The sequence below is a fragment of the Rhodococcus yananensis genome, assembly GCF_020515525.1.
Taxonomy (GTDB): Bacteria; Actinomycetota; Actinomycetes; order Mycobacteriales; family Mycobacteriaceae; genus Rhodococcus; species Rhodococcus yananensis.
The window spans coordinates 1-57,671 of the sequence record NZ_JAIYEP010000001.1; the positions used below are offsets into that span (position 1 = coordinate 1).

The 57,671-nt window shown below is 67.5% G+C and carries 52 protein-coding genes, 3 tRNA genes and 1 pseudogene; 21 read left to right on the top strand and 35 right to left on the bottom strand.

The genetic code is table 11. The annotated features are described in order from the left end of the window. Nucleotides 1-225 precede the first annotated feature (225 nt). The 3 genes from LDQ05_RS00005 to LDQ05_RS00015 are packed head-to-tail and all read left to right on the top strand — an operon-like array spanning nucleotide 226 to nucleotide 1,967. Nucleotides 226-795: a hypothetical protein gene (locus LDQ05_RS00005; protein WP_226434843.1), complete on the top strand. Its 570-nt coding sequence runs from the start codon at nucleotides 226-228 to the stop codon at nucleotides 793-795. Beyond that, the gene (locus LDQ05_RS00010) at nucleotides 777-1,577 is read left to right on the top strand and encodes a hypothetical protein (protein WP_226434844.1); all 801 of its coding nucleotides are present in this window, start codon (nucleotides 777-779) and stop codon (nucleotides 1,575-1,577) included. The genes LDQ05_RS00005 and LDQ05_RS00010 overlap by 19 nt, the downstream gene beginning before the upstream one ends. Nucleotides 1,578-1,589: 12 nt before the next feature. Beyond that, nucleotides 1,590-1,967: a YbaB/EbfC family nucleoid-associated protein gene (locus tag LDQ05_RS00015; RefSeq protein WP_226434845.1), complete on the top strand. Its 378-nt coding sequence runs from the start codon at nucleotides 1,590-1,592 to the stop codon at nucleotides 1,965-1,967. A gap of 245 nt (nucleotides 1,968-2,212) precedes the next feature. Here the strand turns inward: LDQ05_RS00015 and LDQ05_RS00020 are convergent, their stop codons facing one another. The 5 genes from LDQ05_RS00020 to LDQ05_RS00040 form a co-directional block, all read right to left on the bottom strand. Then, entirely contained in the window at nucleotides 2,213-2,845 is a 633-nt protein-coding gene (locus tag LDQ05_RS00020) for a superoxide dismutase family protein (RefSeq protein WP_226434846.1), read from the bottom strand. Nucleotides 2,846-2,894: 49 nt separating this feature from the next. Continuing rightward, nucleotides 2,895-3,623 (bottom strand): Clp protease N-terminal domain-containing protein, encoded by a 729-nt coding sequence (locus tag LDQ05_RS00025; RefSeq protein WP_226434847.1) that lies wholly within the window; start codon nucleotides 3,621-3,623, stop codon nucleotides 2,895-2,897. A 93-nt stretch (nucleotides 3,624-3,716) separates the two neighbouring features. After that, nucleotides 3,717-4,547 (bottom strand): SDR family NAD(P)-dependent oxidoreductase, encoded by an 831-nt coding sequence (locus LDQ05_RS00030; RefSeq protein ID WP_226434848.1) that lies wholly within the window; start codon nucleotides 4,545-4,547, stop codon nucleotides 3,717-3,719. Further along, nucleotides 4,544-5,032, bottom strand: a complete 489-nt coding sequence (locus tag LDQ05_RS00035) for a nuclear transport factor 2 family protein (RefSeq protein WP_226434849.1) — start codon at nucleotides 5,030-5,032, stop codon at nucleotides 4,544-4,546. The genes LDQ05_RS00030 and LDQ05_RS00035 overlap by 4 nt, the downstream gene beginning before the upstream one ends. A gap of 238 nt (nucleotides 5,033-5,270) precedes the next feature. After that, complete coding sequence (locus LDQ05_RS00040; protein WP_226434850.1) at nucleotides 5,271-6,506, bottom strand: CynX/NimT family MFS transporter; 1,236 nt, start codon at nucleotides 6,504-6,506, stop codon at nucleotides 5,271-5,273. An 11-nt stretch (nucleotides 6,507-6,517) separates the two neighbouring features. On the opposite strand from LDQ05_RS00040, the gene LDQ05_RS00045 reads away from it, so the two are divergent. The 5 genes from LDQ05_RS00045 (at nucleotide 6,518) to LDQ05_RS00065 (ending at nucleotide 10,919) form a co-directional block, all read left to right on the top strand. Then, on the top strand, nucleotides 6,518-7,183 hold the full coding sequence (locus tag LDQ05_RS00045; protein WP_226434851.1) for a FadR/GntR family transcriptional regulator: 666 nt from the start codon (nucleotides 6,518-6,520) through the stop codon (nucleotides 7,181-7,183). 71 nt (nucleotides 7,184-7,254) lie between these two features. Next, nucleotides 7,255-8,277, top strand: a complete 1,023-nt coding sequence (locus LDQ05_RS00050) for an AraC family transcriptional regulator (RefSeq protein WP_226434852.1) — start codon at nucleotides 7,255-7,257, stop codon at nucleotides 8,275-8,277. A gap of 68 nt (nucleotides 8,278-8,345) precedes the next feature. Beyond that, complete coding sequence (locus LDQ05_RS00055; RefSeq protein ID WP_226434853.1) at nucleotides 8,346-9,482, top strand: MBL fold metallo-hydrolase; 1,137 nt, start codon at nucleotides 8,346-8,348, stop codon at nucleotides 9,480-9,482. Then, nucleotides 9,479-10,312, top strand: a complete 834-nt coding sequence (locus LDQ05_RS00060) for an SDR family oxidoreductase (RefSeq protein WP_226434854.1) — start codon at nucleotides 9,479-9,481, stop codon at nucleotides 10,310-10,312. The genes LDQ05_RS00055 and LDQ05_RS00060 overlap by 4 nt, the downstream gene beginning before the upstream one ends. 73 nt (nucleotides 10,313-10,385) lie before the next feature. Beyond that, complete coding sequence (locus tag LDQ05_RS00065; RefSeq protein ID WP_226434855.1) at nucleotides 10,386-10,919, top strand: hypothetical protein; 534 nt, start codon at nucleotides 10,386-10,388, stop codon at nucleotides 10,917-10,919. Nucleotides 10,920-10,932: 13 nt separating this feature from the next. Here the strand turns inward: LDQ05_RS00065 and LDQ05_RS00070 are convergent, their stop codons facing one another. The 4 genes and pseudogenes from LDQ05_RS00070 to LDQ05_RS00085 form a co-directional block, all read right to left on the bottom strand. Then, nucleotides 10,933-12,231, bottom strand: coding sequence for a hypothetical protein (locus tag LDQ05_RS00070; protein WP_226434856.1), 1,299 nt, complete (start codon nucleotides 12,229-12,231; stop codon nucleotides 10,933-10,935). A 141-nt stretch (nucleotides 12,232-12,372) separates the two neighbouring features. Further along, on the bottom strand, nucleotides 12,373-12,990 hold the full coding sequence (locus LDQ05_RS00075; protein WP_226434857.1) for a hypothetical protein: 618 nt from the start codon (nucleotides 12,988-12,990) through the stop codon (nucleotides 12,373-12,375). Nucleotides 12,991-13,210: 220 nt separating this feature from the next. Then, nucleotides 13,211-14,075: pseudogene (locus LDQ05_RS00080) on the bottom strand (RNA polymerase sigma-70 factor). Beyond that, nucleotides 14,072-14,644, bottom strand: coding sequence for a carboxymuconolactone decarboxylase family protein (locus LDQ05_RS00085; protein WP_226434858.1), 573 nt, complete (start codon nucleotides 14,642-14,644; stop codon nucleotides 14,072-14,074). The pseudogene LDQ05_RS00080 and the gene LDQ05_RS00085 overlap by 4 nt, the downstream one beginning before the upstream one ends. Before the next feature lie 193 nt (nucleotides 14,645-14,837). Between LDQ05_RS00085 and LDQ05_RS00090 the strand changes: the two genes are divergently transcribed. Continuing rightward, nucleotides 14,838-15,482: a LysM peptidoglycan-binding domain-containing protein gene (locus LDQ05_RS00090; RefSeq protein WP_226434859.1), complete on the top strand. Its 645-nt coding sequence runs from the start codon at nucleotides 14,838-14,840 to the stop codon at nucleotides 15,480-15,482. A 3-nt stretch (nucleotides 15,483-15,485) separates the two neighbouring features. Here the strand turns inward: LDQ05_RS00090 and LDQ05_RS00095 are convergent, their stop codons facing one another. The 3 genes from LDQ05_RS00095 to LDQ05_RS00105 form a co-directional block, all read right to left on the bottom strand. Then, the gene (locus LDQ05_RS00095) at nucleotides 15,486-15,944 is read right to left on the bottom strand and encodes a DUF6314 family protein (RefSeq protein ID WP_226434860.1); all 459 of its coding nucleotides are present in this window, start codon (nucleotides 15,942-15,944) and stop codon (nucleotides 15,486-15,488) included. A 96-nt stretch (nucleotides 15,945-16,040) separates the two neighbouring features. Further along, nucleotides 16,041-17,258: an oxygenase MpaB family protein gene (locus LDQ05_RS00100; RefSeq protein ID WP_226434861.1), complete on the bottom strand. Its 1,218-nt coding sequence runs from the start codon at nucleotides 17,256-17,258 to the stop codon at nucleotides 16,041-16,043. 251 nt (nucleotides 17,259-17,509) lie between these two features. Beyond that, nucleotides 17,510-17,592: transfer RNA gene (locus LDQ05_RS00105), tRNA-Leu, on the bottom strand. A gap of 203 nt (nucleotides 17,593-17,795) precedes the next feature. On the opposite strand from LDQ05_RS00105, the gene LDQ05_RS00110 reads away from it, so the two are divergent. The 7 genes from LDQ05_RS00110 to pknB all read left to right on the top strand — a co-directional run bounded on the left by LDQ05_RS00110 (nucleotide 17,796) and on the right by pknB (nucleotide 27,645). Then, nucleotides 17,796-19,112: an FhaA domain-containing protein gene (locus LDQ05_RS00110; RefSeq protein WP_226434862.1), complete on the top strand. Its 1,317-nt coding sequence runs from the start codon at nucleotides 17,796-17,798 to the stop codon at nucleotides 19,110-19,112. A 157-nt stretch (nucleotides 19,113-19,269) separates the two neighbouring features. Next, nucleotides 19,270-19,731, top strand: a complete 462-nt coding sequence (locus LDQ05_RS00115; protein ID WP_226434863.1) for an FHA domain-containing protein FhaB/FipA — start codon at nucleotides 19,270-19,272, stop codon at nucleotides 19,729-19,731. Next, complete coding sequence (locus LDQ05_RS00120) at nucleotides 19,728-21,227, top strand: PP2C family protein-serine/threonine phosphatase (RefSeq protein WP_226434864.1); 1,500 nt, start codon at nucleotides 19,728-19,730, stop codon at nucleotides 21,225-21,227. The genes LDQ05_RS00115 and LDQ05_RS00120 overlap by 4 nt, the downstream gene beginning before the upstream one ends. Next, on the top strand, nucleotides 21,227-22,675 hold the full coding sequence (locus tag LDQ05_RS00125; RefSeq protein WP_226434865.1) for an FtsW/RodA/SpoVE family cell cycle protein: 1,449 nt from the start codon (nucleotides 21,227-21,229) through the stop codon (nucleotides 22,673-22,675). Before LDQ05_RS00120 ends, LDQ05_RS00125 begins: the two co-directional genes overlap by 1 nt. Then, nucleotides 22,672-24,156 carry a peptidoglycan D,D-transpeptidase FtsI family protein gene (locus LDQ05_RS00130; RefSeq protein ID WP_226434866.1) on the top strand — a complete coding sequence of 495 codons (1,485 nt, stop codon included), beginning with the start codon at nucleotides 22,672-22,674 and terminating at the stop codon, nucleotides 24,154-24,156. Before LDQ05_RS00125 ends, LDQ05_RS00130 begins: the two co-directional genes overlap by 4 nt. A 1-nt stretch (nucleotide 24,157) precedes the next feature. After that, on the top strand, nucleotides 24,158-25,735 hold the full coding sequence (locus LDQ05_RS00135) for a serine/threonine-protein kinase (RefSeq protein WP_226434867.1): 1,578 nt from the start codon (nucleotides 24,158-24,160) through the stop codon (nucleotides 25,733-25,735). After that, nucleotides 25,732-27,645, top strand: a complete 1,914-nt coding sequence (pknB, locus tag LDQ05_RS00140) for a Stk1 family PASTA domain-containing Ser/Thr kinase (protein ID WP_226434868.1) — start codon at nucleotides 25,732-25,734, stop codon at nucleotides 27,643-27,645. Before LDQ05_RS00135 ends, pknB begins: the two co-directional genes overlap by 4 nt. Nucleotides 27,646-27,837: 192 nt before the next feature. Here pknB and LDQ05_RS00145 read toward each other — a convergent pair whose 3' ends face one another. Both LDQ05_RS00145 and LDQ05_RS00150 read right to left on the bottom strand, forming a co-directional pair. Then, nucleotides 27,838-28,500 carry an aminodeoxychorismate/anthranilate synthase component II gene (locus tag LDQ05_RS00145; protein ID WP_226434869.1) on the bottom strand — a complete coding sequence of 221 codons (663 nt, stop codon included), beginning with the start codon at nucleotides 28,498-28,500 and terminating at the stop codon, nucleotides 27,838-27,840. 43 nt (nucleotides 28,501-28,543) lie between these two features. Then, on the bottom strand, nucleotides 28,544-29,269 hold the full coding sequence (locus LDQ05_RS00150) for a DUF881 domain-containing protein (RefSeq protein ID WP_226434870.1): 726 nt from the start codon (nucleotides 29,267-29,269) through the stop codon (nucleotides 28,544-28,546). Between the two features lie 127 nt (nucleotides 29,270-29,396). On the opposite strand from LDQ05_RS00150, the gene crgA reads away from it, so the two are divergent. Beyond that, entirely contained in the window at nucleotides 29,397-29,660 is a 264-nt protein-coding gene (gene crgA / locus LDQ05_RS00155; RefSeq protein ID WP_226434871.1) for a cell division protein CrgA, read from the top strand. An 82-nt stretch (nucleotides 29,661-29,742) separates the two neighbouring features. Continuing rightward, on the top strand, nucleotides 29,743-30,186 hold the full coding sequence (locus LDQ05_RS00160; protein ID WP_226434872.1) for a PH domain-containing protein: 444 nt from the start codon (nucleotides 29,743-29,745) through the stop codon (nucleotides 30,184-30,186). 5 nt (nucleotides 30,187-30,191) lie between these two features. On the opposite strand, the gene LDQ05_RS00165 is transcribed toward LDQ05_RS00160, so the two are convergent. Both LDQ05_RS00165 and LDQ05_RS00170 read right to left on the bottom strand, forming a co-directional pair. Then, entirely contained in the window at nucleotides 30,192-31,106 is a 915-nt protein-coding gene (locus LDQ05_RS00165) for a rhomboid family intramembrane serine protease (protein ID WP_226434873.1), read from the bottom strand. 8 nt (nucleotides 31,107-31,114) lie between these two features. After that, nucleotides 31,115-31,642 carry a peptidylprolyl isomerase gene (locus LDQ05_RS00170; protein ID WP_287218729.1) on the bottom strand — a complete coding sequence of 176 codons (528 nt, stop codon included), beginning with the start codon at nucleotides 31,640-31,642 and terminating at the stop codon, nucleotides 31,115-31,117. Between the two features lie 81 nt (nucleotides 31,643-31,723). On the opposite strand from LDQ05_RS00170, the gene LDQ05_RS00175 reads away from it, so the two are divergent. Further along, the gene (locus tag LDQ05_RS00175) at nucleotides 31,724-32,272 is read left to right on the top strand and encodes a hypothetical protein (RefSeq protein ID WP_226434875.1); all 549 of its coding nucleotides are present in this window, start codon (nucleotides 31,724-31,726) and stop codon (nucleotides 32,270-32,272) included. A gap of 128 nt (nucleotides 32,273-32,400) precedes the next feature. Continuing rightward, entirely contained in the window at nucleotides 32,401-34,350 is a 1,950-nt protein-coding gene (locus tag LDQ05_RS00180; protein WP_226434876.1) for an acyl-CoA dehydrogenase family protein, read from the top strand. Nucleotides 34,351-34,461: 111 nt separating this feature from the next. Here the strand turns inward: LDQ05_RS00180 and LDQ05_RS00185 are convergent, their stop codons facing one another. Then, nucleotides 34,462-35,754, bottom strand: coding sequence for a lipase family protein (locus tag LDQ05_RS00185; protein ID WP_226434877.1), 1,293 nt, complete (start codon nucleotides 35,752-35,754; stop codon nucleotides 34,462-34,464). Between the two features lie 245 nt (nucleotides 35,755-35,999). Here LDQ05_RS00185 and LDQ05_RS00190 point away from each other — a divergent pair, with 245 nt between their 5' ends. Further along, complete coding sequence (locus LDQ05_RS00190) at nucleotides 36,000-37,103, top strand: hypothetical protein (protein ID WP_226434878.1); 1,104 nt, start codon at nucleotides 36,000-36,002, stop codon at nucleotides 37,101-37,103. 46 nt (nucleotides 37,104-37,149) lie between these two features. Here the strand turns inward: LDQ05_RS00190 and LDQ05_RS00195 are convergent, their stop codons facing one another. From LDQ05_RS00195 to dnaN, 18 genes are all read right to left on the bottom strand, one after another. Then, nucleotides 37,150-38,124, bottom strand: coding sequence for a R2-like ligand-binding oxidase (locus LDQ05_RS00195; RefSeq protein ID WP_226434879.1), 975 nt, complete (start codon nucleotides 38,122-38,124; stop codon nucleotides 37,150-37,152). Nucleotides 38,125-38,170: 46 nt separating this feature from the next. Continuing rightward, nucleotides 38,171-39,343, bottom strand: coding sequence for a Dyp-type peroxidase (locus LDQ05_RS00200; protein WP_226434880.1), 1,173 nt, complete (start codon nucleotides 39,341-39,343; stop codon nucleotides 38,171-38,173). Then, on the bottom strand, nucleotides 39,336-39,854 hold the full coding sequence (locus LDQ05_RS00205; RefSeq protein ID WP_226434881.1) for a copper chaperone PCu(A)C: 519 nt from the start codon (nucleotides 39,852-39,854) through the stop codon (nucleotides 39,336-39,338). The genes LDQ05_RS00200 and LDQ05_RS00205 overlap by 8 nt, the downstream gene beginning before the upstream one ends. Nucleotides 39,855-39,926: 72 nt before the next feature. Beyond that, the gene (locus tag LDQ05_RS00210) at nucleotides 39,927-40,430 is read right to left on the bottom strand and encodes a hypothetical protein (protein ID WP_226434882.1); all 504 of its coding nucleotides are present in this window, start codon (nucleotides 40,428-40,430) and stop codon (nucleotides 39,927-39,929) included. Between the two features lie 228 nt (nucleotides 40,431-40,658). Continuing rightward, nucleotides 40,659-40,731: transfer RNA gene (locus tag LDQ05_RS00215), tRNA-Ala, on the bottom strand. 138 nt (nucleotides 40,732-40,869) lie between these two features. Beyond that, nucleotides 40,870-40,943: transfer RNA gene (locus LDQ05_RS00220), tRNA-Ile, on the bottom strand. A 75-nt stretch (nucleotides 40,944-41,018) separates the two neighbouring features. Beyond that, nucleotides 41,019-42,314, bottom strand: coding sequence for a DUF3566 domain-containing protein (locus LDQ05_RS00225; RefSeq protein WP_226434883.1), 1,296 nt, complete (start codon nucleotides 42,312-42,314; stop codon nucleotides 41,019-41,021). Further along, nucleotides 42,315-44,819, bottom strand: a complete 2,505-nt coding sequence (gene gyrA / locus LDQ05_RS00230) for a DNA gyrase subunit A (protein ID WP_226434884.1) — start codon at nucleotides 44,817-44,819, stop codon at nucleotides 42,315-42,317. Between the two features lie 177 nt (nucleotides 44,820-44,996). Beyond that, on the bottom strand, nucleotides 44,997-45,797 hold the full coding sequence (locus LDQ05_RS00235; protein WP_226434885.1) for an MHYT domain-containing protein: 801 nt from the start codon (nucleotides 45,795-45,797) through the stop codon (nucleotides 44,997-44,999). 170 nt (nucleotides 45,798-45,967) lie between these two features. Then, nucleotides 45,968-46,777, bottom strand: coding sequence for an MHYT domain-containing protein (locus LDQ05_RS00240; protein ID WP_226434886.1), 810 nt, complete (start codon nucleotides 46,775-46,777; stop codon nucleotides 45,968-45,970). Continuing rightward, the gene (locus LDQ05_RS00245) at nucleotides 46,777-47,364 is read right to left on the bottom strand and encodes a GTP-binding protein (RefSeq protein ID WP_226434887.1); all 588 of its coding nucleotides are present in this window, start codon (nucleotides 47,362-47,364) and stop codon (nucleotides 46,777-46,779) included. Before LDQ05_RS00245 ends, LDQ05_RS00240 begins: the two co-directional genes overlap by 1 nt. Continuing rightward, a complete protein-coding gene (locus tag LDQ05_RS00250) occupies nucleotides 47,345-47,719 on the bottom strand; it encodes a DUF742 domain-containing protein (protein WP_068159286.1) in 375 nt (124 codons plus the stop codon). Before LDQ05_RS00250 ends, LDQ05_RS00245 begins: the two co-directional genes overlap by 20 nt. A 13-nt stretch (nucleotides 47,720-47,732) precedes the next feature. Beyond that, the gene (locus LDQ05_RS00255; protein ID WP_006550917.1) at nucleotides 47,733-48,149 is read right to left on the bottom strand and encodes a roadblock/LC7 domain-containing protein; all 417 of its coding nucleotides are present in this window, start codon (nucleotides 48,147-48,149) and stop codon (nucleotides 47,733-47,735) included. After that, complete coding sequence (locus LDQ05_RS00260; protein WP_226434888.1) at nucleotides 48,146-51,781, bottom strand: sensor histidine kinase; 3,636 nt, start codon at nucleotides 51,779-51,781, stop codon at nucleotides 48,146-48,148. Before LDQ05_RS00260 ends, LDQ05_RS00255 begins: the two co-directional genes overlap by 4 nt. Nucleotides 51,782-52,190: 409 nt before the next feature. After that, nucleotides 52,191-54,224, bottom strand: a complete 2,034-nt coding sequence (gyrB, locus tag LDQ05_RS00265) for a DNA topoisomerase (ATP-hydrolyzing) subunit B (RefSeq protein ID WP_226434979.1) — start codon at nucleotides 54,222-54,224, stop codon at nucleotides 52,191-52,193. Between the two features lie 218 nt (nucleotides 54,225-54,442). Then, on the bottom strand, nucleotides 54,443-55,033 hold the full coding sequence (locus tag LDQ05_RS00270) for a DUF721 family protein (RefSeq protein WP_226434889.1): 591 nt from the start codon (nucleotides 55,031-55,033) through the stop codon (nucleotides 54,443-54,445). Next, nucleotides 55,023-56,258, bottom strand: a complete 1,236-nt coding sequence (recF, locus tag LDQ05_RS00275; protein ID WP_226434890.1) for a DNA replication/repair protein RecF — start codon at nucleotides 56,256-56,258, stop codon at nucleotides 55,023-55,025. Before recF ends, LDQ05_RS00270 begins: the two co-directional genes overlap by 11 nt. A 25-nt stretch (nucleotides 56,259-56,283) precedes the next feature. Continuing rightward, nucleotides 56,284-57,468 carry a DNA polymerase III subunit beta gene (dnaN, locus tag LDQ05_RS00280; protein WP_226434891.1) on the bottom strand — a complete coding sequence of 395 codons (1,185 nt, stop codon included), beginning with the start codon at nucleotides 57,466-57,468 and terminating at the stop codon, nucleotides 56,284-56,286. Nucleotides 57,469-57,671 lie beyond the last annotated feature (203 nt).

Below are 57,671 nucleotides of genomic sequence, written 5' to 3' on the forward strand. Positions count from 1 at the left end.
TCGAACATCGCCCGCGCCTGCCGACGCCTGGCAGCAGACCCGTATCAGGCCGTCGGCCTGATCCTGGAAGGATGAAATAGCAGGTCACCGCCCTGACGGTCAACAACTACGGGACCCTGACGGGCACTCGAAGGCGAAACGAAGTACAGCTATGGAACGTATTCCGGTCGTCTCCACGCCCTGACGGAGATCGGCATCAACGGCGTGTACGAGAACGATCGTGTCGTGAACCAGGAAGCCATCGACCGCAGAAATCAAGCGCGAACAGACGCTTTCGCGGTCGCGCAAACGATCGTCACCGGCTTCGCGTCCGCCCACCCGGGTGGGATGGTCACCGGCCCGCTCGTCTACTCGACCGGGGTGCTGATTTCCAGTGACATCATCAACGCCGAGGGCGCGTACGTGGGGCACTATCAACAGGTCGACGGGGTCGATCTGTTGTCGACGAGTGGTGGTACAGGGGTCGCAAACTCGCACTCCTACAATGTCCTGAAAACACTCGTCGAGACGAACATCGTTGAAGTAGAACAAATCCCTGAAAACTGGACAGACCGTGGAACTCTCCTGCCAAAGACAGAGCTATCCGAATCTCAGCTTTCCGACGATCTAGAACGTGTTGTCGAAGAATCCGGAGTCGCCGATATCAGCCGGTTCAACCAATGGGTCGAACGCGGAGAAAAGGACACGACCGACCACTTCGGCGGGACGACAGAAATGGGAACTGACCTGTTCAACGACGTACTCATCAACAACGCACTCAAGAATGGTATCGACAAGTGGGAGCACAACGCGTGAAAGTCAACAAAGGCGTCAAATATCGACTAGTCGTCGGTTCCGCACTGCTCTCATTCACCGCAGCAGCATGCACTCCCGCGGTCGAACCCACCGGCGTCCCGGCCATCTACGAACCCCCACCCCAGGTGCGCGGCGGCACCATCGTCTGGTCCGCCGCACCCGAGATCGACCTCTTCGACCAACGCGGACAACTCATCCGCGCCGCCCAGGAATCGAAATTCATCGCCTACTACGGCGGACTCACCACCACCTACCCCGGTTTCAACACAGCCCTCAGCCGCGACTACGCCCGAAAAATCAACACCCGCACCGACCAGTACTTCGCCGGCACCATCCGCGCCCACATCCTCCAGATACTCGACACCGACACCGGGTTCAAAGCAACCGTCTGTCTACAGAAATCGAACTTCGCGCTCCGCTGGCCCGACGGCATCTACCACATCCACAACGCATCCGGTCGTGACGAATTCGTCGAATTCATCTCCGACAACCCCGATGCTCTCGAGCAACCTCCGCATACAGATCCCCCATCATCGCCGCACACACCTCCCACTTCCACTTCCACTCCCACCCCCGACACCGACTATCAGTGGGCCGCTCCCACCGAAGACCTGTTCACTGGAACCGGATGGACCATCAACCTCGGCTCCGACCTCGGCGAACCATTAGCGCGCTGCGAAGCATGGGGCCGCAGTATCGAGCCGAGCGTTCCACCGGACTCGGCAGAACTCATACACACCACAGTCCCACCCGAAACCCTGCCCGCCTACCCCGGCTGGTGAGAAAGGAAAACCATGATCTACCCGGAAGAACTGTCCTCCACCGTCCGGAGAGTTCAGGACGAGATCGAGGCCATCCGCGGACGCGGAACTGCGGATGGGATCGTGATGACGGTGACACCCACCGGACAGATCATCGACGTCGACATCCCCGTCAGCTCCTACAGCCTGTCACCACGCGAACTCGCCTCCCGCCTCATCGCGGCGCACACCGCCGCCCAAGGGGATGCGGACGAACAGGCACGATCGGCGCGGTCCGTACTCGCCGACGATCCACGGATCCGGCGGATCATGACGGCAGCACACACGCCCGATCCGGAGCCGCGTCGTCGACCGGAACCCCGATACGACGGCGGGCCGCGGCTACACCCGGGATTCGAGAATCGCTGGTGAACACCCCGTGAACAACAACTGGCCGCAGCGAGAATATCAGCTGCGACCAGAGGTAACGAAAGAATAACTTGGGTCTCCCGAAGTTCGTAAGGCCCGGTGCCCGTGAACTCGATCACAACGACAACCGGAGCTCACAGAAGGAATACACGGCTCACAGAGCTACCGGCGTGCCGGTCGCGCTGTGAACCGTGCAGCGGCCCTGTGAGCCTGCCGCGACGCCCGGGTGACTCATGGGGCGGCCCCACTCAGAAGTCCTCGTCGATGCACGCCAGGCGGTCTCCGGCGGTCCCGGCCTCGCCCGGTCCGGTCATCGTGTGGTGGTCGTGGATCACCACGGACCGTGCCTCACCGTCGCGGAACTCCCAGTCGACGGTGCTCGACGCCTGTGCGTCACCGTAGGCGTCGGTGGTGATGTCGAGCCATACCTCGTTCTGCGGGTTGGCGTAGGCCGGATCGGTGGACGGCGAGTCCGGTGTCGCAGCCGGGTCGGGGTTGTTCTGGTAGTGGGGTCCCGAGTCGGCGGGTTCGGGTCCGCACGGCTGCGTGTGCACGTGCACACCGAAGGCGCGGTTCGGTTCCAGGCCGGTGACGGCGAGGGTGACGGTGGTGCGCCCGTCCTCGTCGTCGGAGTCGATGTCCACGGTGGAACCGACGGGCACCGCCTGGTCGTCGTAGGTGAACGCGTCGGCGTCGGCGGTCTCCGGCAGTTGAAATGCGTCACCGCTCATGCCCGGCGCCGGTGTGGGCAGAGTGGTCGCGGTGGTGGTCGTGACGGGTGGGGTTTCCACGACGGCCTCGTCACCGTCGTCGCTGCAAGCGGCGGTGACGAGCGCGGCGAGGCACACACCCGAGATCAGGGCTGTCCTTCTCGTGTTCATGCACGAAGGTGTACCCGCCGGGGTCGTGCCGCAACCGTCGACGGCGGCGTCAGCCCTGCTTCTGCTCGGCGGTCACGGCGAGCGCCGCCTGTACGGTCGCTTCGACCGCAGCCTTGTCGACACCGGATGCAGCCAACGGGCCCTCCCCGTTCTCGTGTTCGAGAAGAGCGAGAAGGATGTGTTCGGTACCGATGTAGTTGTGCCCGAGGCGCAGCGCCTCCCGGAACGTCAGTTCGAGCGCCTTGCGGGCGTCGGCATCGTACGGGATCAGTTCGGGGATCTCGTCGACACGGGCGGGGAGGGTCGCGCGCACCGCGGCGCGCAGGTCGTCGAGGGTGACGTTCTGGGCGGCGAGCGCACGGGCGGCGAGCGCCTCCGGTTCCGTGAGCAACCCCAGGACGAGGTGGCCGGGGGTGATCTCGGCGTTGCCGGTGGCGCGTGCCTCGTTCATCGACGCGGCCGCGACGTTGCGGGCGCGCGGGGTGAAGCGGCTGAATCCCTGGGCGGGATCGAGATCGTTCTCGTTCTTGGGTACGAATCGTTTCTGGGCGGCCTGTTTCGAAACGCCCATGCTGCGACCGATCTCCGACCAGGAGGCGCCGGAACGGCGGGCCTGGTCGACGAAGTGGCCGATGAGGTGATCGGACAGTTCACCGAGGTGGTCGGCGGCGATCACGGCGTCCTGGAGTTGGTCGAGGACGTCGGGATGGACCTTCTTGATTGCGTCGATCAGGTCGTCGAGGCGGATCGGATTGGTGGGGCGCGTCGGTTCAACCATGCGTCAACCATAAGTTGACGGCACCAGGCTGGTCAACCCCGAGTTGACGGCCGCGTCAACTCCTCGATCGGGGATGTGACGCGGCCGGAAATCTCAGTACAGCGGACCCCCACCGAAAACACTGCGATGCGAATCCGGCTGGTTCCCTTCGACGTCCGTCACGCCGTAGTCGACGCCCGCCTCGGCGGTGATGAGTGTGTGCCCGTTGCGTTCGTTCACCTTCGGGTCGTTCGCGAGGGCCACGATCACCCGCCCGATGAACTCGGGTGTCTCCGCGTTCGCGAGGGGAAACCCCTGGAAATCATCGCGCCCGCGGGCGATCATCGCCTCGTTCTTCACCAGGCCCGGCCACAGCGACAATGCCGTCACACCCGTGTCACGCAGGTCGACGGCCATGTCGGCCGCCATCTTGTCGAGCCCGGCCTTCGACATCCCGTACAGCACCGAATGCAGGTACCCGCGGGTACCGAACGACGAGATGTTCACGAGCATGCCGCCACCGCGCGCCACCATCAGCTTCGCGGCCTCCACCGAGGCCACGTAATGGGCGCGCAGCCCCACCCCGATGAGGCTGTCCCAGTCGTCGACCGGTCGTTTCCAGAACGGATCGGAGAAGCCGGCGAAGCCGGGCGGGCTCGCCCACACGTTGTTGACGAGCAGATCGAGTCGGCCGTCCTGTTCGTCGGCGATCCGAGTGAACAGCGCCCGGATCTCGTCGTCGTCGCGATGATCGCACTGCACCGCGATGCCCTCACCGCCGCGCGCCGTCACCTCCGCGGCGGTCGCGTCGAGAGGTCCGTCCACCCCGACCGGGCCGCGCGCCGTGACATACACCGTCCATCCGTCGGATCCGAGCGCGCACGCGATCCCCTTGCCGACACTGCGGCTGGCGCCGGTCACCAGCGCCACCTTCCGATCCGTCACAGGAACTGCACCACCTTCACGTCGTCGGTGACGGGACGCTCGATGGTCCAGAGCATCGTCACGTGGCACTTGGAGATCTTCCAGTCACCGTCTTCGAGGACGTACTCGTCGGCGTACTCGAGCGCGGTGACCCGTTCGGCGCGCCCCCGCACATCCACCTGCCGGAACCGCAGCGTCCACTGCCCGGTCGCGGTATCGGATCCGGTCAGTTCGATGCTCGGGTGCATGCCGTGATGCATGTCGAGGACGACGTACCGTTCGTCCATCTTCTCGAGGGCGATGCGGGCGTAGACGTCGACGAGCCCGTCCGCGTCGTCGAAGCTGCCGAGCGCAGGTCCGTAGTGGATATCGGCACCGCGTGCGACGAAGCAGTCGCGCATCGCCTTCGGGTCCTTGGCGTCGCACGCCCTGAGATAGCGATGTTTGAGCATCTTGATGTCTTCGAGTGCCTCGAGACGCGCAAGTCTCTCCTCGACGGTGGTCATGCCACTCCTTCCCCGAGACGCGCCTGTCGCGACCCGGCCCTCACATCCCCGGCACAGCAGGAACCTGTTCCAGAACTACCGGGCGGGGTGGCGCCGGGGCAAGGGTGTGGCCGGTGGCCGGGAACATGGACGCCCGATCGTCGCCCGCACCGGTTCGCACTCTCGCGGACCCCGAGGCTCGACGCGGCTGCAATTGTCGGGGCGCGAAACACTTCGGCCCGCGCGAAGCCGTGTGTCGCTACGCGACGCTCGCCGGGGTGCCCTTCACTTCGTCCGCGTGCCAAGTGTCCTCGACCATGCGCGGCTTGCACGCCTGGAATGCCGCGAGCAGCAGGATCGCGACGGCGACCGCCATGAACGCGAACGACGCCGTCCAACCGGAAGTGAGGTCGTGGAAGACACCGAAGAGCAGCGGGCCGAGGCAGGCCGCGCTGTAGCCGACGCCCTGTGTGAACCCGGACAGGGCCGCGGAGCCGACGTGGGTGCGCGACCGCAGGTTGATCAGGGTCAGGGCCATCGGGAAGGTGCTCGGCCCCAGACCGAGCAGCACCACCCACAGAATGGGCGCGCTCATCGGTGTGATCCACAGTCCGGCGAACGCGATCAGGAAGCAGGTAGCGCAGGCCACGACGACGGGGAACGGGTTCTCCAGCCGCGCGCACAGCGCGGGGGCGCCGAGCGCGGCGACCAGGCCGAGCAGCGAGAACAGCCCGACCATCGCACCACCGAATGCCGCGCTGGCACCGGCGTCGGTGAGGATGTCGGGGATCCACGCGAACATCGAGTAGGTGACCAGCGACGTCATCCCGAACATGCCGGCCATGCCCCACCCGACCGGCGACCGCCACACCCTGCCGGGGGCGTGCTGTTCGACCGCGGGTGCGTCGTGGACGTCGCTGCCGCGACGTCGCAGCAGGACACCGATCCACGGGAACGCTGCCGCGAATCCGACCAGTGCCCACACGCCGAGGGAGACGCGCCACCCGAAGGCGTCGGCGAGGGGGACCGCGACGAATGCGGGCACGATGGTGCCCAGCTGCACGCCGACGATGTACACCGAGCTGACGAGGGCCAGCCGGTCGGAGAAGTAGCGTTTGACGAGAGGGGGGATGACGACGTTGCCGATGCCCATGCCGCCGAGTGCGACACCGGACAGGATCAGCAGGCTCCAGGTGTCCGTCATCAGCGCGCGGGTGGCCATGCCGATCCCGGCGAGCAGCATCGCGACGAGCGCGGTGCGTTCGAGTCCGAGCCGCCGGCTGATCATCGGGGTCGCGAGACCGAAGATCGCGAACATGGCGGTCGGCACCATGCCGAACACACCGACGACGGTGGACGAGAAGCCGATCTCCTCGCCGATCATCGAGGCGAGAGGACTGAACGAGGTGACGGCGAGCCGCAGGACGAGCGCAGACATCGCGATCGCACAGAACACCAGCAGACGACCACGAAGCACACTCACGCGACAAATCATAGGATGATGGGATGACTTTGGGAAAACCGATTCGGCGCCCCGGCCTGATCGAGCAGGTCACCGACCAACTACGCACCGAGATCTGCAGCGGACGCTGGGCCGTCGGTGACCGCATCCCCACCGAACCGCAGCTGTGCGAGTTCACCGGAACAGGCCGCAACACCGTCCGCGAAGCCGTGCAGGCCCTCGTGCACAGCGGCCTCCTCGAACGCCGCCAGGGATCCGGCACGTACGTCGTCGCCACCTCTCCCGTCGGCGGCACCCTCGGCAGATTCTTCGCCACCGCCCACGAGAACGATGTTCTCGAGCTTCGGCAGGCCCTGGACGTCACCGCCGCCGTCCTCGCCGCGCGCCGCCGTACCCCCGACGATGCCGCGCGGCTCGAGCAACTCCTCACCGAACGCACCCGACTGTTCGCCGGCTCCGACGTCGACGCCGCCGTCGACACCGACGTCGCCCTGCACCGCGGCATCGTCGAAGCGAGCCACAACGCCGTCTACCTCGAGTTCTACGACTCGCTGCTCCCGACCATCCGACGCACCATCGACCGGCACGTCCGCGTCACCGGGCTCACGTTCGAGACCGAGCACACCGCGCTCGTCACCGCGGTCATCGACGGCGACGAGGGCGCCGCCGTGCGCGCGGCGCGGGCGTTGTTCGCGGAACTCACCGCCTGAACCCTCGCTCGGTTGCCAGTTCGGTCGACGGCCACCGGTGTATCGGTAGCCGACCACCTAACCTGATCCGCATGGGCCCGATGATCCGCGCTGCCAGTCTGCGGGGATTCGCAGTGTTGGTCGACGAACTCGGCGGCGATCCGGATCGACTGCTCGACCGGTTCGGGATGTCGCAGCAGATGATCGCCGACGATGAAGCGCTGATCCCCATCACCGCACACGATCTGATGCTCGACGCCGCCGCGGCCGAACTCGACTGCCCCGACTTCGGCCGCCGCCTCGCGGTCCGCCAGGACCTCACGATCCTCGGGCCGCTCGCGCTCGCCATCCAGGCGTCCTCCACCGTCGACGACGCCCTCGGGTGTGCATCGCGCTTCCTGTTCGTGCACAGCCCCGCGCTCAGCGTCGCCGTCGAAGCCGACCCGTACGGACAGCGCGGGATCGTCTCCCTGACCTACCGCAAGGATCTGTGCGAATCGGTGTACTCGCAGCAGGGCATCGAACTCGGTGTCGGGCTGTTCTTCCGGATCGCGGAACTGCTCGTCGGCGGACGCATCGGCCTGCGCTCCGTGGAGTTCCCGCACGGCCCACTGTCGCCCGTCGACGACTACGTCGAGTTCTTCGGATGCGACGTCCGATTCGAGCGACCCGCCGCGTCGCTGCGGGTCGAGCGGCGGGTTCTCGAGGCCCGGTTCGAGGATGCGAACGAGACGATCCGGCAGATCGCCGTCCGATTCCTCACCGAGAACTACTCCGACCCGCACCGGCAGACCCGCGGTCGGGTACGCCGCGTCGTCGCCGAGCGCCTCGCGACGACGCCGTCCCTCGCCGATGTCGCCCGGCTGTTCGCGGTGCATCCGCGCACGCTGCAGCGTCGGCTGGCCGCCGAGGACACCACCTTCGAAGCGCTTCTCGACGACGTCCGGCGCGACGCGGCGTACCGGCTCATCACCACCGGCGATCTGCCGCTCGTGCAGGTCGCCGAACTCGTCGGGTTCACCGAGCAGTCCACACTCACCCACGCCGTGCGTCGCTGGTACGGCGTCTCGCCACGGCGGCTCCGCGCCTCGACCACCACCGAACTGTCGCGCTGAAACAAGTTTTTCGGATCGGGAGGCTGCAAGCTCCATCACAACGGCAGGACACACGCAGGAGTGATCACATGGTCGAACCAGTTCAGGCGACGAGCTCGAACCTCACCGTCATCGGCGCCCGACCCATCCCCGAATTCGACGGTGTGCACGACGTGTGGCCACGCGGCGAACGGTTGCGGGCCGTACGCGAGGCGGCGACGGCATACAAGAAACGGTTCACCTCCCAGGGACAGGTCCACGCGGTGAAATCCGTGGACATCGCCGCCGCGCCGTATCCCGTCGGTTACGCCTTCCACGACGCCGTGTCGGTGCCGACCTTCCCGCTGATCTCCATGATCAACCGGATGATCGTCGTCCAGTACGACGACTGGAACGGCACGGCGCGCACCCTCGTGTTCGAACCGACCGTGCCGGACGGATCCGCCGAAGCCCCGTTCTACAGCAACCTGCAGCGCCTGATCGACAGGATCCCGGGCGGCAACCTCGCGTCGAAACTCGTGCTCGAGTACTACACCGAACCCGACCTGGCCCTCGCAGCCGTCGGATTGACCGCGGACGACGTCGACTTCTGCACCTTCGATCACCTGCACGTCCAGGATCCGCGGATGATCCTCGGTTCGACGGAGATCATTCCCGGTGAGAATGCGCCGCGGCCACCCCTGTTCGGACACGCACAGATGCTCGTCCACAGCCGCGAACTCGCCACCCTCCAGTCGCTGCACCCCATGCAATGGGCCTGGTACGTCGACGGCGGACTCGGCGGTGTCGACCCCGACAAGTTCGTCACCTTCGACGGCGACATCGAACTCGGACCCGGCATCTCGCTGCTGTGGACACCCGGCCACACCGACGGCAACCACTCCCTGCTGCTCAACACACCCGACGGGGTGTGGGTGTCATCGGAAAACGGTATCTCCCTGGACAACTGGCAGCCCGACCTGTCGAAGATCCCCGGGGTCCGCCGCTACCACGAGAAGTTCGGGCGGGAAGTGTGCCCGAACGCGAACACCCTCGAGGACTCCCTCGACCAGTACGATTCGATGGTCAAGGAGAAAACACTCGCCGACCCCTGCAAGAACGATCCGCGCTGGCTGCAGATCCTGCCGTCCACCGAACTCGCCCCGTGGAAACGATTCTGGCCGGTGGTTCCCACCTACGTCCACGGCGGGATCTCGTACGGTTCCATCGAGAGCGGTCTGCGATGAACCGGGCGCACGCGGGTGCCGTCGTCACCGGTGCCGGTCGCGGACTCGGCCGGCAGATCGCGCAACTCCTCGTCGAACGCGGGTACCGCGTGCTCATCACCGATGTGGACGAGGCAGCCGCGCAGGCGGCAGCGGGAGAACTGGGCGGTGGAGCCACGGCCATGGCCGTCGACGTCCGCGACCGCGCGCAGGTCGAGGCCGCACGCGAGGCGCTCGTGGCCCGCGCCGGACGGCTCGACGTGTGGGTGAACAACGCCGGAGTGTTGATCACGGGCCCCGCCTGGGAACAGGACACGACCGCGCACCGGATGATGCTCGAGGTCAATGCACTCGGCACGATCAACGGCACCCTCGCCGCTATCGACGCGATGCGCGGAGAGGGCGGACACATCGTCAACATCGTGTCGCTCGCCGGCCTGACATCCGTTCCCGGCGAGGCCGTGTACGCGGCATCCAAGCACGCAGCACTCGGTTTCAGCCTGAGCACCATGGCGGATCTGAAACTCGCCGGCATCACCGACATCGACATCTCCTGTGTGTGCCCGGACGGCATCTGGACACCCATGCTGTTCGACAAGTTGGACGACCCCGCGTCCGCACTGTCGTTCTCGGGTGTGCTGCTGCAACCCGAGCAGGTAGTGGCCGCGGTCGGCAAGGTCCTCGACGCACCACGACCTGTGACATCGCTTCCCCGCTGGCGCGGCGCGATCTCGCGGTTCGCCGTCGCGTTTCCGAGACTCGGTCTGCGCGCGATACCCCTCGTCGTCGCGCAGGGTCGGCGTGCCCAACGGGCGCTGCTCACATCGGGCGGCCCGCGGCCACGGAGGTGACGACGACGGGCGCTGTGCGTCGCGAAGACAGGTCCGGTGTAATGCAATCCGTGCGCGATGCGATGTACCGGTCGTGAAGAATACGCGTCGATTCGTCTCCGTCGCCGCTGCCGGTCTCATGGGCGGCGCAATGTTCCTGGTGGCGCCCGGTGTGGCCGGCGCCGCCGAACCGTGCCAGCTCGGATGGTCGAATGTGGGCCCCCGCAGCTGCCAGATGAACGAGGTGCGGGCCGCACCGGTGCTGACCCTGGGCGACGGAATCTGTGCGGGCATCTTCAGTGCGTCGGGTACCGCATACGACGGACCGCTGTGGGAGTACTCCCCGGCTCCGGGCGCCACCCACGCCATCGATCTGCGGATCTCGCAGGGCTTCTCACCGCTGGGCGAGTGGGCACCGACCATCCTGGCCTGTGACGTCACCGTCGTCGTCGACTGGCACAACCTCGACACCGGGCACACCGGCACCGTGAGCCGGTTCGTGCCCGCGCATCACACGAGCACCCGGCCGATGAACGTGCAGGTGTACACGGGTCCGGGTCGGGTAGCACTCACTCTGCGGACCGACCGGCCGAGCATTCCGGTTTCCACGGAAGTGGTCGTTTCCTGACACACCGCACCGGCTAGGGAGCCACGCCCCCACCCGACCTGCGATGCTGCAGCCACGCCATCGCGGCACCGCACGCCAGCAGCGACACCACGGACACGCTCACCGACAGCACCGTCCACGCGCTCGGGCCCGAAGGCGCCGAGCTGTACGCGGTCCAACCGGTGTCGTCGGTGAGCGGGGTGTAGGACGTCCACCCGAATTCCACCATCAGCGGCAGCGACATCACCGCCGGCAGCGCCAGTGATGTCGCTGTCACCGGTGCGGTGGACGGCAGCGCCGCCACGATCGTGTACGCGGCCGCGAACGGCACACCGAACAGCATCGCCGCCATGTGGACGGTGTCCCACGGCGAATGCTCGAAGACGGCCGATGCAGCACACAACGCCAGCAGAGCGATCCCCGCGAGCGGTATCGGACGGCGACGGGCGAGCCACGTTCCGAACGCCACGAGCACCACCGGAACCAGCAGCATCGGCCACACGGCGGGAACCCATTTCTCCGCATCGCGGAGCGACACGAACAGTGCGGCACCGGCGAGGAGCACCATCCCGGTCCTCTGTCGCAACCACAGCGCCGCAACGATCACGACCGGCACCACCACGACCCCGAACCACCACCGCCCACCACCGGCATCGTTCGTCGACGAATACAGGGCGCGGTCCAGCGACCAGTACAGCACGACGGCGACGACGGACAGCACTGCACCGACGACCGGTTCGCGGATGTCCCACCGCGCCACGGCGTCACCCGCCGGGTCGAGCGCACCCGACACCGACGCGGCGACCAGCGCGGCGACGACGAGCACGGCCGCCCACAGCCACACCGGGTTCGCGGGTTGTTCGCTCACCGCGACGTACTCGGCGTACCGGCCGGGAACGGCCGCCGCGAACTCGCGGTACTCGGCGATCGGCACTGCTGTGCAGAGCCCGGCGACGACAGCACCGGACAACGCGGTCTGCCGCTGCAGCCGTTGCGGACCGAGGCACAGCACCGACAGACCGCCGAGCAGCAACCCGGCACCGATCGTCGCGAAGTGGATGTCGTGACTCCACGCACCCGGCAGCGCGACCACCCCCGTCAGGACGCACCCCAGCAGCAGTACGGTCACCACCTGTCGACGCCGCCGACACAGCATCGCGACGAGAACGGCCGCGACGGCACCCACCGCGACAGCGGTCACGTCGGCATCCGACAGCGAACCGCCACCGAAACCGATGGCATCGACATAGGTTTCCTCGCTCGGCGCAGCCAGAACCACACCGGCCGTGAAACCACCGATCACCAGCAGCAAGTAGCGGAACGCAGACACCATCGTGCGATTGTCGTCGACGCATCGGCCGGGGACCGGCAACACGCCGACGACGCTGCCGTCACCGGCGTCGCTGTCGCGTCGGGTCGTCGGTGCTCACGATCGCGATGCTCACGATCCCGGTGGGACGACCCCCGGCTGCGGTCAGAAGCCCCACGCCGATCCCAGGTCCACCGATCCCCATCCGGAGCCGCTGCTCGATCCGCTGCTGCCCGACCCGCTGCCCGACCCTCCGTTGTCCGCGCATCCGGTGACGTTCGTGGTGAAGAGAGCGAAGGTCTTGGTGACCGGATCCCAACCCTTGTCGCGGGTGTCGGGGCCGAGAGTCACCTGATACGTGACGGTGTGTGCGTCGGCACCGGCATTCGGTAGCAGAGCCAGGTCACGCAGGCCGATCGTCGCGGTGGTGTAGACGGGTTCACGATCCCGCACGTATCCGACACCCGGATTTCCCGGAGTCGAAGCCTGGAAATGTGGCTCATCGGCGTCGGTCGCCAGACCTCGGCGCCCCACTGTCCGTGAGGTGGGAGTGCCGTCGATCGTCACGTTGACGACGAGTCCCGCAGTCGACCAGATGCCGGGCTGTCCCGCGAGGGACGCCGGGTCCTCGTCGTCGACGATGTAGTCGACGATGTACGTGGCGTTGGTGGTGTTGCGGGTGTGGAAGGTGACCTCACACAGGTTGTTTCCCTCGGCCCAGAACTGCACCGGCCCCTCACGCAGTCCCGGCTCCTCCTGCGCCGACGCCGCGCCCGGCGACATGAGGGCGGCGACCGGTTGCCAACGCAGTCACAGCAACGACGTGTCGAACTCGGTTCATGAAGTCTCCTCTGCCCGATTCTCGATTGCTACAGTGTGCGGCCCGGGCTGCGCGTGTGTACCGGGAACCGCGAATCGGAGGCAGATGATCCGAACATCCGTCACCGAACGACGAATCCGGTCGCGCGCGACGGTCACCGTCGCCCTCCAGAACCGCTGCCGTTCAACGCCGCAACTCGACCTCGTCGCCCATGTGCCCCAGTTTCTCGGGGTTCGCGATGCCGTAGATGTGGGTGATCCTGCCGTCGACGACCACCAGACTCACCGCGACCGAGGCACCCCGCGCGGACAGTCGCGCGCCCGGCATCCCGTTGATGTGGGCGCCCGCCACCTCGAAACCCCGGACCTTCGGATAGTGGATCAGCAGCGACGCGAGTCGTTCGGCACCCACGATCGGTGTGCGCGACGCCGGGGCCAGTCCACCGCCGTCGGCGATCGCGATGACATCGGGTGCGAGCACGTCCATCAGTGCCTGCATGTCGCCGGTCGTGACGGCGGCGAGGAATCTCTCGACGACCGCCGCCTGCTCGCCGGGATCCACGTCCATCCGTGGTCGGCGCGCAACGACGTGTCCGCGTGCCCGATGCGCGATCTGCCGAACCGCTGCCGGTGACTTCCCGACGGCGTCGGCGATCTCGTCGTACGGCACGTCGAACACCTCCCGCAACACGAACACCGCGCGTTCCGTGGGGCCGAGCGCCTCGAGCACGGTGAGCATCGCGGGTGGAGACGTTCTCGGCCAGATCGAGATCGTCGGCGACATCGCCACCGGTCAGAACGGGCTCGGGCAGCCAGTCACCGATGTACTCCTCGCGACGCCGCGCCGTGGATCGCAACTGGTTGAGCGACAGGCGCGTGACGATCCGGACCAGGTAGGCCCGAGCGTCGTGCACCTCGGTCCGGTCCGCAGCGGCCCACCGCAACCACGCGTCCTGAACGACGTCCTCGGCGTCGGCCGCCGAACCGAGCATCTCGTACGCGACCGTGAAGAGCAGACTGCGGTGGGTGGCGAAGGGGTCGTCGGTCACGACGTCGACGCTACGTCGAGCGGCGTGAGGTCGCAGCTCGCCGCGAACTCCTGCGATTTCACCCCGAACGCAATGTTGGAGCGCGTCGCGAAGTTCGCGAACGCGATGAACGACGTGAGTTCGACGAGTGCCGCCGGACCGAGTGCGTCGAGGAGCCGGGCCGACAGCTCGTCCGAGACGGTCGGCGGTGTCTGCGACATCGCCTCCGCGTACTCCATGACATCGCGTTCGAGCGGTGTGAACACGTCCGAGTCGCGCCACCGCGGCACCTCGTGTGCCTTGCGGACGTCGAGCCCCTTGTTGTGCGCCTCGAAATAGCCGTAGTCGAGGCAGAATTCGCATCCGACGAGACAGGCGACGGCCATCTGGGCGAACACCTTCAGATTGCCGTCGCATCGATCCCAGGCGTTGACCCTGCGACCGACACCGAAACTGAAGTTCATCACCTTGCGGTGGTGCCACAGGACGCCGAGCCCGTCGGGCACATCGCCGGTCATCCGTCGTGCCAGGCGCCGGACGAGCGCGCCGTAGAGGCCGGTCATCTCTGCTGCCGGGATTCGCGTGGTCATCGTTACCTCCGTTGTGAGTGCCGTCGACATGAAGACACCGGCCGCGGCGCGGATGTGACATCCGGTCGGACGACAGGCGCAACGGATGCGGCGCCGACGGGGATTCGCGTAGTCGACTACGCGTGGCAACACCGCCGTCGCGGGGCACAGTTCGTGTCGTGTGGGGGATCCTGCGAGAAAGAGATCGGGACCGATGAAGACCTACGAAGTCCAGGCGGGCGACACCCTGTTCGGTATCGCGCGCCGCGAGTACGGCGACGGCACGTTGTATCCGGTGATCGCACGGCAGAACCATCTCGCCGACCCGAACGTCATCGATGTCGGGCAGCAACTGCTGATCCCGTACGTGACGTTCCGGCACCGCATGCACGCAACCGATTCGATCGGTACACGGAAACAGATCACCGAGCTCCACTACGGGGTCACCGACAGTTCCACACAGCTCGCCTGGGAGATCGTCAACGGCGTCGCGCAACGCGAGATCCAGCGCGGCGCCTGGCTTCTGATGCCCGAGCTGGGCGACGTCGGTCACCACACCGTCGTCGCCGGCGAAACCCTCGCCGGGTTGGCGGCGCGCTGGTACGGCGACGACCATCTCGCCCTGCTGATCGAACTGGCGAACCATCTGCCGGACGGCACCGTCACACCCGGTCAGGTGCTGATCGTGCCGGGGCTGAATCGTCGGCACCGGGTCTCCGGCGACACCCTCGAATCCCTGTGCAGGTTCGAGTACGGGGACGCGGACGTCGCGACCCGGATGGCCGTGGTCGCCGCGGCGAATCGCATCGCCGAACCCGACGCGCTGTTCTCCGGGCAGACTCTGGTGTTCCCCAGTTGACGGTCAGCGCGCAGAGCCGGCGGTCGGGGCGGTGAGGAACGTCGTCATCGTGTAGTCCTTGTGCGGCCCGCTCACCTTCCACTGCACGGTCCATCGCACGACGGTCGAGGCCGGCGCATCCGATTCCACAGCGGTGATGCGCCCGACGTAGACATCGGCGCCGCAGGGATGCTCGACCTGTTCGCCCGGAGCCCACGGGTGGAAGAAACGACCGTCCTCGAAGGTCACGATCCACGCACCGTCGCGGAGCACGACATGCAGGTTGCGGAACACCTCGAGTTCGCGGCCGTCGCTGTAGAGGATGCCTTCCTCGTGCCACCGGACGTGCTCGTCGGATTCGGCGACGAGATCGGTGTGCCCCACGACGGTGCTCTGGGCACCGGCCAACCGGTCGTCGATGGTGCGGGTGAAATCCCACCGGCCGACGAGCGCCAGCGGATCCAGTGTGTGCGGGGCGGTCACATCCTCCAAGGGTAGCCGGGTAGTTCCGGCGGTTCCGATGGTTTCCTGCGGCCGTTGTTGCGACCGCGGGAAACAGTTCAGTCCGCGGGAAACAGTTCAGGTCGCGCGGTGGGTGATGGCGGTCGCCGAGTGTCCGATCGTCGCGGTACCACCGACCATGGTGTCCATGAACTTCCCCTGTTCCCGCATGCCTCGCAGGGCGGCGCGCTCACGTCCACCGGGCCTCAGCGCTGCCGCAGAACGGATGAGGTTGAGCGGCAACCGGATCAACGGGTACCAGGGCACGACGAACCTCGGCAGCCCCAGGGCACGCATCGCGCTCGGTCCGAGAAATGCCGCGGTGATCGAAAGATGCTGCGAACGAGCGATTCTGCGTCGCGTCCCCCGTAGCGTGCGGTAATTCCACGACAGCGGATCATCGATCATCGGGACGGAGAGTTGTTTCGTGGTCTCGTCGGGCGTGGACAACGCGTACGACGTGTGGAGCAGCACCCGCACGCAGTCACGGAAGTCGTCGGGCACGAACTCGTCGTCGACGCCCATCAGCAGCCCCACGTACCGGGTCAGGTGTGCGACCGCTTCGTACTCGGCGGGCCGGTTGATCATTCCCACCCCGATGCCACCCATGACGGGCGCGACGAGCGCACCGACGAGGGTGGCCGCCATGTCGGTCTGGTTGATCGGGACACCCCAACGCTCGGTGCTCCAGTCCGGCATGGCCGCGACGTGACGGCGGACGATCGCGTGGATGAGCCGTACGTGGACCGTCGAGCGGTAGCCGGCGCCGAACGGCCTCAGACCACCCTCACCGATGACGTCGAGCGCCCACTGCGAGGTTTCGGCGAACCGCGCGTTCGACCCTTTTTCGAGCGCACCGGTGCGCAACAGGGTCTGGTTGAATCCGGCGAACAGGTAGCCGCCGAGCAGCGCCACGTCGCGCGCGATGTAGAGACCGTCGGCACCGCCACTGCGCATCACCCGCGCCCCGAGTTCGATCTTGTCCCAGTCGACCAGGTCGGACACCGCCTCGACCTCGGTGAAGAACTCGCGGAGCGGCGCGGGTGCGTCGTCGATGCTGTCGATTCCGGCGGCGAGGGCCTTCTCGAACAGTGCCCGTGCCGGGCCCGAACCGGTGGTGTACATCCACTCGACCAACCGGTCGGCGGGTGCGTCGCCGACGAGGAGGCATTCGCCCATGCGGCGGAACTGCGCGGCGTCGGGGCGGTGCAGACCCAGCATCGAACCGAATGCCCTGATTCCGGTCGGGACGTTGCAGGGCGTGCTGGGGTGACGTGACGGGATTCCGGTGCCCATGCGGCGCCCTTCCGACGATCCGACGTATTGACAACAGATGTTGTCAGGTGGGTGGGCGTTCGTCCAGGCCGAGTGCGAACAGCCGGCCGCCCCAGAAGTGCGTCGAATGGTGATCCGGACAGGAAATTCACCGCGGGGATCGCCATTGAGCGCGCTGATCGCTTGCGATCACCATTGACCGCTGACGGATCCATCGACGACAAAAAGATGAGGACACGAACTCTTCCGAGTTCGTGTCCTCATCTTCGATGTGGGCGAAGGGGGACTTGAACCCCCACGTCCCGAAGGACACTGGCACCTGAAGCCAGCGCGTCTGCCATTCCGCCACTCGCCCGAGCAACGCAGAAAACAGTAACACACCCTCCAACGAATCTCCGATTCGCCTGGTCACGGCCACAAAACCGCTTCGGCGACGAGCCCGGATGTGTCTACTGGGACACTCGCCGGAATCCGTTCGATCGAATCGGGGGAAAAGTAGATACCATGCAGTAGCGACATCTGCGTAGCGACACGCTGAAGACCGGAAAGGGGGTTGCCATGGGTATCGCACAACGCTTCGAACGCAAGCTGCAGTCTGCGATCGGCGATGCGTTCGCACGCGTCTTCGGTGGCGGCGTGGTCCCCCAGGAGGTGGAAACCGCCCTCCAACAGGAGGCCTCCGGCGGCATCCAGCAACTCGATCGTGGCCACACCTTGGCTCCCAACAGTTACGTCATCACCATCAGTGAATCCGATCACGACGCCCTCGCTGCGGATCGGGACTTGACGGTCAAGGCGTTCTCCCGTCACCTTGAGGACTTCATCCGTGACCAAGGATGGCAGACCTACGGTGATGTCCAGGTCGTCTTCGAGTCGTCGCCGGCACTGCACACGGGGCAGTTCCGGACGCGCGGCTCGGTCGATCCCGAAGCTGGGCGTCCACCGGCGCCCGCCCAACAGTCGCGGAACCCGCAGAACCGCCGAAACGTGACCCCGGAACCAGGAGTTGTCCCCATGACGCAGAACCCCGGCTACGACCCCAGCCGTGACCCCGCAGACGCGGAAGCCCAGTACGCACGCAACGGTCACGCGCACGTCGGCCAGGATCAGCGCATGGGTCAGGGTGGCTACGGCGGCTACCAGCAGCAGGGCGGTTACGACCAGGCCTACGACCAGGGCGGCTACCAGCAGGACGCCCACGGCGGCTACGACCAGGGCTACCAGCAGCAGGCGTACGGCCAGCAGGGCTACGCCGACCAGGGGCAGGGATACGCCGATCAAGGTCAGGGCTACGCGGATCCGGGCTACGACCAGGGCGGCTACCAGCAGCAGGCCTACAGCCAGGACTACGGCAGCGATCAGGCCTACGGCCAGCAGAGCTACGACCAGGGCTACAGCCAGCAGGGCTACGCCGATCCGGGCTACGGTCAGCAGGGTTACGCCGACCAGGGCGGCTACCAGCAGCAGGCCTACGACCAGGGTTACGACCAGGGCGGCTACCAGCAGCAGGGTGGCTACGACCAGGGCTACCAGCAGCAGGGCTATGCGCCCGCCGGGGGTGGTTACCAGTCCCCCGCGGCCGGACGGGTGCTGACGGCGACGCTGCAGCTCGAGGACGGCAGCGGCCGCTACTACCAGCTCCGCGACGGCAGCAACATCATCGGCCGCGGGCAGGACGCCCAGTTCCGACTGCCCGACACCGGTGTGTCGCGCCGCCACATCGATATCCGCTGGGACGGGCAGGTCGCGATGCTCTCCGATCTCGGCTCCACCAACGGCACCACCGTCAACGGGTCGTCCGTGCAGGACTGGCAGCTCGCAGACGGTGACGTTGTTCGCGCGGGCCACTCGGAGATCCTGGTCCGCATCCTCTGAACTGCGGCAACCACGACTCCTCCCAGCCTCCGGTGACACGGCGGCGCGCGGACAGCGCGTCGGACTCGTCATGGAGTCGGCAGGTGTCCGTATTGTGGGTGATCGCACCGATCCGGACGACCGCGCAGCGGTCGCACACGCCGAAGGAGGAAGAGCCGTGCAGGGGCTGATTCTGCAGCTGACCCGGGCAGGTTTCCTCCTCCTGCTGTGGTTGTTCGTATGGGCGGTGCTCCGCACCTTGCGTTCCGACATCTACGCGGGCACAGCCCGGCCGCTTCCGCGTTATTCGCCGAAGCAGTCGATGCTGCCGTCCCTCGGGCGCGGCAAGGTCGCGAAACATCTGGTGGTGACGCAGGGGGCCCTCGCCGGCACCCGCATCACACTCGGCACGCAACCCGTGCTGCTCGGTCGCGCCGACGATTCGACGCTCGTCCTCACCGACGACTACGCGTCGACCCGGCACGCCCGTCTGTCACCGCGGGGTTCCGACTGGTACGTCGAGGACCTCGGGTCGACGAACGGCACGTACCTCGACCGCGCGAAGGTCACCACCGCAGTCCGTGTTCCGTTGGGCACACCCGTTCGGGTGGGCAAGACCGTGATCGAGCTCCGCCCGTGACACTTGTATTGCGCTACGCCGCCCGCAGCGACCGCGGTCTCGTCCGCTCCAACAACGAGGACTCCGTCTACGCCGGCGCGCGTCTGCTCGCGCTCGCCGACGGGATGGGCGGCCACGCCGCCGGTGAGGTCGCCTCGCAGTTGATGATCGCCGCGCTCGCCCACCTCGACGACGACGAACCGGGCGGCGACCTGCTCGGCAAGCTCGCCGCCGCGGTCCGCGAGGGCAACGCCGCGATCGCCGACCAGGTGGAAGAAGAACCCGAACTCGACGGCATGGGGACCACCCTCACCGCCATCCTGTTCGCCGGCAGCAAACTGGGTCTGGCACACATCGGTGACTCACGCGCCTATCTGCTGCGCGACGATCAACTCACCCAGATCACCCGCGACGACACGTTCGTGCAGTCCCTCGTCGACGAGGGACGCATCACCGCCGAGCAGGCGCACACGCATCCGCAGCGGTCCCTGATCATGCGCGCACTCACCGGTACCGAGGTCGAGCCGACCCTGACCGTGCGGGAGGCCCGCACCGGCGACCGCTACCTGGTGTGTTCCGACGGTCTCTCGGACGTGGTGAGCGATGAGACGATCGCGAACACGATGCGGGAGGGCAGCCACGACGAGTGCGCCGACCGCCTCATCGAACTCGCCCTGCGCAGCGGCGGCCCCGACAACGTCACCGTCGTCGTCGCCGATGTCATCGACCTCGACTACGGGCAGAGCAACCCGATCGTCGCGGGCGCCGCATCGGGACACGACGACGAGGACGCTCCCCCTCCGAACACCGCTGCGGGCCGCGCCGCAGCGATGCGCCCACCGCGCGCCACCCCGAAACGGATCGTCAACCAGGCGCCCACGCCGGAGAAGAAGAAGCGCAGCCGCCTGTGGTGGCCGTTGATCGTCGTCGTGGTGCTGGCACTCATCGGCGGCGGCGGTTACGTGGGCCTCCGGTTGCTGCAGAACAACTACTACGTCGGTGCCGACGACAGTCGCGTCGCCGTGCTGCGCGGCATCCCCGGGAACGTGTTCGGGTACTCCCTGCAGGAAGTGGCGCAGGTCGGATGCGTCACGGACGACGGTGAACTGTCGCTCGTCAGTCCGGACGATGCGCGGTGCCGGGTGATGATGGTCGACGATCTGCAGCCCGCGGCCCGTGAACAGGTACGGGCCGGTCTCCCGTCCGGGACCTTCGACGACACCGTCACCCAGATGCAGCGCCTCGCCGAGCAGGATCTGCTTCCGGTGTGTCGGGTCGAGGAGGAGCAGCCCGCGACGACGTCGGCCCCGGTGGACCCGGCGGCGCCCGCCACGCCCGACACCTCGGCGCCCGAGGCGCCACCCGAGGAAACACCCGAGGCACCACCAGCGGAGGCGCCGACCGACGCCGCCCCCGCGGACGGCGCTCCCGAGGCACCGGCGGCACCCGAGGATGCGGCACCGGAACAGGCCCCTGTGCCTCAGGTTCCGGGTCAGAACTGCAGGGTGGGCGCCTGATGTCGGTCACCCATGGCACGGGGGCCTTCCCGAGTCCCCCGGGTGGATTCGCTCCGGCTCCGGTCCAGTCGACACGACGCAACACCGAGCTCGTGCTGCTCCTGGGCGCGATCGCCATCACCACGGTCTCGCTCATGCTCGTCGAGGCGGCCCTCGAACAGTCCCTGACGATGGACCTCGCGAAGTACGGTCTGACGTTCGCCGCGCTGTTCCTCCTCGCTCACCTGGCGGTGCGCAGGTACGCGAAGTACGCCGACCCGTTGCTGCTGCCGATCGTGGCGTTGCTCAACGGGCTCGGTCTGGTGCTGATCCATCGGCTCGACCTCGCCGATCAGGAGAACGCACGCTACCTGGGCCTGCCCGAACCGTCCCCGGACGCCACCCAGCAGGTGCTGTGGACGGCGATCGGGGTGGCGTTGTTCATCGCGGTGCTGGTGTTCCTGCACGACTACCGGTTGCTCGCCCGGTTCAGCTACACCCTCGGTCTCCTCGGTCTGATCGCATTGGCGATCCCCGCGCTGCTGCCGGCGCAGTTCTCCGAGGTCAACGGTGCGAAGATCTGGATCCGGTTGCCCGGTTTCAGCATCCAACCCGGCGAGTTCGCGAAGATCCTGCTCATCATCTTCTTCGCATCGGTGCTCGTCGCGAAACGCGACCTGTTCACCACCGCCGGCAAACACGTGCTCGGGATGGACTTCCCGCGCGCCCGCGACCTCGGCCCGATCCTCGCCGCATGGATCCTGTCGATCGGTGTGATGGTGTTCGAGAAGGACCTCGGCACGTCGCTGCTGTTGTTCACCACCGTGCTCGTGATGCTGTACATCGCGACGGAGCGGGTCGGGTGGCTGATCATCGGATTCACGCTGCTCGCGATCGGCTTCGTGTTCGCCTACCAGATGTTCGGGCACGTGCGGGTGCGGGTCGAGACATGGCTCGATCCCCTCGCCGATTACAACAACACCGGTTACCAGATCTCCCAGTCACTGTTCGGGCTGGCGACCGGCGGCGTCGCCGGGACCGGTCTGGGCAGTGGACGGCCCGCACAGGTGCCGTTCGCCAAGACCGACTTCATCACCGCCACGATCGGTGAGGAACTGGGCCTGATCGGCCTCGCCGCGATCCTGCTGCTGTTCCTGATCCTGATCGTCCGCGGACTGCGGACCGCGCTGGCGGTGCGCGACAGCTTCGGCAAGCTCCTGGCTGCCGGCCTGTCGTTCACCCTCGCGATCCAGCTGTTCGTCGTCGTCGGTGGCGTCACGAAACTGATCCCGCTGACGGGCCTGACCACGCCGTTCATGTCGTACGGCGGGTCGTCGTTGCTCGCCAACTACCTGTTGCTCGCGATCATCATGAAGATCTCGCATTCGGCGCGGGAACCCGCGCGGCCCCGGAAGAAGGCACCGACGCCCATCGCGGAGGCGCCGACGGAAATGATGGGGCGCGAATGAACACTCCGCTGCGCAAGGTCGCGACGGCCGTGATGTTCATGGTCGTCGCACTCCTGGCGAACGCCACGTACGTGCAGGTCATCAAAGCCGATGATCTGCGCACCGACCCGCGGAACTCGCGGGTCCTCATCGACGAGTACTCCCGTCAGCGTGGGCAGATCTCCGCGGCCGGGCAGGCGCTCGCCGTCTCGGTGCCCACCGACGGCCGCTACAAGTATCTGCGCGAATACCCGTCGACACCGCAGCAGCCGATGAGCCCACTGGCCTATGCCCCGGTGACCGGCTTCTATTCCATGCAGTACGGCAGCACCGGGCTGGAACGCTACGAGGATGCGCTGCTCAACGGGTCCGACAACCTGCTGTTCGGGCGACGTCTCTTCGATCTGGTGTCGGGCCGCACCCCGCGCGGCGGGAACGTGGTCAGCACCATCGACCCGGCGATGCAGCAGGTCGCCTACGACGAGTTGACGTCGAAGGGTTACACCGGTTCGGTCGTGGCCATCGAACCGGCCACGGGCAAGATCCTGGCGATGGTGAGCACCCCCAGCTACGACCCGAACCGACTGTCGGGGCACGACGGTGCGGCCACGTCCGCGGCGTGGGACGAACTGAACGCCGATCCCGACATGCCGATGGTGAACCGCGCGATCTCCCAGACGTACCCACCGGGTTCGACGTTCAAGGTCGTCGGTACCGCCGCTGCGCTCGCATCGGGCGTCACGCCCGACACGCAACTCACGGCCGCCGCGCAGATCACCCTGCCCGACACGGCGACGACACTCGAGAACTACGGTGGCGAACACTGCGGAGACGCCCCCACGGTGTCCCTGCGGGAGGCGTTCGCGCGGTCCTGCAACACCGCGTTCGTCGAAATGGGCCTGAACACGGGGCGTGAAGGCCTCATGGAGCAGGCGGAAGCGTTCGGTATCGGCGAGGCGATGGATGTTCCGCTGGCGGTCGCCCCCAGCACCCTCGGAGCCATCCCGGACTCCGCGGCGCTCGGCCAGTCCGCGATCGGCCAGCGCGACGTCGCCCTGACGCCGCTGCAGAACGCCGTGATCGCGGCGACCGTCGCGAACGGCGGAGTACGGATGCAGCCCTACCTCGTGGACCGACTCGAGGGCCCCGACCTGTCGGTGCTGGAGGAGACCACACCCGAATCGATGGGGCAGGCGATGGATCCGGCGGTCGCGGCGACACTGACCGAACTGATGCTCGGGTCCGAACAGTGGTCGGGTGGGCAGGGCGCTGTCCCCGGTGTGCAGATCGCGTCGAAGACGGGAACCGCCGAGCACGGCAGCGATCCGCGCAACACTCCGCCGCACACGTGGTATATCGCCTTCGCACCCGCACAGCAGCCGACGGTCGCTGTCGCGGTGATCGTGGAGGACGGCGGTGACCGCGCTCTCGCTGCAACCGGCGGGTCGGTTGCCGCTCCAATCGGACGGGCCGTGATCGCGGCCGGATTACAGGGAGGCTGACATGGCTTTGTACAGCGGCGCCATGATCGCCGACCGCTATCGCCTGCAGCGGCTCATCGCCACCGGCGGTATGGGTCAGGTGTGGGAAGGGCTCGACACACGACTCGACCGGCGGGTGGCGGTCAAGGTACTCAAGGCGGAACTGTCCGGTGACCAGGACTTCCTGACACGGTTCCGGATGGAGGCCCGCACCACCGCCCAACTCAACCACCCTGGTATCGCCGGGGTGTTCGACTACGGCGAGACGGAGGACGGCGAAGGCCAATCCATCGCGTACCTGGTGATGGAACTCGTGCACGGCGAACCCTTGAATGCGGTGCTGTCCCGGGTGGGCCGGTTGTCGTTGCCGCAGGCCCTCGACATGCTCGAGCAGACGGGCCGCGCGTTGCAGGCCGCGCACAACGCCGGGGTCGTGCACCGCGACGTCAAACCCGGGAACATCCTCATCACCCCGACGGGACAGGTGAAGATCACCGACTTCGGGATCGCGAAGGCCGTCGACGCATCGCCGGTGACCCGCACCGGGATGGTCATGGGCACCGCCCAGTACATCGCGCCCGAGCAGGCGCTGGGTCAGGAGGCGACGTCGGCGAGCGACGTGTACTCGCTGGCCGTGGTCGGGTACGAAGCGTTGTCGGGTCGCCGCCCGTTCCTCGGCGACAGCGTCGTCACCGTCGCGATGAAGCACGTGCAGGAAACCCCGGCGCCGCTTCCCGCGGAACTGCCGCACGAGGTCCGCGACCTCATCGACATCGCGATGGCGAAGGACCCGGCGCAGCGGTACTCCAGCGGCGGGGAGTTCGCGAACGCGGTCGCCGCTGTCCGTGGGGGACGGCCGGCGCCGCCACCCGGAAACGTGCCGCCGGTGACCAGCGCGACGCGCGTGCTTCCTCCGGGCGTGCCGGGCGCGACGACGACGGTGCCGTTGAGTTCGTCGCAGCCTCCGCCGTCGGCCCGCCAGTATGCACCCACCGCATACGCGTCGTCCCCGAATCCGGGAACGACGGGGCAACCTCCGGTCGGCGGAAACAACGCCCCGCCGACCGGCGCGAACGGCGGTGATGGCCGGTCACCGAGCCCGAAGGCCCTGATGTGGGCGGCGGGTGCCGCGATCGTGCTCGCACTCATCGCGCTCGGCGTCGTGTTGTTCGGTGGAGGCGACGACGACGAGCCCACGACGGGTCCGTCACCGACCACGCAGTTGACGACGACGGCACCGACGACCACCACGACGAGGCCGCCGGAGACCACGACGCGGACCACGACACAGGAGGTTCCTGTGCCGCCGCCGGTGGAGCCGACCACGCTCGAACCGATGCCGACGACCACGACCACGGTGGCGCCGACGACCACGACGACGGCACCGACGACCACCGAGCCCACCACGACCACGACCACCGCACCGGTCACCACCACCACCGAGGTGACCACGACCACCGACACGGCGCTCGAGGGGGGCGAACCCGAGGCCGGAGGCACGGACGGCGGTTCCGAAGACGGGGGCTCGGACAGCAACACGAATCCTGAAGCAAGCAACGGTACCGACACCGGACCGACGGACCCACTAGGAACCTCATGACGACCCCGCGCAAGCTCTCCTCCCGCTACGAGCTGGGTGAGATCCTCGGATTCGGTGGAATGTCCGAGGTGCACCTCGCGCGGGATCTCCGGCTGGGGCGCGACGTCGCGATCAAGGTGCTGCGCGCCGACCTGGCGCGCGACCCCACGTTCTATCTGCGGTTCCGCCGCGAGGCGCAGAACGCGGCGGCCCTGAATCATCCGGCGATCGTCGCTGTCTACGACACCGGCGAAGCCGAAACCGAATCGGGGCCGCTGCCGTACATCGTCATGGAGTACGTGGAAGGTGACACGCTCCGCGACATCGTCCGGTCGACCGGTCCGATGTCACCGAAACGGGCGATGGAGGTCATCGCCGACGTGTGTGCGGCGCTGGACTTCAGCCACCGCAACATGATCGTGCACCGCGACGTGAAGCCCGCCAACGTCATGATCAACAAGGCGGGCGCGGTGAAGGTCATGGACTTCGGGATCGCCCGCGCGATCTCCGATGCCTCGAGCCCCATGACGCAGACCGCCGCCGTGATCGGCACCGCCCAGTACCTGTCGCCCGAGCAGGCGCGCGGCGAGCAGGTCGATGCGCGTTCGGACGTGTACTCCGTGGGATGCGTGCTCTTCGAGATTCTCACCGGAGAACCCCCGTTCAAGGGCGACTCCCCGGTCGCCGTCGCATACCAGCACGTCCGGGAGGATCCGCCGCTGCCGTCGTCGGTGAATCCGTCGGTCCCGCCGGAGCTCGACTCGGTGATCCTCAAGGCGATGGCGAAGAACCCCGCCAACCGCTACCAGTCCGCCGCGGAGATGCGCAGCGACCTCATCCGCGTACTCAGCGGGCAGCGCCCGAGTGCGCCGATGGTGATGACCGACGAGGACCGTACGACCCTGATCGACGATGCGGACCCGAACACCGGCCGGCATCAGCGGGTCGCCGCGGCGCCCGCCGGTGGCGCGTCCGGGAACGACGACGACTCCGGTGGCAGCGGCGCCGTCCTCAAACGTGTGCTGCTGGGTGTCGCGGCGGTCGTGGTCGTCGGCATCGTCGGTGTGTTCCTGTGGTCGCTGGGTCCCGGTTCCTCGACCGCGCAGGTGACGGTGCCCGACGTCCGCAATCTCGCCGCGGAGGCCGCCGAGACGCAACTGCAGAACGCAGGATTCCGGGTGTCCGTGCAGGACAAACCGGATGCGGTGGTGGCGGAGGGCAACGTCGTCAACACCCGACCCGTCGCCGGTTCGCAGGCCGACGAGGGATCCACCGTGACGCTCGAGGTCTCCACCGGGCCGGCGCAGGTCCAGATCCCGCGACTGACCGGAATGACTCAGGACAAGGCCGAACAGGCACTCCGCGACGTGGGTTTGCGACTCGACCCGAACGTGCAGACCGCGGCGTCCGACGCCGACGACGTCGACAAGGTCGTCGAACAGAACCCGTCGTCGGGGGCGAGCATCGAGGTCGACGGTGAGGTGACGATCACCCTCGGTTCCGGCCCCGAACAGGTGCGGGTGCCGAACGTCGTCGGTCAGACCGAGGACGTCGCCCGCGACAACATCGAGGGCGCCGGGTTCGAGGTCGTCGTCCAGGAGATCGATTCCGGTCAGACGGCCGGCACCGTGGTGTCCACGAGCCCGGCCGGCGGCGCGAATGCCGACCAGGGCACGACCGTCACGGTCTCGGTGTCCAACGGCGACCGCATCGAGATGCCCGTACTGACGAACAGGTCGGTGTCGGAGGCGCTGTCGGCTCTCCGTGCCGCGGGCTGGACGGGTTCTGCCGCCCAGTTGGTGCAGACCCGGGAAGCGACGCTCGACGCGGGACTGGTCGGCACGGTGATCACTCAGCAGCAACCTCCGGGATCGGAGATCTCCAAGTCCGGCACCGTCACCGTCGGGGTGGGCGTACTCGGCATCCGCTGACCTCTCCTCCGTCGGTGTGGGCGGTGTGCCCTCCTCCGTCGGGACTGAGCGAATGTACCGTTCGATCGATTGATCGGAGTGAGCGATACGTTCGCTCGCACCACCGGAGGTGGTCGGCCGCTCACACCATCGGAGGTGGTCGGCCGCTCACACCATCGGAGGTGGTCGGCCGCTCACACCATCGGAGGTGGGTCAGGCGGCCCCGCCGTCGAGCGCGCGAGCCATCTCGGCCTCGAGCCGGGCGACGAGGGTTTCTGCCGGCGCCTCCCCGCACACGGCGAGCCAGTTCGCGAGCATCCGGTGTCCGCCCTGGGTGAGTACCGACTCGGGGTGGAACTGGACGCCGTGGATCGGTAGTTCGCGGTGGCGTAGCGCCATGATGATGCCGGTGTCGGTGTGCCCGGTCGGTTCGAGTTCGGCGGGCACCGTCTCCGGCAGCACCGTCAGCGAGTGGTAGCGGGTGGCGGTGAACGGGTCGGGCAGATTCGCCAGCACCCCGGTTCCGTTGTGGTGCACGACGCTGGTCTTGCCGTGCAGGAGTTCGGGGGCGCGGTCGACGGTCGCCCCGAACGCGACACCGATGGACTGGTGACCGAGGCACACCCCGAGCAGAGGTGTCCCGGACGCCGCGCATGCCTTCACCAGGTCGATGCTCGCACCGGCGCGTTCGGGGGTGCCGGGACCCGGGCTGAGCAGGATTCCGTCGAACTCGTCGACGACCTGTGCGAGAGCACCCGGACCGGTGAGACGCTCGTCGTCGTTGCGCCACACCTCGGCCCGCGTTCCGAGCTGGCCCAGATACTGCACCAGGTTGAACACGAAGCTGTCGTAGTTGTCGACGACGAGGATGCGCATGGAGGCAGCGTACCCGCCGGTCCCGGCCCGATCCGGGTACCGGTCACCGAGCGGACGCACCTCCGGTGTACGCGGGGACGGTCAGGTCGGTGCCCGGCTGCTGGGTGAACCCCAGCCCGTACCGGCTCGCGTACTGCTTGTACACGCGGATGCCGGGCTCGGCGTCCAGCGCGGCGATGATGCGGGCGGGATCCCCGAGCGCGGTGACGACGTACGGCGGCGAATAGGTGCGGCCGTGCAGCAGCAGGGTGTTACCGATACAGCGCGGCGCGGACGTCGCGACGATCCGCTGATCCTGCATCGACACCGCCTCGGCGCCGCCCGACCACACCGCGTTGAGGACGCTCTGCACGTCCTGCTGGTGCACGACGAGATCATCGGGCGACGCATCCGACGGATACCGTCCGTCGGCGCCGCGCGGGGCGTCCGTGAGGGTGATCGTCACCCCCGGACCGCGCCGCGCGGTCAGTCCCGCGGGATCCTCGAGAGCCTCGAGTTCGGCGAGCACTCCGGCGACGTCGTCGTCGGTTGCAGCGGTGTGATCCTGCAGTTCCGACACGTCGGCGCTCAACGAGTCGCGGGTGGCGGCGAGTCCGTCCGCTTCCGCCTGAGCAGCGCGCACGAGGTCGGACAGGCGCGGGGAGTCCCCGACCCGCAGTTCGTCACCGTGGGATGCCCCGCGGGTGGTACCGAGGAGCAGTCCCGCGACGAGACAGACGGCGAGCGTCGCGGAACCCCAGGCCACGCGACGGAACGTCCAGGTCGACACGGCGAACCTCCGGTGCGGCTTCTGCGTTAGCGTGTACGGAACAGCGTGTGTGCACAGACATGCACAGGTAGATGCCCAACCTACTCCGTCCGCCCCCGGGAGTGCGGAGTCGTACGAGCGAGGAACCATGCCCAAGTCGAAGGTACGGAAGAAGACCGATCACGCGGCGAGGCCCGTGAGCCGGACACCGGTGAAGGTCAAGGCTGCACCGTCGAGCACCGCGTACGTGACGGTGATGTTGGCCCTGATGGTCCTGGGTCTTCTGTGGCTGGTGGTGTACTACCTGGCTGCGGAACAGATCTCGTGGATGAACTCGCTCGGCGCCTACAACTTCCTGATCGGTTTCGGGTTCATGGTCGCCGGACTGATCATGACCATGAAATGGCGCTGACCACGTCACCCCTCGTGGATTACACACCTGTGATTCATCCCCACCTGTGGACAACCCTGTGCACAACCCGACGGGCGGGCGCATGAGCGACACTGCAGCTCGGTGGTCGACGCGGCCCGCGGCGCTCGGCGCACTCGCCGCAGGCGGCGGTGTTCTGCTCGTCGCCGCGGTTGCCGCCGTGCCCGACGCGGTGGGTCGGGCACTGGTCGGCGCCGCCGGGTTGCTGGCCCTGGCGATGGCCGCCTTCGCAGCCCGGCAACGTCCCCGACTGGAGGTTCTCCCCGGCGACACCGGGATCGCCGCGACCCGGCTGACCGGTCGACGCGAGTACCCGCGCAGCGCACTGACCCGCGTGCGGATCGTGCAGTATCCGCGGCTGGGTCGTCGCGTCCCGATGCTCGAGATCGACGTCGTCGACCCCTCCACCGGCAGCGAAGGGCTGCTGATCTTCGGGCGCTGGGAGTTGGGTACCGACCCGCGTGACGTCTTCGACGTGCTCGCCGCCCGTGGCCTGGTGCCGGAGTAACCAGGTCACACGCTCGGCTGCAGCACCGAGAGCGTGACGAGGGCCAGGGTCACCGCGGTGACCACGCCGAACGCGACCCACCCGGTCCGGACGATCCGGTCGCGGTCCCGTCCCGCGCCGAGCAGCTGCGGCCCGTACAGGAATGCGGCGGTCGCGGCGGCACCGGCTGCCAGCCCGCCGAGGTGCCCCGCGAGCGAGATGCCGGGGATGGTGAGGCTGATGAACACGTTCAGTGCGATCACGACGAGCACCGGGGTGGGGCTGCGACGCAGCCGCAGCAGGATCACCGTCTGGGCGCCGAGGAGACCGAACACCGCGCCGGACGCACCGGCGGTGAGGGCCTCGGTCTGCAGGAACATCACGGCCGTCGACCCGCCGAGGATCGACACGAGATACACACCGAGGTAGCGGAGCCGGCCGAGAACGATCTCGGTGTCGCGGCCGATGATCCACAACGCGAACATGTTCACGGCGAGGTGCATGAGACCGAAGTGGAGGAATCCGCTGCCGAGCAACCTGACGTATTCGCCGCCGTACACGATGTACGGCGGATACAGTCCCCAGTCCACGAACAACTGCGACGACCGCTCGTTGTTCAGGACGCTGCCGGACTGCATCGCGGTGATCGCGAAGACCAGCACGTTCAGCGCGAGCAGCACATAGGTGACGATCGGCGTCGGCCGGTCGGTGCGCACCGGCGCACCGGCGACGGTGCGGGCGGTGGGAACACTGCGATGCCCCTGCGCGACACAGTCGACACATTGGTGCCCGACCGAAGCCGGTTGCAGGCATTCGGTGCAGAAGGGTCGTCCGCACCGGGTGCAGGACAGCAGGGTGGGACGGTCGGGATGACGGACGCACCGCGGCTGGGGCGGGAGGCCGCCCCCCTCGGCCGAAGCGCCCCAGCCGGGGTTGTTCATGAAATCTCTCAGGCGATGGTGATGCTGTTGATGACCACGTCGTCGACCGGACGGTCGCCGCGATCGGTGGAGGTGGTGGCGATGGCGTCGACGACCTTCTGCGAGGCGGGGTCGACGACCTCACCGAAGATGGTGTGCCGTCGATTCAGGTGCGGGGTGGGGCCGACCGTGATGAAGAACTGCGAGCCGTTGGTGCCCGGGCCGGCGTTCGCCATCGCCAGCAGGTAGCCGCGGTCGAACTGCAGTTCGGGATGGAACTCGTCGCCGAACTGGTAGCCCGGGCCACCACGTCCGGTGCCGGTGGGGTCGCCACCCTGGATCATGAAGCCGTCGATGACGCGGTGAAAGATCGCGCCGTCGTAGAACGGGCCGCTCTTCTCACCCTTGGCGTTGGCCGTCTTGTATTCCTTGGAACCGTCCGCGAGGCCGACGAAGTTCTCGACGGTCTTCGGCGCGTGGTTGCCGAACAGCGCGATGACGATGTCGCCGCGGTTGGTGTGCAGGGTTGCGGTAGCTGTCTGAAGCGGTGAAGTCACTCCCCCATGGTGCCATCCCCGGATGTTCCGGACGTCACGGTCCATCCACTCACACCCGGCGCGTGTGGCACTGTAGGGCGTATGACGAGTGTGAGCGAGTCCCGACCCGACAGTGCCGCGGCAGACCTCGTACATCCGATCGACGACACCAGCAGCCTCGGCGGTGCGCTGCGCGTCGCCGGTGAGGGCGCGGTCGCGCTCGCGCAGGGTTCGACGGCGGCCGGCCTGTTCGTCGCCCGCAAGGGCATCGACGTCACGAAGGATCTCGCCGCGCGGGCACGTCGGGCCCGGCAGGAAGCCGCCCAACGGGCGCGCGACGAGGTGGTTCCGCTGCTCGAGGACGCCGTTTCCGCATCGAAATCGAAGGCGGTGTCCAAGTCCGAGGCGGTGTCGAAATCGAAGGCGGTGACGAAGGCGAAGTCGCTGTCGAAAGCGGCGAAGTCCGAGGGTGAGAAGCCGCGCCGCAAGGGCCGTACGACGCTGATCGTCGCCGGCGCCATCGGTGCCGTCGCCCTCGGCGGTCTCGTGTTCTCCCGCAGTCGGCGCAGTTCGCACCCGCCGGTCGCGGCGGAACCCCCGCGCGTGCAGCCGCGGCCGGTGGCTGCGGAGGACGTGCCCGCCGAGAGCTGAGTCGGAACCGGACCGTTACCCGCGACCGCCGCGGGTTACCGCCCGGTATCGATCGTCGGTTCCGGTGGTCGACATCACCGAACATGGGGATACTCGCCGGTAGGACCACCTTCCGGGGAGGGATACCCATGGCGCGATCCACTCGTGTCACCGAACAACGTGTCACCGAAGAACAGGCGCGCGCACTCGCCGAGGAATCACGTGAACGTGACTGGACGAAGCCGTCGTTCGCGAAGGAACTGTTCCTCGGACGCCTGACGCTCGATCTCGTGCACCCGTTCCCGCGACCCACACCCGACGAGGACGCGCACACCGAACAGTTCCTCACGTCGCTGCGCGCGGCGTGCACGGAGATGGACGGCGAACGCATCGAACGGGACGCGCGGATCCCCGACGAATACGTCGCTCGTCTCGCCGAACTCGGCTGCTTCGGCATGAAGATTCCCGACGAATACGGCGGGCTCGGACTCTCCCAGGTCGCCTACAATCGGGCGTTGACGCTGGTCGCGAGCGTGCACGCGAGCCTCGGCGCACTGCTGTCCGCACACCAGTCCATCGGTGTGCCCGAACCCCTCGCACTCGCCGGCACCCCCGAACAGAAGGCCGCCTTCCTGCCGCGATGCGCGCGCGGCGCGATTTCGGCGTTTCTGCTCACCGAGCCCGACGTGGGCTCCGATCCGGCGCGGCTGGCGGCCACCGCCACGCCCGTCGACGACGGCACCGCCTACGAACTCGACGGGGTCAAACTGTGGACCACCAACGGGGTGATCGCCGAGTTGCTCGTCGTCATGGCCCGTGTTCCCCGCAGCGAGGGACATCGGGGTGGGATCTCGGCGTTCGTCGTCGAGGCCGATTCGCCCGGCATCACCGTCGAGCACCGCAATGCGTTCATGGGGTTGCGGGGAATCGAGAACGGCGTCACCCGTCTCGACCGGGTTCGGGTGCCGCGCGAGAACCTGATCGGCGGCGAGGGCGACGGTCTGAAGATCGCGCTGACCACCCTCAACGCGGGTCGTCTCGCGATTCCCGCGATGTGTGCGGGCGCCGGGAAATGGGCGTTGAAGATCTCCCGCGAATGGTCGACGGAACGCGTGCAGTGGGGCCGGCCGGTCGGCGAGCACGAGGCGGTGGCCGCGAAGATCGCGTTCATCGCCGCCACCACGTACGCGCTCGACTCCATCGTCGAACTGTCCGGGCGGATGGCCGACGAACACCGCAACGACATCCGGATCGAAGCGGCCCTGGCGAAGCTGTGGGCCAGCGAGATGGGTTGCCGGATCGCCGACGAACTCGTCCAGATCCGGGGTGGTCGCGGGTACGAGACCGCGGAATCCCTTGCGGCGCGCGGGGAACGAGCGGTACCCACCGAGCGACTGATGCGGGATCTGCGGATCAACCGCATCTTCGAGGGGTCCAGCGAGATCATGCGACTGCTCATCGCGCGCGAGGCGGTCGACGCGCACCTGCGGGCCGCCGGGGACCTCGCGGATCCGAAGGCGAGCACCGAGGCGAAGGCCAGGGCCGCCGCGAAGGCCGGCGGCTTCTACGCGAAGTGGCTGCCCAAGCTCGTCGCCGGAAAAGGACAGATCCCTCACTCGTATTCCGAGTTCGGTCCGCTCGCACCGCATCTGCGTTACGTCGAGCGCAGCAGCCGACGACTGGCACGATGCACCTTCTACGGCATGGCACGGTGGCAGGCCGGACTCGAGAAGCGGCAGAACTTCCTCGGCCGCATCGTCGACATCGGCGCCGAACTGTTCGCGATGTCGGCGTCCTGCGTGCGAGCGGAACGGCAACGCGCCGACAGTCATCCCGGCGCGGACGGTGCCCGCGAACTGGCCGATGCCTTCTGTCGGCAGTCACGCGCAAGGGTCGACGCGCTCTTCGATGCGCTGTGGGACAACACCGACGATCCCGATCGGCGTATCGCCCACGATGTTCTCGGGTCACGGTACACCTGGCTCGAGAACGGAGTGCTCGACCCCAGCGACGGGACGGGACCGTGGATCGCCGAGTGGGAGTCGGGGCCGTCGCCGCACGAGAACGTCGCGCGGCATCTGCCGGTCGGATCATCCTGACCCCGAACAGATCCGGAACAGCCATGGATCCGGAACAGCCATGGATCCGGAACAGATCAGGTCCCGCGCCCGATTCGGGCGCGGGACCTGATCGTCACCGAGGCCTGCCGGTCAGAACGCCCCGCAGTTCGACGGCGCCGGGACACCGGCGAAGCGATCGTTCATGTAGCTGACGGACTCGGGGAGACCCGCGATCATCGGCAGCGCGTGGTTGACGGCGAGTCCGGGGAGGATCGGCGGTGTCGTGTTCGACGAGAACTGGACTGTCGCGCCCAGTGCACACCAGTCGACCGCGAGTTGGCGGCCCTGACCGAACGGGACGATGTCGTCCTGTGTGCCGTGCTGCACGAGCACCGGCACCTCGGGCTTCACCCGGCCGATACGTTGGGCGTCGAGGAGTTCGAAGATCTCCGGGGTGCGCGCCACCACGGCATCGAGCGATTCACCGGTCCGCGTGTACTCGCTGGTGCGCTGGAAACCGAACGTCACCATCGTCTCGAGAAGGCACTGGTTCGCGACGGCCCCGAGCATGTCCCTTCCCTTGTCGGTGACCTCCGAATCGATGATGTCGTGCACCTGCGGGTACGCCTCGGAGAGGCCGTTGATCGTGTATCCGATCGCGCCGGTCAGCGCCGTGCCGTCGATCTGCTTGAGCGTTTCCAGCAGGTCGGCCGGCGGTGCACCCGCGTACACACCCTGGAGGTCGAGTTCGGGAGCGTAGCTCGGGGCGAGTTCGGCCGCCGCGGCGACCGCGCCGCCACCCTGCGAGTATCCGAACAGGCCGACCGGCCCGTCGGCGGGAATGGACGTGTCGGGCAGCGCCTGCGCCGCACGTGCCGCGTCGAGGACGGCGTGGGCCTCGGCGAGCCGGTTGACGTACGTGTGGTGGCCGGGTGTTCCCAGGCCGTCGTAGTCGGTGACGACCACTGCCATGCCCTGCAGGAGCATCGCGTCGATCGAGATGATCTCGTACTCGGAGAACACGTCGAGCGGCGGTGTGTACTGCACGATGCTGTTCAACACCTTCGACGGTGCGCACTGGTCGCCCTGCCCCTGGGTGCCGGGTGCGACGACGACGAGGGGGCGCTCGCCGGGCCCGTTCCACGGCACGGACGGCTCGAGGTAGGTGCCACTGACGGCGTTGGGCGCCCCGTTCGCGTCGAGACTGCGGTACAGCAACCGGGTGCCCTGGGCGGGGAACTGGCCGTCACCGGTGGGAATGCTCAGCGGAACGGTGGAGGGTTCGGTGCGGATCAGATCACCGGACTCGCCATCGAGCACCGCGGGCGGCTGATAGAAATCGCCCTCCGCGTGCGCGACGGCGGGCGCGGTCAACGCTCCGCCGACCAGAGCCGCAGACAGTGCTGCGGACACCCCCCACTTCCGGGCGCGACCCACCGCCATGATCCCTCCAACATGTTCAGGAATTTGTGCCGCCCATCACGGCGGTATGCACTGTAACACCAAATTTACCCATCGGTAAGTTTCGCTCCCCCGCAGCCGGGAACACGATGCGCCGAACGACGACCCTCCCGAACCGGAGGGCAGCACACAGAAACTTTGCACAGTAACGTCCACATCGGCGCGGCACCACCACCGAACCGGCCGCGAAGAGCAGGATGTGAGCGAATCGTTACGGAAGGATCGTCATGGCAATCGGCGTCGGACTCCGGATCGGAAGCGTCGTGTCCACCGCGGTGGTCGCGTCGAACGAACCCGGCACACCCGATCCCGTCGTGATCGCCCGCGACACCGTCCTGCACATCGACCACGACGAGACCCCCGCACTCGGCGGTTCCGCCCGCCACCTCGACGAAGCACGCACCCTCACCGGATTCCTTCCCCGCGTGGGCGATCCCGCCGGCGTCACCGCCAACGACGGACGGGTGTACCGCGCCGAAGACGCGATGGCCACCGCCGTCCACTGCCTGCTCTCCGAATGCCACCCACTGCCGACCTTCGGTGGCATGGACCACGACACCGACCCCGGATACACCGCCACCTACCCGTCGTACTGGGATCCCGCGACCGTCGCGGCGCTACGCGCCGCCCTCGACTACGCAGACCTGCGGCACGTCGATCTGACCTCCGACGCGCAGGCTGCCGCCAGCTGGTACGCCTCCGAAATCTCCGAAACCCCAGGGCAACTCGTCGGGGTCTATCACATCGACGATGCCGGATCCACCGTCACACTCGTCCGCTCCGGCATCCCCGTCGGCAAGGCATTCCGGGTGACGTCGAAAGGCGCGCCGTCGCCGGCAGCGCAACTCGCTACCGCACTCGGCTCGTTCGGGTGGATGCCCGACAACCTCGATGCCGTCGTCGTCATGGGCGACGGCCTCGTGGCACGCGACCGGACCCACGTGCAGGAGATCGCCAACAGCCTGTCGACGAAACTGATGGTGCGCAGCCTCGTCGGTCCCGGCCCCGAACAGACCGCTGCCCTCGGCGCAGCGATCCTCGCGACCGGGTTCACTCCCGCCCGGGTGAGCAACGCACGTATCGGACTTCCCCCGTCCTACGACGAGACCGATGTTCTCACCGGTGGTCTGGCACGCATGCGCGAAGCGGCGGCCCGCGTGGAAACCGAATTACCGATCACCGGCACCGAACCGGGACCGGGCGCGTCGGAACCCCTCGACGTCACCGACGTGGAGCCCGGCACCGAACCCCGCGTCGCAGCCAAGACCTACCTGCTCGCCGGCGCCGCGACGGTGATCATCGTGCTCGTGGCGCTCGCACTGTTCCTCTGATCGAATGATCGAATTCGTCGCCCCGACCGCGTCGCTCCCGGCTCCGTCACCCCTCGGTCACGGTCAGGGTCTCGAGTTCGGCGGCATCCTCCGCCCCGAACTTCTCCTCGAGTGTCTCCGGCGAGAAGTCGAGGTCGATCTCCTCGACGGGTCGGCCGCGCGCCGACTCGATGGCACCGAGTCGCCTCCGGGCACGGTCGGCCGCGTACGAGACGAACTCGTCGGAGTCGAGTCCGTAGGGTTGCTCGTCGAACCGGTCGTTGACCCACCCGATCATGCCGAGCGCGAGCGGCAACAGTTCGTTCATCCGCTCCTGCACCACAGTCCAGTTGGAATCGTCGGCCGCGACGTGTCGACGACAGGTGAACGTGCCCCATGCCATGTGGCGTCGCTCGTCGTCGCCGATACGCCGCACCAGTTGCTGCATGCCCGGCAGGATTCCGCGGGTGGTGCACACCTTCTGCCACGCGTAGTAGCCGGTGAGCGCGAGACTGCCCTCGATGACGTGGTTGTAGGTCACGCTCGCCCGAACCTGGTTGGCGGGCGACGGATCCGTCTCCAGCAGACGCAGCGAGTGCGGAAGCTCCTCGTAGAACAACTGGCGATAGAAGGGATTGTCGGCGACGTACGGGTGTAGGTCCGACGTCAACCCGACGGCATCCATCCACAGCCGGAACACCTGCGTGTGTTTGGCCTCCTCGAAACAGAACTGCGTCAGATACAGTTCGTCGCCGATCCGGCCCTCCGCGGCCATCGCAGCGATGAACGGCCGGATGTCCTGCGTCACGGCCTCCTCTCCGGCGACGAACTGGGCGACGAGATACGTCGAACTGCGCTGCTGCTCGGAATTCAGCCCGGCCCAGTCCTCGCCGTCGCGGGAGAAATCCAGGTCGAGCGGGTCCCAGGACTTGCCGTTGCCCTTCGCGAAGAGGCGCAGCGGGAAGGCGTCCCAGTTGAGACCGCCCTCCCGCAGCGATGCGAACCCCTGACGTTCCTGATGTTGTCGTGTAACCCCGGTCACACACATCAGGGTAGCCCCGGCACTCCGGATCCGAATCCGGTTTCGGTCACCCGTCCAGCAGACGATCTCCCGGGTAGCCGTCCGGTCCGCATCCGGGTGGCAGGACGAACACCGCCGACCCCACCGGTGTGGTCCACGTGTTCAGCGCGTCGAACTCGTCGAGACGCCGCTGCACCGGAACGAACTGACGATCGACATCGGCCTGGTAGGCCGCGAACAGCAGGCCGACGCCGTCGTCGTCGTAGTTGTAGCCGCGACGCAGGAACCGTTCGTCGCCGTGGCGGGGACGGGCCCGCGCGACATGCGACTGCGGTGGGATCACCTCGAGACCGTTTGCGTCGAGCGCATCGAAGTCGGCGTCGTCGAACTCGTCGCTTCCGGTGAGCGGCGACCCGTCCGACTGACGCCTGCCCATCACGAGATCACGCGCGGGGGGATCGAGTTCGTCCCACGTGTCCAGTTCCATGCGGATCCTGCGCAACACCAGCGAGGTTCCACCGGCCAGCCACGCGGGCTCACCCGTGTTCCACACCTGACGCGCGAAATCCGGTGTCGCCGGATCGGGATTGACGGTGCCGTCGACCTGCCCCATGAGGTTGCGCATGGTCATGCCATCGGGCCGCGTACCGACGGCATGACGGAACCCGCGCTGGGTCCAGCGCACCGTCGCCCGAGACCGCACGCTCTTGATCAGAGTCCGCACGGTGTGGGACACGACCATCGGGTCGTCGGCACACACCTGCAGCAGCAGATCGCCTCCCGACCAGCGGTCCTCGAGCCGATCCACCGAGAACGCGGGTAGCGGTCGCAACCACGTCGGTCGCTGCGCGGCGAGCCCGGCCGCGTCGAACACGGCCGGACCGTACCCGACGGTGACGGTCAACCGTGCCGGATCGACGGCGAGCTCCGGTTCGGTGTCGCCGAGCGCGGGCTCGCCGCGGGTGAGTCGACGGGCATCGGCTACCCACACCTTCATGACCCCGATCAGCGCGGACCGATCCACCTCCGGATGCAGGTCGAGTGCGACGAACGCCGCGAACGCCTGGGGTTCGGTGTCGATTCCGGCCTGGTGGTCACCGTCGAACGGCACGGTACGGGTTCCCATCCGCTCGGGTTCCCGGGCGGCCGCGGCGACACCTGCTCCGGCAGCACCCAGCCCCACGACCCCCAGTGCAGCGACCGACGTACCGAGGAGTCGGCGACGGCTGAACTCACTCATCGTGGCCTGCCGGTTCACCGTGGCCGGGTGCATAGTCCTCCTGCGCGCCCGCATAGTCACGGACCTGCGCCGAGAACTCCACGGCCGAGCCATCGGCGAACGTCACGGTGATCGGCACGTCGGTACCAGGAGTGAGCGGCGCGAGCAGACCGATGAACATGATGTGGTCTCCGCCGGGCGCGAGCCGGTGGGTGCCGCCGGCGGGAACGACGAATCCCTCGTCGCTCTCCTGCATCACCATGCCCCCGGCACCGTCGGAGACCATCTCGTGGAGCTCGGTGCTGCGCGCGACCGCGCTGTCGACGGACACGATGTGCAGATCGGAGTCGCCTGTGTTCTGCAGGTCGGCGAACGCGGCGGTCATGCCGTCGTCAGCGGCCTTGGCCCACGCGGCCGACACACTCAGCGCATCGGCCGGAGCGGTATCGGTCGCACCGCACGCGGTGAGCAGGGTCGCCACGGCGGCGGCCGCGGGAAGAACGAAGGAGGTACGGGAGGAACGAACGGTCACGGTGTCTCCGGAAGTCGGGCGCGCATGCGCGCATCGCCGCCGCACCCGGGTGCGGCGGAGGTGAACGGGCTGTCAGACCGTGACGGCGGGTGGTCCACGAACGGACCGACCGACGAGCGCGACGACGGCCCGGAGCCGGTCGGGACGTTCGGGAACCGGAACGGTCGCGGGCACCTGCCAGGCGGGGACGGTCAGGACGTTCCGGACGAGTCTGCCCACCGCGCTCACTGCAAGGCGACACCCGCGTTCGGCGCCGGACACCAGCAGCGCCGCGACGCCGACAGCCGCGACATGCGCCGCAATCATGGCGGGGCTCGGCGCGTGCGCATGCCCGGACCCGAGCGTGAAAGTGCCGTGTCCGAGGACCTGACCGGCAGCGAGGATCACGACGACGGGAATCCGGGTGCTCGCGGCGATCGTTCCCGCCACGACTGCCGCGGCGACGAGCAGGACAGCCGTGCCCTGCCCCGGAAGACCGCCACCACCGAGTGCGTGCGCGGCGATACCGACCGCACCGGACGTGGCGCCCACGAACCCACCGCGCAACCGCGCCAGAAGGATCCGATCGGTGGGCACGGTGCCAGGATAGGCCATTTACTACGCGACGTCGTACAGCCGCCGTTTCACGTGAAACACCGCCGCATCCGCATCCGCATCCGCGTCCGTTCGAGCGAATGTACCGTGCGCTCGAACCAGTAGAGCGAACGATACGTTCGCTCGGGACCCCGGAGGGGTGCCGCCGGAAATGCGGAAAGGGCATCTTCCCGGATCCGGGAAAACGCCCTCTACCTGCATATTCAACTGTGGAGCCTAGGAGATTCGAACTCCTGACATCTGCCTTGCAAAGGCAGCGCTCTACCAACTGAGCTAAGGCCCCGGATACCGGCTCACCGTCCGGGTACCGCGTGCCATTCGTCTTCGCTCCGAAGCATCCGAACGATTCCGAAAGCCACCAGCACTGCGCTTCCCACCGCGATGAGAACCTTCATACCGGCTGCCCTTTCGGCACGGGGAGTGGGCCTAGGAGGACTTGAACCTCCGACCTCTTCGTTATCAGCGAAGCGCTCTAACCGCCTGAGCTATAGGCCCTCGAACCGAGATGGAACACTACCCGACCGGGCCGCGAGTTACCAAATCGCCCCGGTCGGGCAGCACATCCGCAGGTCAGTCCGGATCGGCGAGGGTGACCTGCACCCCGCCGACGAGGTCGGTGCAGAGGTTGTAGATGAACGCGCCGAGAGTCACCAACGCCGTCATCAGCACCATGTTCGCGAGACCGATCACCGTCGCGTAGCCGAACACCTGACCGGCGGTGATCAGCCCGTCACTGCCCGCGTCCGAGACGATGTCGGTGAACGCGCTGTTGAGCCGCTCCCACACGCCCATTCCCGCGAGCACACCGTAGAGCACGCCCACCGCGATCATCCACACGAAGAACAGCGACACGGAGATCACCGACGACACCTTGAGCATCGACCACGGGTCGATGCGGCGCACCTGCACCGTGGCGCGCAACGGATCACCGCCCTCCGCGGCCGGGATCACCGTCGGCGAGGCATGCCCGGTGTCGGACGCCGCGGGCGCTGCCGCCGCCGCAGCAGGGGTCGGATGCTTGACCGACGACAGGTCGGGCAGATCCTTCGCGAGATCCTTGCGCTCGATGTGCCGGGTCGGGCCGTCGATCACCGCGGCCTTGGCCTTCGCCGCACTGCGATCGGCACCCTGACCGCCGGTCGGCTTGGGCGCGGCCGTGCCGGTCACCACGGGCCGCGAACCGGTCGCGGGACCGGACTTGGGTGCTGTTACCGCCGCGGCGGGACGCTGCGAAGGACCACCCGGCCGGTTCGGGGATTTCGGTGCCCCACCCTTCTGGGATCCCGCGCCGACGCCCGGAACGTTGGTCTGCGGCACGTTCTGCGGAGACTGCGGCACACCGGTCGGACCACCCTTACCCGGCTTCCCACCGCCCTGCTGACCACCGCCCTGCTGACCTCGCTGCCACGGCGGAGTCTGCCCACCCGCGGGACGGCCCTGCTGCACCGGCCGGGTCACCTGACCGGGCTCCTGCTTCGGGGCCGGTTCCGGCCCGTCGGGTCCCGTCTTCGCCGGCTTCTTCTCCGGCTTCGAGACCTTCGGCTGCGCGGGTGTTCCCCCCTGTGCGCTACCGGCCGGCTTCTGGGCGGCACCCTTCACCGCCTGCGTGGCCTCGCCCGAGGAATCACCTGCCGCCTCGGCGGGCTTCTCCGGAGGCGCGGTGGGCTCGGATTTCGCCGCCGGCGCGGAACGGTCCGGCGCCTCGTCCGGTTTCTTCGTCGCCTCGCCGCCGCGAGCGGTTCCCGTCGGCGCATCCGCCGATTCCGCGCGAGCCGGATCGTTCTCGGTCGGCACCGTGTGCCCGTTCCGGTCCTCCGGATTCCGACCGGGATGCTCGGCCCCGTTCGGCCCCTGGGGAGTGCTCACTTACGACTCCTTCGCTTCGGATGCGTCGGTCTCCTCGGGCTCATCCGCGTTGCGTGCGATCGCCAGCAACGTGTCGCCCTCCGCCAGGTTCATCAGACGCACCCCCTTCGTCTGGCGTCCCGCCTTGCGAACCTGCTTGGCGGCGGTACGGATGACACCGCCACCGGACGTGATCGCGTACAACTCGTCGTGGTCGTCGACGATGATCGCACCGACCAGGGTGCCACGTTTCCGGTCGTACTGGATCGTCAGCACGCCCTTGCCGCCGCGGCCCTGCGCGACGTAGTCCTCGATGGGAGTGCGCTTCGAATACCCACCGGACGTGGCCACCAGAAGATAGGTGTCGGCGCGGACCACGTTCAACGACAGCAGTTCGTCGTCCTCGTTGAACCGCATGCCCTGGACACCCGACGTGGCGCGACCCATCGGTCGCAGTGCCTCGTCGGTCGCGGAGAACCGGATCGACTGGCCCTTCGCGGAGACCAACAGCAGGTCGTCGTCGGCCGAGCACAGCACCGCACCCACGAGTTCGTCGTCGCCACGCAGATTGATCGCGACGATGCCACCGGACCGGTTCGAGTCGAAATCGGACAACCGGGACTTCTTGACGAGGCCGTTGCGGGTGGCGAGCACCAGGTACGGAGCGTCCTCGTACGTCTTGAGCCGGATGACACCCTGGATCCGCTCGTCCGGTTGGAACGCCAGCAGGTTCGCGACGTGCTGACCACGGGCCGTGCGGTTCGCCTCGGGCAACTCGTAGGCCTTCGCCCGGTACACCCGCCCCTTCGTGGTGAAGAACAGCAACCAGTCGTGGGTGGAGGTCACGAAGAAGTGCTTGACGATGTCGTCCTGTTTGAGGTCGGCACCCTTGACACCCTTGCCGCCACGCTTCTGCGACCGGTACAGGTCGGTGCGGGTGCGCTTGGCATAGCCGGTCTCGGTGATGGTGACGACGACGTCCTCGCGCGCGATGAGGTCTTCGTCGGACACGTCGCCGTCCGCCGGCACGATCCGCGTGCGGCGGTCGTCGCCGTACTTCTCGACGATCTCGACCAGTTCGTCCCGGACGATCGCGCGTTGCCTCTCGGGCCTGGCGATGATGTCCTTGTAGTCCTCGATCTCGCGTTCGATCTCGGCGAGGTCGTCGATGATCTTCTGTCGTTCCAGCGCGGCGAGGCGGCGCAGCTGCATCGCGAGGATCGCATCGGCCTGGATCTCGTCGACGGTGAGCAGGCTCATCAGGCCCTCGCGGGCGATGTCGACGGTCTGCGACCTGCGGATCAACGCGATGACCTCGTCGAGGGCGTCGAGCGCCTTGACCAGCCCGCGCAGGATGTGGGCACGTTCCTCGGCCTTGCGCAGCAGGTACTTGGTGCGGCGGAGGATGACCTCGATCTGGTGGGTGACGTACAACCGGATCATCTGGTCGATGCGAAGCGTGCGCGGCACACCGTCGACGATCGACAGCATGTTGCAGCCGAAACTCGTCTGCAGCTGCGTGTGCTTGTACAGGTTGTTCAGGACGACCTTCGCGACCGCATCGCGACGCACCGTCACCACGATGCGCATGCCGATGCGGTCGGAGGACTCGTCGTGGATGTCGGAGATCCCGGCGATCTTCCCGTCGCGCACCTGCTCGGCGATCGAGGTGATGAGGTTGTCCGGGTTGACCATGTACGGCAACTCGGTGATGACGATGCTGGTCTTACCCTTCGCATCCTCCTCGATCTCCACGACACCGCGCATCTTCACCGAACCGCGGCCCGTGGTGTACGCGTCGTGGATGCCCTGCGAACCCGTGATCAGTCCCGCCGTCGGGAAGTCGGGGCCCTTGACGCGCTCCATCACCGCCGCGAGCGTCGCCTCTTCGTCGGCCTCGTGATTCTCGAGTGCCCAGTAGATGGCCTCCGCAACCTCACCGAGGTTGTGCGGCGGAATGTTCGTCGCCATGCCGACCGCGATACCACCCGAACCGTTGATCAACAGGTTGGGGATACGGCTGGGGAGAACCGTGGGTTCCTGGGTGCGCCCGTCGTAGTTCGGCTGGAAGTCGACCGTGTCGTGGTCGATCTCGCGCAGCATCTCCATCGCGAGCGGCGTGAGGCGACATTCGGTGTACCGCATGGCGGCAGCACCGTCGTTGCCGCGCGAACCGAAGTTGCCCTGCCCGTCGACGAGCGGATAACGCATCGACCACGGCTGCGCGAGACGCACCAGCGTGTCGTAGATCGAGGAATCGCCGTGCGGGTGATAGTTGCCCATCGTCTCCGCGACGGCGCGCGCCGACTTCACATAACCGCGGTCCGGCCGGAAACCGTTGTCGAACATTGCGTACAGGACCCGGCGGTGGACCGGCTTGAGACCGTCACGCACGTCGGGCAGGGCTCGGCCCACGATCACGCTCATCGCGTAATCGATGTAGCTGCTCTGCATTTCCTGCTGGATGTCGACGGGCTCGATGCGGTCGTGCCCCGGCCCGTCCGGCGGCAACGTGGTGTCGGTCATGAGCTCCTTCTTCTACTCGGCTCGAACGTCTGCTCCGGACTCACCGACAGCGGACGTCTCGCAACCACCCGAGTCTATAGGTGCAGGTCAGATACCGCCGTGAAGGACATCCACTTTCTGCGCACTCACCGTCGCCCCGACACCCGCACGCGGACGGGTCACGGACCTCCGGGGCCGTCACACCACGGGTTGCGACCAGTCCGCCATCTGGTCCTCACGATCGATGTCGGCGTCACTCGGCGCCGCCAGCAGGAGAAGGAGCACGAGCGCCAGAACGAGGAATCCGAGGATGAATCCCGGGAACATCAGCGACATCACGGTCATGCCGCTGGGATCGGGCACCGACTGATCGATGTGCACCGACACACCTGCCATTCCGGTGTAGTGCAGCGCCACCACCGCGCAGCCCATGATCGCAGCGGCCGGAACCCGCATCAACGGGCTCTCCACGGCCTGGGACAACCACAGCGCGACCAGCGACGCGACCACTCCGATCACGACGGAGGCCGCGATGTACGCGGAGTCCTGGATCAGCTCGCCGGGAACCCTTACCGCAGCCATGCCGGTGTAGTGCATCGCGGCGACCGCGCAGCCCATGACGACTCCGCCGATCCCCAATCGCACGAAGCGCGGTGCCGTCGGCATCCACGACGAGTTCGGGTCGACGATCTGCAGACCGAACCACGTCGCGCCGATCGCCAACGCCACCGAGGCGATCGTCTCGACCAACCCGTATCGCACGGTCTCCCCGGGCACCGCGAACCCCATCATGCCGATGAAATGCATCAGCCAGATGCCCACCCCGCCGATCGACACACTCGCCAGCCAGGTCCACCGCCGATGCAGTGAACGTGTCGGTGCGATCGTGGCTCGGTGGGCGCAGGCCAGGCCCACATACGAACCGATCGCGGATACGAGCCAGGCCAGAAGGAACACCCACGTCCCCATCGAGAAGTGGTGGATCTCGTGCGACGACATATCTCCCCTACGCAGGGCGGCACGCCACCGTACCCGCTACCGGAGGTGGCGCGCCGCAAACGGTCTCCTGATGCAGCGCGACCCCCGACGGTCGCATAGAGAATAGTCCCGTTGCATCGAGAACCGTTGCGCGAAAACCTTGTAGGAGACGAAGTCGATAGACCCGGCCGTCAGGAGACGAAGTCCACATCCGACTCGTCGACGTGATCGGACGCCCACCGCTCGGACTCCGACTCGAGTTGCGCCGCTATGCGATCCGGCGCGAGCAGGACCGCGACGATGGGAACGGCGAGCAGGAGGAGACCGACCACGAACAGGGGGAACAGGATCGAGAACACCTCGAAGCCGCTCGGTGGAACGGATGCGTCGAGCTCCACGCGAACCGACGCCACACCGACGAAATAGACACCGACCACCGCGGCGCCGGCGACGGCACTCATGACGAGGCGCTTGGGCCACGTGTCGGCGCCGAGCACCTGCCACATGAATCCGACGGCGGTCACCATCGCGAGCGCGATCGTCGCGAGGACGAGCGGCGCCGAGTATCCGATGGTGCCGGAGATCCGCACCGACCACAGGATGGTGAAGTGGACACCGGCGAGTCCGGCACCGAGGACCAGCGCCCCCGCAACCGTTCTCCCGGTGCTACCACCCCCGTACGAGGGCATCGCGATCAGCAATGCGATGAACACACTCACCAACGCCACGGTCATCGAGAACGCGATGGACGCGACGTCGTAGCGGACCGCGCTTCCGACGACGGCGAAACCGGCCATCGGCAGGAACTGCGCGAGCCACACCCCCACTCCCCCACTGACCAGGGTGGCCACCACCAGCCACCACAGGCGCAGCCCGTCCGTGGACGCGGTGCGCACCTTGCGCGCACTCGTCACACCGACGAACACACCGATCGTCGAGGTCATGAAGGCCAGAGCGATCACCCAGATCCCCATCGTGAAGAGCTGCAGGCCTTCGTCCATTACTGAGCCACCGGCTGGTGAAGCTTACGCAGTGCGTACTCGGTGACCGTCACGAGAGCCTGCTTCGCGGACTCACGTGCGCGGGCGTCGATCGACACGATCGGCACCTCGGCGGAGATCGCCATCGCCTGACGGATGTCCTCGATCGGGTACCGCGGGGCATCGTCGAACTCGTTGATCGCGACGATGAACGGCAGGTTCCGCGCTTCGAAGAAATCGACCGCGGCGAAACTCTCGTCCAGGCGCCGGGTGTCGATCAGCACGATCGCGCCGATGGCACCTCGGATGAGGTCGTCCCACATGAACCAGAAACGGTGCTGGCCGGGAGTGCCGAACAGGTACAGCACGAGGTCGTCGGCCAGGCTGATACGACCGAAGTCCATCGCCACCGTCGTCGTCGCCTTCTGCGGCGTCGCGGTGAGGTTGTCGACACCGTCGCTGGCGTTCGTCACGAGCGCTTCCGTCCGGAGCGGAACGATCTCCGACACGGCCCCGACGAGCGTGGTCTTGCCGACACCGAAACCGCCGGCGATCACGATCTTGGTCGAGGTGACGCGCTTCGTGGCGTTAGAGTTCGCGAAGTCCACTGAGGACCCTTTCAATCAGCTCGCGACGCTCCGCGTCGCTCGAATCGTCTTTCAGCGTGGCCAGAATCTGTACGTGCCCGGCCTCGACGAGGTCGGCAACGAGCACACGCGCGACACCGATGGGCACGCCGACCCGCGCCGCGATCTCGGCGACGGACGGGGACTCCTTGCACAGTTCCAAGATCGTGGCATTGATGTTGTCCAGATCCCGAGCCCGGTCGTCGGTCCCCGGAATCGCCTGGATCAGGGCTTCCAACGCCAGTTCGACCGCAGGACTGGTGCGTCCCGAAGTCAGCGAGTACGGCCGGACCAGGCTGGGCTGATCCGGCACCGACTCCGGTTTACGCGATTCCATGGCCACCTCGACGTCAGGACCCCAGGCCGACCCGCGGGGTCGCCTCGACCGACGCACCCACCCGGTCGACCAGGAGTGCCATCTCGTAACCCACCTGTCCGATATCGCATTCCGACGCGGTCAACGCGGCCAGGTGCGATCCGTCCCCGACGCTCATGAGCAGCAGGTACCCGTGCTGCATCTCGACGACGGACTGCAGAACGCCGCCGCCGTCGAACAACTGCGAGACACCGTTCGACAGGCTCGCGAGCCCGGACGTCACGGCCGCGAGTTGCTCCGCGCGATCGACCGGGAGATGCGCGCTCGCCGCCATGAGGAGGCCGTCGGCGGACACGAGCACCGCATGCGAGACACCGGGGACTTCACGAGCGAAGTTGGACACCAACCAATCCAGCGGACGTGCTGCATCGGAACCATGATCAATGTTCATCGAACTCCCTGTTCATTGTTCTCGCGATCGCTTACGTTCTCGCGATTGTTTGCCGTCGCCGAAGCACGTCCGTTGCGGACACCCTGCTGGTGGCGACTGAGGTTGGCCCGAATGGCTTCCGGGTCACGACGACGGATCGTTCGCTGTTCCGCGGTCGCCGGAGACCGTACCGCGCCCGGCACGAGACGCTCACCCGGTGCTCGCCGCGGGAGGCCGGCCGTGGTGTGCTCGGCGACCGGTGCCTCGGTGGCGTGCTGCGCCGCCTCCCAACCTGCGTCGGCGGCGGAATGCCATTCACGCTTGCGTCGATCCTCGGGCAGTTCCGTCGGGTCGACGAGCCAGTCCGACATCATGTCGGTGAAGATCGGCATCCCCGCCGCAGGATGCGGGCGGAGCGCGTTGACATCGGGCCGCGGCTGGAAGAACGACGCCGTCTTGGCGGAATTCGTCCGGTAACGATGGCGAGCGGCCTGCTGCGCATCGCTGTTCGACGACACCGAACCACCGTCCGCGATGCTCGCCGCCTGCATCCGCGAATCGGGCAGGCCCTGGGTGGCACCCGGGTCGCGACGCGGGAGTCCGGCCGTGACCGTCGGCCCGGCGTCGACCGAGGGACGGGCGGGCATGCCCGGGGTGGCACCGGGGTTGCGCCGAGGCAGCCCGGACGGGGTCTGCGACGGCATCCCCGACCGCGAGACATCCGGCTGCTGGGGTTGCTGGGGCTGCGCGTCGGCGGGTCGCGGACGCGACGGCTGCACGACGGGCGTCTGCGCCTCGCCGCGGGGGGAGCGGCCCGCATCCGGGCGCTCAGGCAGTCCCGGTGTGGCACCGGGACGTCGCCGCGGAAGAGCACCGAAGACGCCGGGTTGCTGCGTCACCGGATGCTGCTGCGCGCCCGGCGCCGCCTGCGGAGACTGTTCCGGTGAAGCACCCTGGGGACGTTGCGGCAGACCAGGACCGGCTCCCGGACTGCGCTGCGGCAGACCGGGCGTGGAACCGGGACTGCGCTGCGGCAGGCCGGGCGTGGAACCCGGATTCCGCTGCGGCAGACCGGAATCGAACTGATCACGCGGACGCGGATCTGCACCGTTGCCGGCGTCGGGCTGCGGGGAGGCATCGTCCGGGCGGTTCTCACGCTGCGCGGGAGGTTCGACCGGTGCGCGATTCGCGCGCGGAGGCAGCGCCGTCACGAACGCGGCTGCCGCGTCCGGCTGGATACGCCGCGGCGCGGACTGCGAGTCCTGCTGCGGCAGACCGGGTGTCGAACCGGGACTGCGCTGCGGCAGGCCGGGCGTGGAACCGGGGCTGCGCTGCGGCAGGCCCGGGGTGGAACCCGGATTCCGCTGCGGCAGACCGGATGCCGAACGATCGGGCGCCGGCGACGTGAACTGCCGGACCTGCTGCGCCGAGGGCGCCGGGATGGGACCCGAACGGGCACCCGGATCCACCGAACCCTCACGCGAGACCGGAATCTCCTCGGAGAGTCGATCCCGCACCGGCAACGACGGATGGTCGTCCGCGGACTCGACCCGATCGGGGGCACCGGAACGGCCGGAGTCGACCGTCGCGGATGCAGAGGCGGGCGACACTGCGCCCGATCCCGGGTCGGGTTCCTTCTCGAACGACGGCGCGTCGTCGCGCGGTCGGTCGTACGCCTGGGCCTGGTCGTACGCCTGCGTCGGAGCCGGCAGTTCGGCGCGCGCCGAGCCGGATTCGACCTCGACAGGTTCGACGTCGACGATCGGTGCGAACGACTGGGGTCCCGTCTGGGACAACGCCAGCGGCGACACCAGCAGCACGTCGGGGATGTGCACGCTGGCGGTGATACCCGGGTTGCGAGCCGTGTCGAAGGTGGGGCGCAAGCGGACGGTCAACCCGTGACGTTCGGCCAGTCGCGAGACGACGAACAGGCCCATGTGACGGGCGGTGTCCGGGCTGACCTGGCCGCCCTTGGCGAGCCGCTCGTTGATCAGCTCGAGTTCGTCGGGCGGAATGCCGATACCGCGGTCGGCGATCTCGACGAGCAGACCACCGTCGACGGCGCGCGCGAAGCTGAACGTCACCGCGCTGTCGGGCGGAGAGGCGCGCAGCGAGTTGTCGACGAGTTCGGCGAGGAGGTGGACGATGTCCGTCGCCACCGCGCCGCTGAGCGCGCCGTCGGGCGTCGACCCGATCTGGACACGCTGGTAGTCCTCGACCTCGGACATCGCGGCGCGCAGGACGTCGCCGAGCTGAACGGGTGCCGAATGCCCGCGGCGCATCCGAGTTCCGGACAGAATCAGCAGGTTGTCGCCGTTTCGACGCATACGTGCCGCGAGGTGATCGAGACGGAACAGGCTCTCGAGGCGTTCAGGATCCTTCTCCTGGAACTCGAGTTGTTCGATGACGCCGAGCTGCTGCTCGACGAGCGACTTGCTTCGGCGGGCCAGCGTCTCGAACATGTCGTTGATCTGCAGACGCAGGTGCGCCTGCTCACCGGCCAGGCGCAGGGCCTGCCCGTGCATGTCGTCGACGGCACGGGCGAGCTGACCGATCTCCTCGGCGGTGTGCACCGGAACCCGGGTGAACTCGATGTCCTCGATGCTGTCGCCGACCTTGATCCGGTCGATGGCCTCGGGAAGCTCCTGACGCGCCACCTTGAGGGTGCCGTAGCGGAGCCGGCGGATCGGGCCGACCAGCGACCGCGACACCAGGAGCGCCAGCACGAGCGCCGCCAGCAGCGTCGCGAGGACGATGGCGGTGTCGCGGAGCGCGGCGGAACGCGTCTCGGACGCCAGCGCGTCGATCGTCGTGGTGATGTTGCTGGTGGAGTCCGAGATGATCCCGTTGTACAGGGCGACGCTCTCGAGCATCGACTCGCGAAGCGTGAGGATCGGCAGCGGTCCTTCGCCCGCGGCGTCGACCATCGCGGTGCGCTGCTCGACGCCGTTGCGGAGCTCGGCGATCTGGGTGTCGCCGGCCGGGTAGAGGTAGGCGAGCAGGTCGAGCATCGCCAACTCGCCACCGGACGCGGACACGAGGTCGGTGCTGGGGGTGGTCGGATCCTCGAGGATCCGGTAGATGCCGAGCACCTGGCTGTAGATGTGGCGCTGCGAATACCAGGCCGTGGTCAGCCGCTCACCGTACTCACGCACAGTCTCGTCGCTGACTTCGGAGAGGATCGTCTCGACGATGCGATTGAGCGAGTCGCGCACGTCGTTGGAGACGGCGGCGTTCTCGACCATCGGGACCGGACCGGCCTTGAGCTTGGTGAACAGGCCCTCCGCCGCCGTGATGGAGCGGGTCAGTTCGGCGGTGACCTCCGGATCGAACTCCGGGTTCTCGGCGACCGGGCGGATCTCGGCGAAGCGCTCCTCGAGCGCTTCCATGTCCTCCTTGCTGACCGTGGCGGCGAGCGCACTCGCGGCGAAGGTGGCGAACGCGGTGGAGAACTCCACGATCTCGGGTACGGCTGCCACCTGGTCGGCCGCCGAGGAGAAGTGCACCGCGTTGCTGAGTTCGTTCTCAACACGCAGACCGCCCAGGACCATCGCCACTGTTACGGGAACGGCGAGAACCGCGGTGACCTTCCTGCGAAGACCCCACCCTTCGATGTTCCACCACCGCTGCCGGGGCGGCGACTCGTCACTCATGGATTACAGCTCTCCTTCCACCCCGTTCGCGCCGGGCGTCGAGCACTCTCGGGCAACCCACGCGACAGTGGGGTTGCGATGTACGGGAGTGCAGTCGAACGAGACGTTCCTGGGTGAGGGCACCATATCGGGACATACAGCGAATATGGAAGACGGGTTTCCCATCGACCGGGTGTGTCCCCTCGGTACCCTCGTTCGGCTGCCACACCTACGTATGGCCGTATCGAAGTGTACTCACCGGTAATCGGTGTGTAGGCATAGATTTCGGACGAATCGACCGAGATGCAGCACCCGCATCGTGATTTACGACACAATCCGCTCGCATCGGAGCGTGTCGGCCGCTACCGGCGCCGCACTCTCACTACAGTGCGGCGCCGGTCATACGACCGACCGACGCCGATCGGCACCCTCACACGTCGAGGAATCGGACATCCTTCGCGTTCCGGGTGATGAAGCTCCGGCGCGCCTCCACGTCCTCACCCATCAGCACGCTGAAGAGCTCGTCTGCCGCAGCCGCGTCGTCGAGGGTCACCTGACGCAGGACGCGGACGCTGGGATCCATCGTCGTCTCCCACAGCTCCTTCGCGTTCATCTCGCCGAGACCCTTGTAACGCTGGATGCCGTCGTCCTTGTTGATCTTCTTGCCGGCGGCGAGGCCGGCTTCGAGCAGTCCGTCACGCTCACGGTCCGAGTACGCGAACTCCGGCTGCGCACCCTTCTGCCACTTGAGCTTGTAGAGCGGCGGCTGAGCCAGGTAGACGTGCCCGTTCTCGACGAGGGGGCGCATGAACCGGAACAGCAGCGTCAGCAACAGGGTCGCGATGTGCTGGCCGTCGACGTCGGCGTCCGCCATCAACACGATCTTGTGATAGCGCAGCTTCGTGATGTCGAACTCTTCGTGGATACCGGTGCCGAACGCGGTGATGATCGACTGGACCTCGGCGTTCTTGAGAACACGGTCGATACGCGCCTTCTCGACGTTGATGATCTTGCCGCGCAGCGGCAGGATCGCCTGGTACATCGAGTCTCGGCCGGACTTCGCCGACCCCCCCGCGGAGTCACCCTCCACGATGTAGATCTCGCACTTGCTCGGATCCTTCGAGCGGCAGTCCGCAAGCTTACCCGGCAGTCCACCGATGTCGGTCGCGCTCTTGCGCCGCACGAGCTCACGCGCCTTGCGTGCGGCCACCCGCGCCTGCGCCGACGACACGGCCTTCGTCACGATCGTCTTGGCATCGGCGGGATTGGCCTCGAGCCAGTGCGAGATGTGCTCGTTGCAGGCCTTCTGCACGAACGACTTGACCTCGGTGTTGCCGAGCTTCGTCTTGGTCTGGCCCTCGAACTGCGGCTCGGCGACCTTCACGGAGATGATCGCCGCCAGACCTTCACGGATGTCGTCTCCCGTGAGGTTCGGATCCTTGTCCTTGAGGAGCTTCTTGTCCTTCGCGTAGCGGTTCACGACCGAGGTGAGCGCCGCACGGAAGCCCTCCTCGTGGGTTCCGCCCTCGTGGGTGTTGATGGTGTTGGCGAAGGTGTGGACGGATTCCGAGTAGCCCGAGTTCCATTGCATCGCGAGCTCGAGCTCATGGCCGGTGCCCTTCGCGGTGAAACCCACGACGGAGTTGTGGATCGGGGTCTTCGTGCGGTTGATGTGACGCACGTAGTCCTCGAGACCGCCCGGGTAGTGGTACACCCGCGTCTTGATCTTCGGGGTCTCCGCGGCGGCGACCTCGGCCTCCACCTCGGCGCTCCGCGGTGCCTCCGCGGTCTCCGACACGACCTCGTCGGTGACCTCCTCCGGCTGGACCCGCTCGTCGGTGAGCGTGATCGTCAGGCCCTTGTTGAGGAACGCCATCTCCTGGAGACGTCGCGCGACGGTCTCGAAGTTGAAGACCGTCGTCTCGAAGATGTCGGGATCCGCCCAGAACCGCACCGTGGTGCCGGTCTTCTTCGTCGGTTCGCCCTTGACGAGTTCACGCGGCTTGGAGTTGAGGTACTCCTGCGTCCAGTGATAGCCGTCCACGTCGATCTCGACCTCGAGGCGTGTGGAGAGCGCGTTGACGACCGAGATACCGACGCCGTGCAGGCCGCCGGAGACCGCGTACGCCTCCGAATCGAACTTGCCGCCCGCGTGGAGCTGGGTGAGGACGACCTCGACCGTGGGGGCACCGGAAGCATGCATGCCCACCGGGATACCGCGGCCGTCGTCGACGACCTGGACGCCTCCGTCCTCGAGGAGCGTCACCTCGACCTTGGTGGCGTAGCCGGCCATCGCCTCGTCCACCGAGTTGTCCACAACCTCCCAGATGAGGTGGTGGAGTCCGCGCTCACCGGTGGAGCCGATGTACATGCCTGGGCGCTTGCGCACCGCCTCGAGTCCCTCGAGGACGGTGATGGACGACGCACCGTACTCACTGTTCTTGTTCGACTTCTGCGCAGCCACGGGTCGGTAGCTCTCCTTCTCCGCCTCTGCTCCGCGCAGGGGTGCGCGACGCATTCCGGTTCATTCTACGTGTCCGAGTGTCGTTCCGAGCGTTACGCCAGAAGGCGCCTGTCGCCCCGCTGACGTCCACGGTGTCGACACGACGCGCGACCGGTCGGGTGAATTCCTATCCGGGCGGGTTTCCGGTCGTTCGGGGGTCGATTACGCATCGCGCCACCTCACCCGTACGTGTCGCGTGGTCCGCGACCGCGGATGTGCCGCTCGCCCTTGCGCCAGCTCGGAGCGGTCGGGCCGGTGATCCGAAGCTCCTTGACCACACCGTTTCCCACCGCCTGCGCGATGCTCGCGAGCAGTTGCGATTGCATCATGCGCAGTTGGGTGGCCCACGCGGTCGACTCCGCGGACACGTGCAGGATGCCGTCGCGCAGCGTCGTCGGCTGCGCGTGTCCCGCGATGTCCTCGCCCACGACGCGCGCCCAACTGCCGAGGACGGTGCCCTCGGACACGTGCGCCGACCAGCCCCGCTGCTTCGCGAGACCGCTCGCGAGAGAACCCAGTCGCTGGGGGTCGCGCTCGTCGGGTCCGGGGCCGGACCAGCCGCGGCGGCGACGGCGGGGACGCAGCGGCCCCCTCGAGGCACGCCCCTGTCCGACCGCCTTACCGCTCGCCTTCGCCGCGGCGCGGGCCTCCTCGAGCGCGCGCCGCGCCAGGTCGATCCCCCGCAGTTCCGGTTCGGTACCGCCGGAGGGCGCATCGCCGACTCCGGGGTCGGGAGAGGATCCGTCGGGGTCGGGTCGCTCACCGGTCATCGCCCACCTCCACGACCTCGTCGACGTGCCGCACTGCACCGAGCACGGATATCCGTCCCCGGTCGGAGTCCTCCGCATGCACGGGAAAACGGTCGCCGGTCAACTCCGGTGGCACGTCCTCGGCGACCGCCGCGGTGATCAGGACCTGCTCCGCGGTCGCCGCGACCGCGGCGAGCGCGGTGCGACGTCGACGGTCCAACTCGGCGAACACGTCGTCGAGCAACAGCACCGGATCGGTGCCCTCCGCGCGCAACAAAGCGAACGCACCGAGCCGCAGAGCCAACGCGAAGGACCACGATTCACCGTGGCTGGCATACCCTTTCGCCGGACTGTCACCCAGGATCAGTTCGAGTTCGTCACGGTGCGGGCCCACCAGGCACACCCCACGTTCGATCTCGCGGCCGCGGGCCTGCGACAACGCGTGCAGGAACGCGGCCTCGATCACGTCCCGGTCGTCCGGCTCGGGTGCGCGCATCGGATCGGAGAACTCCGGTGGCAGTGCGTCGCCGAGACTCGCGCGGTAACGCAGGCCGGCGGGCCGCGACTCCGGTGCGATCGCCCGGTACGACTCCGCGACGTGCGGTGCGAGGTCGTGCAGCAGCGCGATCCGAGCCGCCAGCAGCTCGCTGCCGTGCGCGGCCAGATGCCCGTCCCACACGTCGAGGGTGGCCAGGGCACTCGCCCCGTCGTCCGACCGCGCACCGCGGCGCAACGCCCCGCCCGCGGTCTTGAGCAGTGCGGATCGCTGCCGCAGCACCTTGTCGTAATCCGCCCGCACGCCGCTCATCCGCGGGAACCGCGAACTCAGCAGTTCGTCGAGATACCGGCGCCGATCCCCCGGGTCTCCGCGCACCAGGGACAGGTCCTCGGGGGCGAACAGCACGGTGCGCAGCACACCGAGCAACTCGCGGGGACGTCGTGTGGGTGACTGGTTGATCCGTGCCCGGTTGGCTCTGCCGTCGTTGATCTCGATGTCGATACCGAGCTCGCGACCGCCGTTGACCACCAGCGCCCCGACCGACGCGCGGTCGGTTCCGCTGCGCAGCAGCGGTGCGTCCGACGAGACGCGATGCGACGACAGCGTCGACAGATAACCGAGCGCCTCGAGCAGATTCGTCTTGCCGTGCCCGTTGGGTCCGACGAAAACCGTTGTGCCCGGGTTCAGCTCGACGGAAACGGCTTCCCAGGAGCGGAAGTCGCGTAACGCGAAGGTGCGAACGTACACGAGGCGTCCACTTCCCGAGCCCGGGTCAGCCCGGCAATCGCACGGGCATCAACAGGTAGGTGTAGTCGCTGTCCGGTGCGACGAACGTGCCCGATTCGTCGGGCACCGGCTCGTCGTCGAGTGCCGGGCGCAGCACAGCGGGTCGACTCGACGTGGTGAACCCGAACGACACCTTGTCGGTGTGCAACGACGTGAGGCCGTCGAGCAGATAGCCGGGGTTGAACGCGATGACCAGCGGCTCCCCGTGGAACTCCGCCGGGTGGGATTCTTCCGCGCGGCCCGCGTCGTCGCCACCGGCCGACAACAGCACGTTGCCGTCGGTGAACTCGAGACGGACCTGGGCGCCGCGCTCTGCCACCAGCGCCACTCGCTTGATCGCGTCGACGAGCGGTGCGATCTCGACGGTCGCCATCGCCGTGTGCTCGGCGGGAAGGAGCTGCCGGAACTTGGGGAATTCCGCGTCGAGAAGCCGAGTGGTGGTCCGTCGACCGTCGGCGACGATGCCGAGCAGGCCGTCGGCACCCACCGTCGAACCACTGCCGAGTGCGAGTTGAACCGGCATGTTCGCCGTTCCACCAACGGTTTTGGCTGCTTCGGAGAGCGTCTTGGCGGGCACCAGCACCGCCGAGGAGGTGAGATCGCTCGTCGGCATCCACTCGAGCTTGCGCACCGCGAGCCGGAAGCGATCGGTCGCGGCGAACACCATGTCGGATCCCTCGATCTCGACACGGATTCCGGTGAGCATGGGCAAGGTGTCGTCCTTGCCGGCGGCCACCGCGACCTGGCCGATGGCCTCGGCGAACAGCTCGCCCGAGATCGAACCGGTCTGTTCGGGGAGCGAGGGCAGCTGAGGGTAGTCCTCGACCGGCATGGTGGGCAGGGAGAACTTGGCGCTACCGCACGTGATGAGCACGCGGGTTCCGTCGAGGACCACGTCGACCGGCTTGTTGGGGAGCGCACGGGTGATGTCGGCGAGCAGCTTGCCCGAGACGAGGACCTGGCCGGGGGTGAGCACCTCGGCGGGAACGTGGACCTGTGCGGAGACCTCGTAGTCGAAGCCGGAGACGGTCAGTCCCTGCTCTTCGGCTCCGAGCAGTACACCACCGAGCACCGGGACCGGTGGGCGCGACGGAAGGCTTCGGGCCACCCACGCGACAGAGTCGGCGAAGTCCTCGCGAGCAACACGAAACTTCATGGTTCCAAGCTCCATCGCCCGGTTGATCCTCTCGATCGTGGTCTTCGACAAGCCTTACGAGTTTGACACAACGCCCCGACATGGAGGTTCCGAGCCGGGGATGCGGCTCCACGGTATGCCTTCCCGCCCGCCTTGCAAAGCGGAGTGTTCGACCTCATCCGGTGCTCCGGGAGGCCTGTGGACCCGAACGATCCACACCCCTGTTTTCAAAGAGGATT

Coding starts and splice junctions, on each gene's coding strand:
- LDQ05_RS00250 (WP_068159286.1), bottom strand. CDS start 47,719: ATGGAATCGCGTAAACCGGAGTCGGTGCCGGATCAGCCCAGCCTGGTC.
- LDQ05_RS00050 (WP_226434852.1), top strand. CDS start 7,255: ATGGGCCCGATGATCCGCGCTGCCAGTCTGCGGGGATTCGCAGTGTTG.
- LDQ05_RS00135 (WP_226434867.1), top strand. CDS start 24,158: ATGGCTTTGTACAGCGGCGCCATGATCGCCGACCGCTATCGCCTGCAG.
- LDQ05_RS00020 (WP_226434846.1), bottom strand. CDS start 2,845: ATGAACACGAGAAGGACAGCCCTGATCTCGGGTGTGTGCCTCGCCGCG.
- LDQ05_RS00045 (WP_226434851.1), top strand. CDS start 6,518: ATGACTTTGGGAAAACCGATTCGGCGCCCCGGCCTGATCGAGCAGGTC.
- LDQ05_RS00040 (WP_226434850.1), bottom strand. CDS start 6,506: ATGATTTGTCGCGTGAGTGTGCTTCGTGGTCGTCTGCTGGTGTTCTGT.
- LDQ05_RS00260 (WP_226434888.1), bottom strand. CDS start 51,781: ATGAGTGACGAGTCGCCGCCCCGGCAGCGGTGGTGGAACATCGAAGGG.
- crgA (WP_226434871.1), top strand. CDS start 29,397: ATGCCCAAGTCGAAGGTACGGAAGAAGACCGATCACGCGGCGAGGCCC.
- LDQ05_RS00165 (WP_226434873.1), bottom strand. CDS start 31,106: ATGAACAACCCCGGCTGGGGCGCTTCGGCCGAGGGGGGCGGCCTCCCG.
- pknB (WP_226434868.1), top strand. CDS start 25,732: ATGACGACCCCGCGCAAGCTCTCCTCCCGCTACGAGCTGGGTGAGATC.
- LDQ05_RS00085 (WP_226434858.1), bottom strand. CDS start 14,644: ATGACCACGCGAATCCCGGCAGCAGAGATGACCGGCCTCTACGGCGCG.
- LDQ05_RS00125 (WP_226434865.1), top strand. CDS start 21,227: ATGTCGGTCACCCATGGCACGGGGGCCTTCCCGAGTCCCCCGGGTGGA.
- LDQ05_RS00090 (WP_226434859.1), top strand. CDS start 14,838: ATGAAGACCTACGAAGTCCAGGCGGGCGACACCCTGTTCGGTATCGCG.
- LDQ05_RS00060 (WP_226434854.1), top strand. CDS start 9,479: ATGAACCGGGCGCACGCGGGTGCCGTCGTCACCGGTGCCGGTCGCGGA.
- LDQ05_RS00175 (WP_226434875.1), top strand. CDS start 31,724: ATGACGAGTGTGAGCGAGTCCCGACCCGACAGTGCCGCGGCAGACCTC.
- LDQ05_RS00185 (WP_226434877.1), bottom strand. CDS start 35,754: ATGGCGGTGGGTCGCGCCCGGAAGTGGGGGGTGTCCGCAGCACTGTCT.
- LDQ05_RS00100 (WP_226434861.1), bottom strand. CDS start 17,258: ATGGGCACCGGAATCCCGTCACGTCACCCCAGCACGCCCTGCAACGTC.
- LDQ05_RS00070 (WP_226434856.1), bottom strand. CDS start 12,231: ATGGTGTCTGCGTTCCGCTACTTGCTGCTGGTGATCGGTGGTTTCACG.
- LDQ05_RS00235 (WP_226434885.1), bottom strand. CDS start 45,797: ATGTCGTCGCACGAGATCCACCACTTCTCGATGGGGACGTGGGTGTTC.
- LDQ05_RS00200 (WP_226434880.1), bottom strand. CDS start 39,343: ATGAGTGAGTTCAGCCGTCGCCGACTCCTCGGTACGTCGGTCGCTGCA.
- LDQ05_RS00130 (WP_226434866.1), top strand. CDS start 22,672: ATGAACACTCCGCTGCGCAAGGTCGCGACGGCCGTGATGTTCATGGTC.
- LDQ05_RS00270 (WP_226434889.1), bottom strand. CDS start 55,033: ATGACCGGTGAGCGACCCGACCCCGACGGATCCTCTCCCGACCCCGGA.
- LDQ05_RS00240 (WP_226434886.1), bottom strand. CDS start 46,777: ATGGACGAAGGCCTGCAGCTCTTCACGATGGGGATCTGGGTGATCGCT.
- LDQ05_RS00180 (WP_226434876.1), top strand. CDS start 32,401: ATGGCGCGATCCACTCGTGTCACCGAACAACGTGTCACCGAAGAACAG.
- LDQ05_RS00015 (WP_226434845.1), top strand. CDS start 1,590: ATGATCTACCCGGAAGAACTGTCCTCCACCGTCCGGAGAGTTCAGGAC.
- LDQ05_RS00055 (WP_226434853.1), top strand. CDS start 8,346: ATGGTCGAACCAGTTCAGGCGACGAGCTCGAACCTCACCGTCATCGGC.
- dnaN (WP_226434891.1), bottom strand. CDS start 57,468: ATGGAGCTTGGAACCATGAAGTTTCGTGTTGCTCGCGAGGACTTCGCC.
- LDQ05_RS00025 (WP_226434847.1), bottom strand. CDS start 3,623: ATGGTTGAACCGACGCGCCCCACCAATCCGATCCGCCTCGACGACCTG.
- LDQ05_RS00255 (WP_006550917.1), bottom strand. CDS start 48,149: ATGAACATTGATCATGGTTCCGATGCAGCACGTCCGCTGGATTGGTTG.
- gyrA (WP_226434884.1), bottom strand. CDS start 44,819: ATGACCGACACCACGTTGCCGCCGGACGGGCCGGGGCACGACCGCATC.
- LDQ05_RS00145 (WP_226434869.1), bottom strand. CDS start 28,500: ATGCGCATCCTCGTCGTCGACAACTACGACAGCTTCGTGTTCAACCTG.
- LDQ05_RS00035 (WP_226434849.1), bottom strand. CDS start 5,032: ATGACCACCGTCGAGGAGAGACTTGCGCGTCTCGAGGCACTCGAAGAC.
- LDQ05_RS00190 (WP_226434878.1), top strand. CDS start 36,000: ATGGCAATCGGCGTCGGACTCCGGATCGGAAGCGTCGTGTCCACCGCG.
- LDQ05_RS00075 (WP_226434857.1), bottom strand. CDS start 12,990: ATGTCGCCGGGCGCGGCGTCGGCGCAGGAGGAGCCGGGACTGCGTGAG.
- LDQ05_RS00160 (WP_226434872.1), top strand. CDS start 29,743: ATGAGCGACACTGCAGCTCGGTGGTCGACGCGGCCCGCGGCGCTCGGC.
- LDQ05_RS00110 (WP_226434862.1), top strand. CDS start 17,796: ATGGGTATCGCACAACGCTTCGAACGCAAGCTGCAGTCTGCGATCGGC.